Raw genomic sequence first — 41384 nt, 5'->3', positions numbered from 1 at the left:
GGGCGATGCCGTCCCGCCGGGCATGGTGCTGCTCGTCTGCGGTGGTGCGCTCGTCGCGGCGGGGATCGGGCTCGTCGTGCTCGTGCTCCGGACGGTGCTCGCGCAGGCGATCTCGCGCGACGTCGAAGCGCACGATCTGCGAGCCGAGCTCGACGAGGTCATCTGATGCCGATCGTCGTCGACGTCGACGTCATGCTGGCGAGGCGCAAGATGTCCGTGGGTGAGCTCGCCCAGCGCGTCGGGATCACTCCCGCCAACCTCGCCGTGCTCAAGAACGGTCGGGCCAAGGCCGTACGGTTCAGCACCCTCGACGCGCTGTGCGCGGTCCTCGACTGCCAGCCCGGCGACCTCCTGCGCTGGGAGTCGGGCGACCAAGCGCCCCGAGTCGCGCCCGAGGTGCGCACCAACGCACCGGCTTGACCGCACGCCCCTCGGGCAAGCTCCGTCAGGCGGGAGCTCGCGTGGGCCGGTATCGCCGGGCGACCGCCCCCGACCGGAACTCGTGGCGATCCACGAGCTCGAGCTGGATGCGCTCACGCAGACCGGCGAGCAACGTCGGCCCGTGTCCGGCAAGGACCGGATGCACAAGGAACTCGTACTCGTCGATCAGTCCCAGATCCGCCAACGCCAGGGGGAGCGTCACGCCACCCACCCACAGGCCCTCGCCTGGCTCCTGCTTGAGCCGCCGAACCGCTTGCCCCAAGTCGCCCCGCACCAGCTCGGCATTCCAATCGACCGCGCTCAGCGCGCTCGACACGACGTACTTCTTCGCCCGGTCGATCGTCTCGGCGAACGGGATCTCCCATTCACCCATCCAGTCAGGCCACGAGCCGGTGGCCGGCCGCCGCCACGCCGACTCCATCATCTCGTAGGTCACCCGGCCGAAGAGCAGGGCATCGGCTCGTTCCATCTCAGCGGTCCAGTAGCGCATCGACTCCTCGTCGGGGGGGAGCCCTGCCTCGTGATGGCAGCAGCCGTCGAGCGTGACGTTGATCGAGTATCGAAGTGGTCTCATCTCGTTGCTCTCCCTTGATGCGCTCCGCGCGTTCACCGCACCGTGCTCAGACGACTGCCGGCGCCATTCTCATCGGCGCCCCGATCGCACCTACTCAACACCCTCGTGGTGCGAACCAGACCGCAGACCGAGCGCTCGACCGATTCGGCGATCTGGGTCGGCGCGGGCGTGACGGACCAATGTCCCACAACGCTCCGCTGATCGGCCCGCCGAGGCCATCACCCAACGCCGGGTCCGCGACGGTCGAGTCGACCTCGACATGTCGTGGCACACCGACTGGCCAGTGCCGACTACAGCTCGATGTCGGGGTAGAGCGGGTGACGGGTGAGGAGGTCGTCGACCCGGGTGCGGGCCTCGTCGGTGATGCCCGCGTCGTGCTGGTAGTGCACGCGCGACGGCTGGCCCTGGCGGTTGCCGGACGCGATGACACCTGGTCGGGTGCTGCGGAGGACCCTTGCGATGATGTCGCTGATCTCGGTCATCTCGGCGGGACCCATGCCCAGGGTCGTCAGTGCGGGCGTGCCGAGGCGGAGGCCGCTGGTGTACCAGGCGCCGTTGGTCTCGTCGGGGACGACGTTGCGGTTCATGGTGACGCCCGCGGACCGCAGCGCTGCTTCGGCCTGACGACCGGTGAGCCCGTAGGGGCGGACGTCGAGGAGCACGATGTGGTTGTCGGTGCCACCGGTGACCACCGGGACGCCGCGGACCATCAACCCGTCGGCCAGGGTACGAGCGTTGTCGACCACGGCCGCGGCGTAGCCAGCGAAGGACGGCTCGGATGCTTCGGACAGGGCGACGGCCTTGGCCGCCATGACGTGGGGCAGGGGGCCGCCGAGCACCAGCGGGCAGCCCCGGTCGACCGTCTCGGCGAGGTCCGCGTCGCAGAGCACGAGGCCTCCTCGGGGGCCTCGTAGGGTCTTGTGGGTCGTAGTCGTCACGATCTGGGCGTGGGACACCGGGTCGTGATCGCCGGTCAGCACCCGGCCGGCGACGAGCCCCGCGAAGTGGGCCATGTCGACCATGAGCGTGGCGCCGACTTCATCGGCGATCTCGCGCATGACGGCGAAGTCGACCAGCCGGGGGTAGGAGCTGTAGCCGCCGATCAGGATCAACGGCCGCTCCTCGTGGGCCCGGCGGCGGACCTCGTCGTAGTCGATGAGGAAGCTCTGCGGGTCGACACCGTAGGAGCGGTGCCGGAACAGCTTGCCCGACACGTTGGGACGGAAGCCGTGGGTGAGGTGGCCACCGGCTTCGAGCGACATGCCCAGCAAGGTCTGGTCACCCAGTTCGCGGCGCAACGCCTCCCAATCCGCGTCGGACAGGTCGTTCACGTGCCCCGCGCCGAGACGCTCCAACGCCGGTGACTCCACCCGCTGGGATAGCACCGCCCAGAAGGCCACCAGGTTGGCGTCGATGCCGCTGTGGGGCTGCACGTACGCGTGATCCGCCCCGAACAGCTCCCGAGCCAGCTCACCGGCGCGGGCCTCGATGACATCGACGTTCTCGCAACCGGCGTAGAACCGCCGACCCGGGCTGCCCTCCGCGTACTTGTCGCTCAGCCAGCTCCCCATGGCCAACAGCACCGCCGGGCTGGCGAAGTTCTCGCTGGCGATCAACTTGAGGTGGCGTCGTTCATCGGCCAGCTCGCGCACCATCGCATCAGCCACCGCTGGCTCGACCGCCGCCACCGCGTCCAGGGCCACGGCGAAGGCGACCGTCTCGGGCGAGATCGCCTCGGTCGGGATGTCGAACCTCGCCAGGTAGGTGCTCAACAAGGTGCCAGCGGCCATGGGGTGCTCCCTTTGGTGGAACGGCCCAGGCGTTCGGCACGGCTGCGAGGTCGCTCCCCGGTGGTTGCATCCACCTCACGACGCCAGTCACGACCTCTCCCTCCGACGCTACACGGGCCATCGGTCACCGACCGACACGGTCGAGGGTTCGCCCGCCGGGCCGAGACGCGCCGACTGAACCTGCGCACCGAAGCCGGGGACGTCGGGGGGATCTCGTGCCGAACCCTCATCGGAACGGATGTTCGGCCGATGGAGGATCGTTACCGGACCGGCGACGCCGTCCGGTGTCGCCTCGGCTCCGGCCGCAGGAAGGCCCCGATGTTCATCGTGGGAACCCTCGTCATCGCCGTCGTCATCCTCGCCGGCCTCACCGTGCGACGCTGGCGCGTGAGGGCCACGGTGCTGGCGTTCGTCGCCGCCGCCATCGCTCTCCTCACCCCGGCTGGGACGGCCAGCGCCGCCGTCGTCCCGACCGTCCCCCTCGGTGTCGCCTCCAGCTTCGCCGTGCTCGGAGCCGAGACCGTGACCAACGTCGGTCCGACCACGCTGGATGGCGACCTCGGCGTCTCCCCCGGGACCGCCATCGTCGGGTTCCCGCCCGGCCAGGTCCTCGCTCCCTGGACGACCTACGCCAACGACGCCGTCGCCGCCTCGGCCCAGGCCGCCCTGACCACGGCCTACGTCAACGCTGCCACCCGATCGGTCGACAACGACATCACGGCACAGCTCAGCGGGGTCACCCTCATCCCCGGCGTCAGCGCCGGCCCCGGCGGCGGCGCCCTGCTCAACAGCGGCAACCTCACCTTCGACGGCCAAGGCCTGACCGACCCGGTGTTCATCATCCAGGCCGCCGAGCTCACCACCGCCACCGGCAGCACCATGACGCTCATCAACGGCGCCGACGCCTGCAACGTCTACTGGCAGATCGGGAGCTCGGCGACCCTCGGCACCAGCTCGGTGTTCCAGGGCACGATCATGGCCCTCGCCTCGGTCTCGGTGCTCTCCGGGGCCACCGTCCACGGGCGAGCGCTGGCCCGCACCGCCGCCGTCACCCTCATCGACGACACCTTCACCTCCTCGGCCTGCGTCGACGACGAGACCACCACCACGACGACCACGACCACCGAGGCCCCCACGACCGAGGGCACCACGACCGAGGGCACCACGACCGAGGGCCCCACCACCGAGGCCCCCACGACCGACGGCGGGACCACCACCACGACGACCACGACCACGACGGGCGGCAGCTCGGGCGTGCCCTTCACCGGCACCACGGCCCCCGGTTCCACCACCCCCGACGGCAGCATCACGACCCGCCCCGGAGACAGCACGTACCGGGGCAGCACCACGTCGGGACCCAGTGCCCGCCGGGGCCCGGACGTCCCGGCCGGACCGGGTGTCCCCGGCGTCTCCGGCCCGCCCCGGACCGGTGGCGCACCGGCTGCCCTCGACGGGCCCGGTGGACGTGAGGGCGACACCACGGTCGCCTTCGGCGCCGCCGGGTGCGTCGGGCTGGCCCTGATCGCCAGGGATCGCACCAAGCGCCCCACTGCCCGTCCGCGCTGAGGTGGTCACCTCCCTCCGGCACTTCGTCGGGCGGAGGGCGTGGGGGGCGGCGTCGACCACGACGATCGTCGTCGCCGTGATGCTCCTCTCCGCTCCTCACATCGCCCTCGACCCGGGCGGCCCGCCGGCCGTGGCCGTCGTCGAACCACCGACGGTGGGGGACGAGCGTCCGATCGACATCCCGCCCACTGCGGTCTCGTCGATGCCGCCCGCCGCCGCCGTGCCCGCCGACCTCGTCGACCCCGCCCTCGACCTGCGGGCCGGGCCGGTGGCGGTACCGATCGCCCTCGAGCTGCCCTCGATCGGCGTCCACGCCGACGTCCTCGGCGTCGGCCTCGGCGCCAACGACATCATGGACGCCCCCACGGGCGGGGCGGACGACCCGGTCTGGGGCCAGGCCTTCTGGTACCGCGGCAGCGCCGTGCCGGGGGCGGCCAGCACCGCCCTCATCGCCGGCCACATCGGCAGCCGCTACGGACCGGGCATCTTCGCCCGCCTCGACGAGATGGTCCCCGGGGACCCGATCGTGGTGCAGGACCTGCGCACCGGCCTCGGGACCCGGTTCGTGGTCACCGAGACGACCGAGTACTCCCTCGAGGAGGCCGCCCGGCCCGAGGTGCTCGACCGCATCTACGGCGCCGGCCCCGTCGCCGGCATGCACCCCCAGCCCTCGACCGACGGGCTCTCCCACCTGACCCTCATCACCTGCGCCGGCACCTTCCGCGGTGACACCCACGACCACCGCCGCGTCGTCTCCGCCGTCGCCCAGCCCTGAGTGACCGGCCGGTCCTCCAGGCCCTCCCGGATGCGGCCCGGTCAGGCCTGGCCGAGCCTCGCCGCGCACTCCTGGCACAGGTCCTCGACCGTCCGGCCGGTCGGATCGATGATCCAGTCGGGGTCGATGTCGCTCAACTCCAGGATCATCACCTGGAGCTCGGCATCCTGGCGGCGTCGTTCGAGATCGACGTCACCCGGTCGCCCTCGCTGCTGCATGCGCCGGAGGACCTCGTCGACCGTGGGCTTCAACGCCACCGTCTCGTACGCGATCCCGTGGCCCGACAGCACGTCCTGGTAGGCGGTCAACGGGTTGGGCGGGAAGCTGTACAGGATGAACTCGAGAGCGACGCCACGGCCGGCGTCGTGGGCGGCCACCAGGTCCCTGGCCACCTGCTCCTGGACGATGCGTTCGTGCTCGGGGCTCCTCAGGCCCGAGCCCCAGCCGTTCTCGACCCAGTACTCGTCCTCGCTCACGTAGGCCCAGCCCAACCGTTCGGCGACGCTCCGGGCCAGGGTGCTCTTGCCACTGCCACCCGGGCCGGTGACCAGCAGCGCCTTCGACCCCCCTGCCATCGGGCCAACGTACACGGGGCCCGCGAGCGGTCGAAGGGGTTGCCGAGAGCGCGGTCCCGCCCCCGGGAGGCCCGGTGGGGGGCCGCCAGCCGGGGGCCGGGCTGTTTGGGACCGGCCCCCGGGGGCGAGCGGGAGGGCATGACCGATCCCGACCATCCCGAGACGCCACCCGACGAGGGGGGCGAGGGCGACGGCACCACCTACGACGAGGACGGCACCACCTACGACGAGGACGGGGTGGCCGGCACCGACTGGAGCCTCATCCCCCCCGGTGAGCCCGAGCACCAGCACGACGACCCCGAGGGCCCGCCCAGCCTCAGGCCCTGAGCCTCGGCTCTCCACTCACACCCCGGCCCGGCCCTCCTCCCCGGCACGGGTGACCGCCCCACCTGATCGCCCACGTCCCGCCCCGCGGCCCCGGGCCGGTGACGACCGGGCCACACTGGAGGGCGCAGCCACCGCCACGGCCCAGGGTCAGCGCTCCTCCCGCCAGACCTCACACATCGGGGCGCCGGAGCGTTGACCGGGGGTGAGGATGGAGCCGTTCGAGGAGGTCGTGGGCCGGCACGGGCCGGTGGTGTGGCGGGTGTGCCGCGCCCTGCTGGCCCCGGCCGACGCCGACGACGCCTGGTCCGAGACGTTCCTGTCGGCCCTGCGGGCCTACCCGGACCTCCGGCCCGGCAGCGACGTGCGGGCCTGGCTCGTCACCATCGCCCACCGCAAGGCCATCGACCAGATCCGGCGGGCCGGGCGGGCGCCCTCCCCCGTCGGTGACCCGCCCGAGCGAGCGTCGGCCGAGGGCATACCCGAGCCGCCCGACGAGGCCCTGCGGGCCGCCCTGGCCGCGCTGGCCCCCAAGCAGCGCGCCGCGGTCGTCCTCCACCACGTGGCCGGCCTCCCCTACGCCGAGGTCGGCCCCCTGATCGAGAGCAGTGAAGCCGCGGCCCGGCGCAACGCCGCCGACGGCATCGCCCACCTCCGTGCCACCTACCCGAAGGGAACCAGACCATGATCCCCGACACCCAGCTCCCGCCGGCCCTGTCCCGCGCCCTCACCGGCACCGGCCCCGACCCCGGCACCGCCGCCGCCCTGCACGACCGGCTCACCACCGGCGCCGCGGACGAGGGCCTCCTCGACGTGGCCTACCGCACCACCGACAGCCCCTACGGCTCCCTCCTGGTGGCCGCCACCCCCGAGGGGGTCGTCAGGGTGGCCTTCGAGGTCGAGGGCCACGACACCGTCCTCGCCACGCTGGCCCAGCTGGTCAGCCCCCGCATCCTCCGCTCGGGCCGAGGCACCGACGAGGCGGCCCGGCAGCTGGAGGAGTACTTCGCCGGGCGGCGCCGCCGCTTCGACGTGCCCGTCGACCTCCGCCTGGTCGGCGGCTTCCGGCGGGCCGTCATCGAGCGGTTGGCCGACATCGCCTACGGCACCACCACCAGCTACGCCGCCCTGGCCGCGGCGGCCGGCAACGCCCGGGCGGTCCGGGCCGTGGGCAGCGCCTGCTCGCACAACCCCGTGCCCGTGGTGGTCCCCTGCCACCGGGTGGTCCGCAGCGACGGCACCATCGGCCAGTACCTGGGGGGCACCGACACCAAGGTCGCCCTCCTGGCCATGGAGGCGGCGGCGTGACCACCCCGACGGCGCCGGCCCGGGCCGAGGCGGTCGACGCGCTGCGCTGGGGCGAGGTGCGGGCCGACCTCGACGACGTCGGCGTGGCTGTGGCCGGGCCCGTGCTCGACGACGTGGCGTGCGCCGCGATGGTCGCCCTCTACGACGAGGACGGCCGGTTCCGCTCCACCATCGACATGGCCCGCCACCGCTTCGGCCAGGGCCAGTACCGCTACTTCGCCTACCCGCTGCCCGACACCGTGGCCCGGCTGCGGGCCGCCTTCTGGCCCTGCCTCCTGCCCATCGCCCGGGAGTGGGCGGCCCGGCGGGGCCAGCCCGCGCCCTGGCCCGACGACCTGGAGGAGTGGCTGGAGCGGTGCCACGCCGAGGGCCAGGCCCGGCCCACCCCCCTGCTCCTGCGCTACGGCCCCGGCGACTGGAACGCCCTGCACCGCGACCTCTACGGCGACCTCGTCTTCCCCCTCCAGGTGGTCATCGGCCTCGACACGCCCGGGGTCGACCACCAGGGCGGCGAGCTGGTGGTGGTCGAGCAGCGACCCCGGGCCCAGTCCCGGGCCACCACCATCGCCATCCCCAAGGGCCACGCCGTGGTGGTCACCACCCGGGACCGCCCGGTGCGGACGGCCCGGGGCTGGTCGGCCGGTCCCATGCGCCACGGGGTCAGCACCGTGCGCGCCGGGCGGCGCCACACCCTCGGCCTCCTGTTCCACGACGCCTCGTGACCGCCCGGACCTGGAGGCTGGTCGGGCCCGACGGCCAGCCCGTCGACAGCCCCCGACCCGGGACGCTGGGCGGCCACCGCCGCAGCCGCATCTACGGGCGGCTCGACTGCCCGTCGGCCCTGCGGGCCCTGGCCCGGGGCGGCTACGTGGCCGACCGGGTGTTCTTCGCCGACGAGGACACGGCCGTGGCCGCCGGCTACCGGCCCTGCGCCGTGTGCCTGCGGCCCGCCTACGACCGGTGGAAGGCGGAGCCGGGCCACATGTTTGTCCGGTGACCTCGCGGTGAGCGTCGGTGGGTCCCGCCCGCCGGCGGTACCGGACCGAGAGGAACACCCCATGACCACGGCACGCGAGATCATGACCGAGGGCGTCCAGCACCTGAACACCGAGGACCGGGTCATCGACGCCGCTCGACAGCTGGCCGACGGCGATGTCGGCGCCCTGCCGGTGTGCAACGCCGAGGGCCGGCTGGAGGGCATGGTCACCGACCGGGACCTGGTGGTGAAGGTCCTGGCCCAGGGCCTCGACCCCACCTCCACCACCGTGGGCGAGCTGGCCGACCAGGACGAGGTGGTGACCATCGGGGCCGACGACTCCCTGGAGGAGGCCATGCGCACCATGGCCGACCACGCCGTGCGCCGGCTGCCGGTGATCGACGGCACCGAGCTGGTGGGCATGGTCAGCCAGGCCGACCTGGCCCGGGCCTGCCCCGAGGACCAGGTGGGCGAGTTGGTGGAGGCCATCTCCACCGCCCCATAGCTGTGGTGACCCAGCGGCCAGCGCCCCACCACCCCGGCGCTAGGGTCGCCAGCGGTCGCGGCGGAGCAGGAGGTGCGCGCCGGTCGTGGGCAAGGCGAAGGACGACGAGACCACGATCGAGGTGGCCGGCCGGGAGCTGGCCGTCTCCAACCTCGACAAGGTGTTCTTCTCCGAGCGGGGAGAGACCAAGGGCGACCTCATCGACTTCTACTCGGCGGTGGAGGGCCCGCTCCTGGCCGCCATGGGGGGCCGGCCGGTGCTGCTCCAGCGGTTCCCCGACGGGGCCGAGGGGTCGTCGTTCTTCCAGAAGCGGGTCGATCGGGGCTCCACCTCCTGGCTGCAGACCACCGAGGTCAGCACCCCCAACGGCACCACGTCCAACGCCCTGGTGGCCGCCGACCTGGCCCACGTGGCCTGGGCCGTCAACAAGGGGTGCCTGGGCTTCCACGTGTGGCCGGCCCGGGCCGACGACCCGGAGCACGCGGACGAGCTCCGCATCGACCTCGACCCCACCCCCGGTGTCGACTTCGCCATGGTGCGCGAGGCGGCCCACGCGGTGCGGGCCCTGCTGGAGGAGCTGGGCCTGGCCGGCTGGCCCAAGACCACCGGCAACCGCGGCATCCACATCTACCTTCGGCTGGAGCCCCGCTGGGACGGCTACCAGGTCCGGGCCGCGGCCGTGGCCCTGGCCCGGGAGCTGGAGCGCCGCCACCCCGACCTGGTCACCGCGGCGTGGTGGAAGGAGGAGCGGGGCCGCCGGGTGTTCGTGGACTTCAACCAGAACGCCCCCCACAAGACCGTGTTCGGGGCGTGGTGCGTGCGGGCCCGGCCCGGGGCCCAGGTGTCGACCCCGTTCCACTGGGACGAGCTCGACCCCGGCTTCCACCCCGACCGGTTCACCATGCCGGTGGTGGCCCGCCGGGTGGCCGCCGACGGCGATCCGTGGACCGGGATGCACACCCGGCCCCAAACGCTGGAGCCCCTCCTGGCCCTCCACGAGCGGGACATGGCCGCCGGCCTCATGGACGCGCCGTGGCCGCCCGTCTACCCCAAGCAGCCCAACGAGCCGCCCCGGGTCGCCCCCTCCCGGGCCCGCAAGCCGCCGCCCGAGGCCTGAGCCTCAGGAGCGGGGCTCGCAGATGACCACCGGGATGTCGCGCTCGGTGCGCTTCTGGTAGCCGGCGTAGCCCTTGTAGGCCGCCACCACCTGGGGCCACAGCTCGGCCTTCTCGTCCTTGGTGGCCGTGCGGGCCCGCCAGGGCGTGGTCTTCCCGGCGATGGTCAGCTCCACGTCGGGCTCGGCCACCAGGTTGCGGTACCAGAGGGGATGGCGGTCGTCGCCGCCCTTGGAGGCGATGAGCACGATGCGGTCGTCGCCGTGGATGGGGGCGGTGAGCAGGGTCGAGCGCCGCTGGCCGGTCTTGCGGCCGGTGGTGTGGAGCTCGACGGTGGGCATCCCGAACGGCGCCGTCAGCAGGCGGCCCCCCGACACCTTGAGGACGGCCCGGTGGGCACCGTTCATCCCCTTGAGGCCGAGGTCGGCCAGCGTGTGCTTCAGGGCCATGGGGCCCTCCTCCCGATCGTGGTGGCGCGACTCTACGACGGCGGGGTCAGGGGGCGCGAAGGGTGGCCAGGGGCGGGCGGTCGCGGACCTCGATGGCCGTGTCGGGCAACCCGGCCCGGCGCAGCACGGCGCCGGCGCCGTCGCCGGCGCCGAGCCCGGCCCGCCGCAGGGCGACGTGCAGCACCTCGGCGGCCTGCACCGACAGGGCGGCCAGGGGGTGGTGGCGGTGGCGGCGCTCGCCCAGGTCGACCTGGGCCACGGCGTCGGCACCGTGGCCCCGGACCACGTCGATCAGCAGGCCCAGGTCCACGCCGTAGCCCCCAGCGAAGGCCACGGCCTCCAGCACCGAGCGACGGCCGGCCACCTCGCCCCCCAGGGGTTGGCGCACGCCCACCAGCTCGGGGTGGAGGGCCGAGATGAGGGGACGGGCCACCAGCTCGGTCACCCGGCCCCCGCCGTGAGGATCGGTCCCGGTGGGGCGCCGGTACCAGCCCTTGACCAGGGCCGTCGCCGGATCGACCAGCAGAGGGGCCACCAGCCGGCTCACCCAGCTCCCGTCCACCCCCACCAGGTCGGCGTCCAGCCACACCACCACGTCCCCGGTGGAGGCGGCCAGGGACTTCCACAGGGCCTCGCCCTTGCCCCGCCGGTCGTCGAGCTCGGGCAGGACCTCGGCCGCGGCCACCACCTTGGCCCCGGCGTCCACGGCCACCGCCCCGGTGGCGTCGGTCGAGTGGTCGTCGACCACGATCAGCTCGTCCACCAACGGCACGGCCTCGACCACCTCGCGTCGGATGGCCTCCACGATGGGCCCGATGGTGGCCGCCTCGTCCCGGGCCGGCAGGCACACCGACACGGTGGTGGTGCCCTTGCGATCGACGAGCTCGAGCGCGGTCAGCGCCGCGGCCGGGTGCGGGACCGGAGGGGGGCCAGCGGTCACCGGGACCCTCCGGCTTCGACGGCCCGGTCCGCAGCGGCGACCGGCGACCGCGGCACCACCACCCCGGCCTCACCGGCCATCCCATCGGTCGGGGGCCGGCCCCGCTGCCAGCGCAGCTCGTCGGCCAGCACCAGGCCCGGGGCCACCTCGACCTGGCCGGCCAGGGCCCGGGCCACGGTCAGGTACTCGACGGTGGCCCGCACGTCGTGGACCCGGAAGATGGCCCCCGGCTGCGGGCCCACGTGGCCGATGGCGGCCAGCGTCCCGGCCCCCCGGTCGCGGGGCCGGGTGGCGGTGAGGGCGCCCACGAAGTCCTTGCGGGACAGGGCGTAGAGGACGGGCCGCCCCAGGGCCCGCACCGGGGCCAGGTCCCGCAGCAGGGCGACGGTCTGGGCCGGGGTCTTGGCGTAGTCCACGCCGGGGTCGACGACGGTGGCCGCCGGGTCGACGCCCAGGCCGGCGGCCACGGCCAGGCGGTCGGCCAGCACCGCAGCCACCTCGGCGCTCACGTCGCCGTAGGCGTCGGGCTCCTGGAAGCGCTGCTTGGGCGGCACCTTGGTGTGCATCACCACCAGGCCGGCGCCGGCCGCGGCGCAGGCCCGGGCCACCTCGGGGTGGCGCAGGCAGCTCACGTCGTTGACCAGGGCGGCGCCGGCGTCGAGCACGGCCTCGGTGACGGCCGGGCGGTAGGTGTCGACCGAGACCAGGGCCCCGGGCCGGGCGGCCAGGATGCCGGCCACCACGGGCAGGACCCGGGCGATCTCGACCTCCTCGGCGATCTCGGGCACGCCGGTGATGCCCGACTGGCCGCCCACGTCCACCAGGTCGGCCCCCTCGTCCAGGGCGGCCAGGGCGTGGGCCACCCGCGCCTCGTCGGAGGCGGCCGGCGACGTGTCGGAGAAGGAATCGGGGGTGGCGTTGACGATGGCCATGACCAGCGGCCGGTCGGTGGCCACCACCCGGCCCCGCAGGACCAGGCCGGGCCCACTCTCGGATGCGTCGCCCATCGAGGTCAGACGTGGCGGCGGTAGCGCCCGCCGACCTCGAAGAGCGTGTGGGTGATCTCCCCCAGCGAGCAGCACCGCACCGCGTCCATGAGCACGGCGAACAGGTTGTCACCGGCCAGGGCCGCGTCGCGCAGGCGGGCCAGGGCGGCGTCGCGCTCGGAGGCATGGCGCTCCTGGAAGGCGGCCAGGCGGGCCAGCTGGCTCTCCTTCTCGTCGTCGGTGGAGCGCTGGAGCTCGACCGCGGCCGTGTCGTCGTCGGCCCGGTCGTCGGGCGGCAGGAAGGTGTTGACCCCGATGATGGGCAGGGTGCCGTCGTGCTTGCGGGTCTCGTACAGCAGCGACTCGTCCTGGATGCGGCCCCGTTGGTAGCCGGTCTCCATGGCCCCCAGCACGCCGCCCCGCTCGGCGATGCGGTCGAACTCGGCCAGCACCGCCGCCTCCACCAGCTCGGTCAGCTCCTCGACGACGAACGAGCCCTGGTTGGGGTTCTCGTTGAGGGCCAGGCCCCACTCCTCGTTGATGACCAGCTGGATGGCCAGGGCCCGGCGCACCGACTCGGCCGTGGGGGTGGTGACGGCCTCGTCGAAGGCGTTGGTGTGGAGGCTGTTGCAGTTGTCGTAGATGGCGATGAGGGCCTGGAGGGTGGTGCGGATGTCGTTGAAGGCCATCTCCTGGGCGTGGAGCGAGCGGCCCGAGGTCTGCACGTGGTACTTGAGCTTCTGGCTGCGCTCGTTGGCCCCGTAGCGGTCGCGCATGGCCACCGCCCAGACGCGGCGGGCGACGCGGCCCAGCACCGTGTACTCGGGGTCCATGCCGTTGGAGAAGAAGAACGACAGGTTGGGGGCGAAGTCGTCGACGTCCATGCCCCGGGCCAGGTAGGCCTCGACGTAGGTGAGCCCGTTGGCCAGGGTGAAGGCCAGCTGGCTGATGGGGTTCGCCCCCGCTTCGGCGATGTGGTAGCCGGAGATGGAGACGCTGTAGAAGTTGCGGACCTTCTGCTCGACGAACCACTCCTGGACATCGGCCATCATCCCCAGGGCGAACTCGGTGGAGAAGATGCAGGTGTTCTGGCCCTGGTCCTCCTTGAGGATGTCGGCCTGCACCGTGCCCCGCACGGTGGACAGCACGAAGGCCCGCACCTCGGCCGCCTCCTCGGCGGTGGGCGCCCGGCCGTGCTCGGCGGCGAAGGCGTCCAGGCGCTGGTCGACGGCGGTGGTCAGGAACATGGCCAGGATGGTGGGGGCCGGGCCGTTGATGGTCATGGACACCGAGGTGGACGGGTCGCACAGGTCGAACCCGTCGAAGAGCACCTTCATGTCGTCGAGGGTGGCCACCGACACCCCGGAGTTGCCGACCTTGCCGTAGATGTCGGGGCGCCGGTCGGGATCGAAGCCGTACAGGGTGACCGAGTCGAAGGCGGTGGACAGCCGGGTGGCGGGCTGGCCCTCGGACAGCAGGTGGAAGCGCCGGTTGGTGCGGAAGGCGTCGCCCTCGCCGGCGAACATGCGGGCCGGCCGCTCGCCGTCCCGCTTGAACGGGAACACCCCGGCGGTGAACGGGTAGCGGCCCGGCAGGTTCTCCTCCATCAGGAAGCGCAGCAGCTCCCCGTGGTCGGTGACCCGGGGCAGGGCCACCCGCCGGATGGGTGAGCCCGACAGCGACTCACGGGTCAGGGCGGTGGTGATGTCGCGGTCGCGCACCCGGACGGTGTGCTCGTCGCCGGAGTACGCCTCGACCGTGGCCGGCCAACCCTCCAGCAGGGCCCGGGCCTCGGCGTCCAGCTCGGCGTCGGCCGCCGCGGCCAGGGCGGGCAGGGCCGCGGCCTCCTCGTCGCCGCCGGCCTCGGCCACCAGGGCCCGCACCGCGTCGAGCTGTTGGCGGCGGCGGGCCACCTCGGCCTGCTGCTCCACCCGCTGGTGGTGGGCCCGCACCGCCTCGGCCACCTCGGCCAGGTAGCGGGCCCGGGCCGGGGGCACGATGGCGGTGTCCGCCGTGCTGACCTTGGCCTCGACCCGGGGCAGGGTGCCGCCCTCGGCCGGCACGGCCAGGCCCTTCTCGGCCAGGCGGCGGGCCAGGTCCTGGTAGAGGGCGGTGACCCCGTCGTCGTTGAACCGGCTGGCCACGGTGCCGAACACGGGCATGTCCTCGGGGCTCGACCCGAAGGACTCGGTGGCCCGCACCACCTGGCGGCGCACGTCGCGCAGGGCGTCCTCGCCGCCCCGGCGGTCGAACTTGTTGATGGCCACCACGTCGGCGAAGTCGAGCATGTCGATCTTCTCCAGCTGGCTGGCCGCCCCGAACTCGGGGGTCATGACGTAGAGCGAGACGTCCACGTGGTCGACGATGGCGGCGTCACCCTGGCCGATGCCGGGCGTCTCCACCACGACCACGTCGGCGCCCCACGCCTTGGCCGCGGCCACCACGTCGTCGAGGGCGGCGGGCACCACCGCCCCGGGGGTGCGGGTGGCCAGCGAGCGGAAGAACACCGTGGCCGGGTCGATGGAGTTCATGCGGATGCGGTCGCCCAGAAGGGCGCCGCCCCCCTTGCGCCGGGTGGGGTCGACGGCCAGCACCGCGATGCGGAGCTTGTCCTCGTGGTCGAGGCGGAAGCGGCGCACCAGCTCATCGGTCAGCGAGGACTTGCCCGAGCCACCGGTGCCGGTGATGCCCACCACCGGCACGGTGCGGGCCCCGGCCGTGGCCCGGAGCTCCTCGACCAGGGCGGCCGGCAGGGTGCCGCCCTCCAGGGCGGTGATGGTGCGGGCCAGGGCGGCGCCGTCGCCGGCCAGCAGGCCGTCCAGGTCGGCCGGCGGGCTGGCGGCCAGGTCCACGTCGCACGCCCGGACCAGGCTGTTGATCATGGCCGGCAGGCCCAGGCTCTGGCCGTCGTGGGGGGAGAAGATGCGGCTCACGCCGTAGGCCTGGAGGTGGTCGATCTCGGGCTTGACGATGACGCCGCCCCCGCCCCCGAACACCTTGACGTGGCCGGCGCCCCGCTCCCGCAGCAGGTCCACCAGGTACTGGAAGTACTCGACGTGGCCGCCCTGGTAGGAGCTGACGGCCACGCCCTGCACGTCCTCCTGCACCGCCGCGGTGACCACCTCGTCGACCGAGCGGTTGTGGCCCAGGTGGATGACCTCGGCCCCCTGGGCCTGCAGGATCCGCCGCATGATGTTGATCGACGCGTCGTGGCCGTCGAACAGGCTGGCGGCGGTGACGAACCGCACCGGGTGGGCCGGTCGGTGCAGGTCGGGGGTGGTCATGGAGCGCTCCCGGGGTGAGGGGGCCCAGGATACCGACGGGGCCCCCGGCCCCTTCCCTCCGCACCGGCCCCGGGCGCCGGCCGGCCGGCGCCGGCCCGGTACCCCCATGCGGGGTGAGGGGGTAGGATGCGGCAAGCGTCACGCGGGGGGCGACTGATGGAGACATGGCGGGCCGACGGCGGCCGGAACGGGCGGGACCCGGGCACCCAGGGGCCCGGTGGGAACGGCGCGGGCGTGCCGTACTACTGGCGGTCGGTGGACTGGGACCAGCTCATCGCCGACTACCCACCGCCACCCATGTACGGCAACGGGTTCGGCCGGGCCTCCGACGACGAGGTCCGGGCCCGGCAGGAGGAGCGGGCCCTGGTCCGGGTGGCCGACGCCTGGTCGGTCCCGTTCTACCGGGGCCGGTGGGCAGCGGCGGGCATCGAGCCCGGCGACGTCACCGACCTGGACGACATCGACTCCCTGCCCACCTTCGACAGCGACGACCTGCAGGAGGCCCTGGCCGAGGCCCCACCCTTCGGCTCCCACCACCCCTTCGGCCGCGACGACATGGCCGACCACCTCCCGCTCAAGCTCCAGACCAGCGGCGGCACCACCGGCCTGCCCCGGGCCACCATGTTCGACGCCGTGGCCTGGGAGGTGCAGGGCATCCAGACGGCCCGGGCCCTGTGGGCCCAGGGCGGGCGGCCCGGTGACGTCATCCAGATCCCGTTCACCAACGCCCTGGGCAACGCCGCCTGGTCGGCGTACGTGGGCATCCACCACTGGCTGGGCGCGGTGCCCGTCACCACCGGGTCCGGGGCGGTCACGCCCAGCACCCGACAGCTCGAGCTGGCCGCCAGCTACGGCACCGACGGCTGGTACGCCATGGGCGACTACCTGGCCCGGCTCACCGACGTGGCCGAGGACATCGGCTTCGACCTGCGCAGCCTGCCCACCCGCTACCTCATGAGCTTCCTGGGGGCCGACGCCGACGGCCACCTCCGGGCCCGGCTGGAGCAGGCCTGGGGGGCACCGGTGTTCGACAACTACGGCGCCCACGAGGTCGGCCTGGTGGCCTTCGAGTGCGCCCACCAGGCCGGCCGGCACGTCAACGAGGACACCGTCCGCCTCCAGGTCGTCGACGTCGACGACCCCGACCACCCCGTGCCCCTCGGGGCCCCCGGGAACCTGGTGGCCACCAGCCTCCACCGCCGGGTGCCGCCCATCATCCGCTACAACCTGCGCGACACCATGGCCCTCTCGGACCGGTCCCGGTGCGCCTGCGGCCTCACCACCGCCACCCTGTCCACGTTCATGGGCCGCAGCGACGAGATGATCAAGGTCCGGGGCCAGAACGTCCACCCCATGGCCTGCCAGGACGCGGTGGCCGGCGACCGGCGGACGACCGGCCAGTTCCTGTGCGTGGTGCACCGGCTCGACAACGGTCGCTCCCGCCGGGACGAGCTGCGGGTCCGGGTGGAGCGCCGCTCCCGGGACGTCGACGAGGGCGCGCTGCGCTCCCACCTCCAGGCCGAGCTGGCCGAGGACCTGGGCGTGCGGCTCGACGTGGACATCGTGGAGGCGGGGGAGCTGGCCCGCCACACCGGGCTCGGAGGCGAGGGCAAGGTGCGCCGCCTGCTCGACCTGCGTGACCGCCACCGGCCGACCGACGGCACCGCCTCGGAGAGCCCGAGCGGCCCCTACGGTACGTAGCGGTAGGGTCGCGCGGTGCCGGCCGCCCCCCCGATGCCCTTCGATCCGATCGAGGAGGGCCGGCGCCAGTGGGCCGAGGCGGGCTGGCCCGACGCCGCCCCCGGCATGGGCGTGGTCGGGTCCGTGCTGCGGGTCCAGCAGCTGTTCCTGGTGGCGGTGGAGGACGTGCTGGCCCCCTTCGAGCTCCGGTTCGCCCGCTACCAGGCCCTGCTGCTGCTCCTGTTCTCGCGGCGGGGGCGGGTGCCCATGGGCACCCTGGCCCAGCGCCTCCAGGTCCACTCGGCCACGGTGACCAACGTGGTCAACCGGCTGGAGGACCAGGGCCTGGTCCGGCGGGAGGCCCACCCGGCCGACGCCCGCAGCGCCCTCGCCGCCCTCACCCCCCGGGGGCGCCGGGTGGCCCTGGCCGCCACCGAGGCCCTTCGGAGCCAGGTGCTCGACCCGGTGCCCCTGACCGAGCGGGAGGCGGCCCGGCTCTCGGTCCTGCTCCGCCGCCAGCGCCTCCACGCCGGGGACTTCGTCGTGCCCGGCCGCCGCCTGGCCCCGCCGGGTGCCGGGCCGGGCTGGGGGCGGGAGCCGCTGCCCTTCGACCCCATCGCCGAGGCCCGGGAGCAGTGGGCCCGGGCCGGCTGGTCCGACGCCGGCCTGGGGGTCGAGGTGGTGGCCTCGGTGTTCCGGGTCGGCCAGATCTACCTGAACGACCTGGAGCGCACCCTCCGCCCCCTCGACCTCAGCTTCGCCCGCTACGAGGCGCTGATGCTCCTGCTCTTCGCCCGGACCCAGCGCCTCCCCATGGGCAAGCTCTCGGCCCGCCTCCAGGTCCACCCGGCCAGCGTCACCAACGCCATCAAGCGCCTGCAGGACGAGGGCCTCATCCGGCGGGACACCAATCCCGACGACCGGCGCAGCTCGTTCGCCACCCTGACCCCGGCCGGCCACCGGGCCGTGCTGCGGGCCACCGAGGCGGTGCGGGCCGAGGTGCTCACCGACGTGGGCCTGACCGAGCGCCAGTGCGAGGAGGAGTTCCGCCTGCTGCGGAAGGTCCGGGTCGCCTTCGGCGACTTCACCCCGTCCACCGACCCCCGGCCCCCCCGGCCCGACCTCAGAGGTGCGCCGCCTCGCCTCCGTCGATGACGAACACCGAGCCGGTCACGAAGTCCGACGCGCTGGACGCCAGGTAGCACACCAGGTCGGCCAGCTCCTCGGGCCGGCCCATGCGGCCGGCCGGGATGCGGGCCAGCCGGGCCGCCAGGCGGTCCGGCGACGACGTCACCCCCTCCTGCATGGCGGTGGCGAAGGCGCCGGGGGCGATGGCGTTGACCTGCACGCCGTCGGGGGCCAGCTCGGCGGCCAGGGCCGCCGTGAACTGCACCAGCGCCCCCTTGGTGGCGGTGTAGGCGACCAGCCCGGCCGCGCCCCGCAGGGCGGCGGTGGAGGCGATGTTCACGATCTTGCCCGACCCCTGGGCCACCAGGTGCCGGCCCGCCGCCGCGCACAGGTGGAACGGCGCCAGGACGTTGACGTCGAAGGCCTCGCGCCAGGCTTCCGGGGACTGGGCCAGGAACCGCCCCCGGGCACTCACCGCGGCGTCGTTGACCACGATGTCGAGCCGGCCGAAGGCGTCGAGGGCCCGGTCCACCAGATGCTCGGCCGCGGCCGGGTCGCGCAGGTCGCAGGGAGCGGCCCGCACCCGCTCGGGGGCCGTGGCCGCCAGCGCCTCCAGCTCCGGCCCGCTCCGGGCCGAGGCCAGCACCCGGACCCCGGCCTCGGACAGAGCGGTGGCCGTCGCCCGGCCGAGCCCCCGACTCGCGCCCGTGACGACGGCCACCTTCCCGGCCAGTCCCCGCTCGACCAGGCCGGGCCCCCCGGTCACGACCTCCCGGCCCGGAAGCGGCCCAGCGCCTCCTGCGCGGCCTGGGTCAGGGGCGTGACGCACCGCCCCCGGTCCCCGAGGCGACGGTCGCGGGTCTGGCCCTCGGCGAAGCGCTGCCGGAGCTGGAGGTTGACCACCGCCGCCCGCCACAGGCCGAAGGCCTCGTACCAGGCCAGGTCCCGCAGGCGCAGCGGGGAGCGCTCGGCGTACCACCCGACCATCTCCTGGCGTCGGGCCAGGGGCGCCTGCTCGAGGCCGGGGAACATCACCCGGTGGCGCGAGATGGGGTCGTCGGGGTCGGGCCAGTAGGCCAGCAGGATGCCCAGGTCCAGGAGCGGGTCGCCCAGGCAGGCCATGTCCCAGTCCAGGACGGTGGTCACCACGTCGGGGCGGCCCGGCGCGAACTGGCAGTTGTCGAGGGTGAAGTCGTTGTGGACGATCGAGGTCCGCTGGGGCCGGGGCAGCGAGGCCAACAGGCCCTCGCCCACCTCCTCCAGAGGCAGGGCCGAGCGGTCGACGCCGAGGGCCCGCAAGCGCCGGAGCCAGCCGGTGAGGTGCCGCTCGGCGTAGCTCCGGGGCCGACCCATCTCGCCCAGGCCCGAGCGCAGGGGCTCGACCTGGTGGAGGTCGACCAGGGCGTCGATCAGCGCCTCGCTGGCCCGCCGGCCGGCGTCCTCCCCGGGGAGGGTCGGCGGCAGCGACGACCGGATGGTCACCCCCACCCGATGCTCCATGATCACGAACGGCGCCCCGATCACCCCGGCATCGGCGCAGTACAGCAGGGCCCGGGGGGCCCGGGGGTAGGCGTCGCCCAGGGCGGCCAGCACGCAGTGCTCGCGGTACATGTCGAGGGCCAGGGGTGCCACCGGGCCCAGCGGGGGGCGGCGCAGCACCAGGTCGCGCCCACCGAGGCGCAGGAGGTAGGTGAGGTTGGCGTGGCCGTGCTCGAACTGCGACACCTCGAGCGGCCCGTGGAGGCCGTCGATGGTGGCGCACAGGTAGGCCTCCAGGGCGGCCACGTCGACGGCCTGGTCGGGCCGCGGCGCGCCGTGGGCCCGCCCGTGGGCGTCGTCGAGGCCGCTCCCGTGCCGGCCCCCCGCCCGGTGGGCCGTGCCCGCCATGGGCCCCTCGCTCATGTCAACCTCTTCCTGGCCACGACGTACTGGTCCTTCTGTGCGACGACGAATGGGCGAAGGTCGGTACGACCCCGCCAGCGACGGGACTTCACGTGGCGCCGGGCCCACCCGGGCGCCAGGTCACGCGGGACCGGAGGTCAACCCCCCGGTCCCGACTGTCGGGACGGCGCCGCCACGCTGCCCGGGGCGACCTGGCGCCCGGTGATCTCGGTCAGGCTCACGGTCGGTCTCCCTCCTGGTCCAGGGGGCATCGCGCCCCCTCCCCACCAACCAGGGCGCCCGACCCGCCGGGCATGGTACTTTGAGGTCCATACAGTTGTCAATTGTTCGGTCATGACACCCTCCCGGCCGGCGCGGACCGGGGTGCAGGAGCCGCCTCCGCCCACCGGCCCTCCCAGGCGTCGCCCCCAGCGGTGAAGAGACGGGCCTCGCGGGCGGCCACCTCGATCGCCACCTCGGTGCCTGCCCGCCAGGACCCGACATCGGGCTGGCGGACCCCGGCCCGCAGCCGCGACCCGGCCCTGTCCAGCACCACGTCCACGTGGCCGCCCGCCGGCTCGGCGTGCCCGAGGACGGCCCCGCCCACCCGGATCACCCCCGGCCGGGGGTCGACGGCCCCCAGGGGCCGGGCCAGGCGGACGGCCTCGGGCCGGGCGTAGAGGTCGAGCACCGACGGGGCACCGGCGGCGACCGGGCCCGCCCCCTCGACCACTCCCCCGGGTACTGACCACCCGTCCCCGGCCCGCACCAGGCGGGCCACGGGGCGGAAGCCCAGCAGGCGGGCCACGGTCACGGTGCGGGGCCGTTCGAACACCTCCGCCGTCGCCCCGGCCTGGGCGATCCGGCCCCGGTCCACCACCGCCACCCGGTCGCCGAGGGCCAGGGCCTCCTGCAGGTCGTGGGTGACGTAGACGGCGGTGAAGCCGATGCGGCGGTGCAGCAGGCGCAGCTCGGTGCGGAGCTGCTCGCGTCGCGGGGCGTCCAGGTTGGACAGGGGCTCGTCGAAGAGCACCACCCGGGGCCGGGCCACCAGGGCCCGGGCCAGGGCCACCCGCTGCTGCTGGCCGCCGCTGAGCTGGCCGGGCCGCCGGCCCAGCAGCGAGACGTCCAGGTCGACGAGGGCGGTGATGTCGTCCACGGCCGAGGCCCGCTCGGCCCGGGGGCGGCGCCGGGCCCGCAGGGGGAAGGCGATGTTGTCCCGCACCGTGAGGTGGGGCCACAGGGCGAAGCTCTGGAACACGAGGCCCACGTCCCGTCGGTGGGGGGCCACGCTCACCCGGCCGGCCACGTCCACCACCACCCGGTCGCCGAGGAGGACCCGGCCGGCGTCGGGCTCCTCCAACCCGGCCAGGCAGCGCAGGGCCGTCGTCTTGCCGCCCCCACTCGGCCCCAGCAGCACCAGGAGCTCGCCCTCGGCCACCCGGAACGACACGTCGTCCAGGGCGGTCACCACCTCCCGCCCTCGCCGGAAGCGCTTGGCCAGGCCCTCGGCCACGATCTCGGTCACCGCCGCCGCCTCGCTCGGGCCGGCACCGGCACCGGCACCGGCACCGGCACCGGCACCGGGGCGAACCGGGGCTGGACGGGCAGCAGGCCCCGGCCGCCGAGGGCCAGGGCCGCGGCCACCCCCAGGCCGGTGACGGCCACCATCAGCAGGGCCATCACCGCCGTCTCGGGGTAGGAGCCGAAGCTCCACAGGTCGTGGAGCACGGTGCCCATCACCTGGGTGTCGCGGGAGCGGACCAGCAGGGAGGCCGAGAACTCGTGCGTGGCCAGGACCACCACCAGCGCCGCCGCCCCGGCCAGGGCCGGGCGGAGGAGGGGCAGCTCGATGGTCAGGGCCCGGCGCAGGGGGCCGGCCCCGCAGGCCGCCGCCGCCTCGGTGGGCTCCGGGCCCAGGGCGGCCAGGGCGGCCAGCTGCAGGCGCACCGCGAACGGCACCATGATGGTGACGTACACCAGGACCAGGGCCACCGGGGTGCCGTAGAGCGGCAAGGGGGAGGCCACCGAGGCCAGGAGGAAGCCGGTGCCCAGCAGCACGGCCGGGATGCCCAGCGGCAGGTGGGCGACGAGGTCGACGGCGGCCGCCAGCCGGCTGCGGCGCCGGTGGACCAGCACCGCCAGCAGGTAGGCCAGGGGCAGCACCACCAGCGTGGTGGCCAGGGCGTAGGCCAGGCTGTGGCCCACGGCATCGACCACGTCACCCCGGTCGAACAGCACCGTCCGGACGTGGGCCAGCGTCCACGTCCCCGGGTCGACGTCGCCGGTCCACACCGGTGACACGGCCACCACCAGGAGGGCGGCCAGGGGCAGGGCGGCGGCCACCACGCCGTACAGCGCCAGGCCCCAGCGGGCCAGGGGGCCGCCGGTGGCCGCCGGCCGGGCGCCCCGGGCCGACGCGGTGACGAACCGGTCCCCGTCCCGGAGCACGAGGCGTTGGAAGGCCAGGAAGGCCAGGCCGGTCACCAGGACGGGCAGGCCCTGGGCCGCGGCCAGCGGCAGGTCGGGGGGCGAGGTGCTGGTGCGGTGGTACATCTCGGTGGTCAGGACCGAGATGCCGGCCTGGCGCCCGTAGATGAGGGGCGCGGCGAACTGCCCCAGGCCCAGGAGGGCGGCGGTGGTGCCCCCGTAGAGGAGGGCCGGGCGAAGCAGGGGCAGCACCACCCGGACGAAGGCCCGGGTGGGCCCGGCCCCGCTGGCGGCGGCGGCGTCGATCAGCTCGGGGTCGAGCCGGGCCAACGAGCTGGCCACGAACAGGTACACGAACGACGTCAGGTACAAGCCGCCGACCAGCACGATGCCGGGCACGCTGTAGGCGTCGAAGGGGCCCTCCCGGAGGTGGCCGAGGCCGGGCAGGGCCCGCAGGGCCTGGTTCACGTACCCGACGGTGGGGCTGAACAGGAAGGCGTAGCCGATCACCAGCGGCAGCTGGGGCAGGAGGAGCGGGGCCAGGGGCAGCAGGCCCAGGGCCCGCTGGCGCCGGGGCAGGCGGTGGGCCGACCAGGCCAGCACCGTGCCCAGCACCAGGGCCATCGCCACCGACCCGGCGGCCAGGCCCACGGTGGTGGCCACCGTCTCCCCCACCTCCGGGTCGCCCAGCATGCGGCGCAGCCCGTCGGCGTCGCGGTGGAGGGCGAAGCGGAACGTGTACCAGACCGGGAGCCCGCACAGCCCGCCCGTCACCACCAGGGCGGCGGCTGCCCCCCCGTGGGCCCGCAGGCGCCGGAGGTCGGCGCGGTCAGCGAGCGAAGGTCGCATCGAGGGAGCGGCGGAGCGCGGCCAGCTCGCTGTCGCGGTAGGAGGTCACGTCGGTGACCCGGACGTCGTCCAGGGAGAAGGGGGCGTCCACGCCGGCGTCGGGCCCGAGGACCGAGGCCGCGTCCTGGGCCGCCACCTCCTGGGCCTCGGGGGTCAGGAGCCAGTTGGCCAGCACCTGCGCCGCGGCCGGGTCGTCGGCCGAGCACAGCACGTTGGCCACGTACGCGTTGGCCAGCGGCTCCACCGGGTAGGCGATCTCCACCGGCGCCCCCTCGGGCACCAGGGCCGGGGTGATGTAGGCCGAGATGCCGACCTCGCCGGCCGCCACCGCCTGGGCCAGCGCCGAGCCGCTGGCGTAGAAGCGGGGGTCCTGGTCGGCCAGGGCGGCCAGGAAGTCGTCGCCGTACTGCTCGGACCAGATGGCGAAGCTGGCGGCGACCGGGGGGGCCTCGTAGTCGTAGAGGCCGACGAGGCCCTCGTAGGCGGGGTCGGCCAGGTCCTCGAACGAGGAGGGCGGATCGTCGATCACCGAGGTGTTCCAGCCGTAGCCGATGACGGCCAGGGCCACCAGGGTCGAGGTCCGGTCGGCCGACAGGACGTCGTGGTCGGGGTCGGTCACGTCCGGCCCCACCAGGGGGGCGAAGAAGGTGGTGCCGTGGGCCTGCTGCCAGGCCTGGTCGGTGTGCACGGCCAGGTCCGCGCTGCGGGCGCCGCCCTGGGCCTCGGCGTCGATGCGGCGGGTCAGGTCCGGCGACGTGGCCCGGGTGACCTCGACCCCGATGTCCGGGTAGGCCCGGGCGAAGGCGGCCACCAAGCGGTCGTTGAGGGCGGGGGCCAGCGTGCTGTACCAGCGCACCACCCCCTCCCGGGACGCTCGGGCCTCGATCTCGCTCCACTCGCCGTCCGGGTAGGCGCAGTCACCGCCGGAGCCGCCGGCGCGCCCGTCGGCGGCGCTCGACGCACCGTCGAGGTCGTCGCCGCACCCGGTGGTCCCCGCCGCGGCCAGGAGGAGGAAGGTCGCGGCCCACCGGGTGCGGCGCGCCAGCCGGCGCCGGAACGCGAGGGAGGTCATGGTCGCTGCAGTGCCCGCTCTCCCGCCCAATGACCTCGCCTCTCTCGTGAACGGCGCGGCCCACCCAAGGCCGCGCCCGGACCCCGTAGCCCGCCGGCTATTTAGAGGTCCAACAAACAAACCCTAAGTGTGGCAGTAGCGGCCTGTCAAGGGTTCTGCAAAGGTTCGGCAAGGTTCGTGCCCCACCGTAGGGTCACAACCACAAAGTGTGAGCAGGCGGGCCGGATCATGTCACCCACCCGCCTCCTCGGCGGCCGGACGGCCACCGGCCCGGGCCCGTCGCAGGGTCTCCTCGCTCGCCTGCCGGTGGGCCCGGTCCACCATCCGGCCCCCGACCCGGACCGCGGCGCGGCCCGCGGCCTCCGCCTCGTCCAGGGCGGCCACCACCGCCCGGGCCTCGGCCACCTCCTCGGGGCGCGGGGTGAACACCTCGTGGGCCACGGCCACGTGCGAGGGGTGGATGCACAGCGCCCCGTCGGCCCCCAGGGTCCGGCCCCGTTCCAGCACGGCCCGCAGGTGGTCCAGGTCCTCCACGTCCGAGCTCGGGCCGCACAGGATGCCGTCCAGCCCCGCGGCCCGGCCGGCCAGCACGGCCATGGCCCCGGTGTGGAGGGCGGCCAGGCCCGAGGGGTCCCAGCGCGAGCCCAGGGCCCGATCGAAGTCACCGCCGGGGACGGAGTGCGACACCCCGCTGATGCGGCGGACCCGGGGCGAGGCCGCGCACACGGCCGCCACGTCGCGCAGGCCCGAGGCCGTCTCCGCCACCGGGAAGACCTCCAACCCGCCGGGTGGCAGCCCCCGGGCCGCCTCCAGGTCGTCGAGGACCCGGGCCAGGGCGACGACGTCGGCGGCCCCGGCCACCTTGGGCAGGCAGACCCCGTCCAGGTGGGGGCCGACCACGGCGTCCAGGTCGGCCAGCAGGTGGCCGGTGCCCCACCCGTTCACCCGCACCAGGGCCAGCACACCCGCCGCCGCACCGCGGCCCAGGGTGTCGGCCACCGCCCGCCGGGCCGGCCCCTTCCCGTCCTCGGGCACCGCGTCCTCCAGGTCGAGGATCAGGCCGTCGGCGCCGCTGGCCACCGCCGGGCCCACCCACCGCACCGTGGTGCCGGGCACGAACAGCAGGGACCGGACCGGCGCCCCGGTCACGGCGCCACCCCCGCCACCGCCGGCGGCGCGGCCCGGGGCGACCGGCGACGGACCACCCCGGCGGCCACCAGGGCGTCGCGCTCGGCCTCGCCGTAGCCCAGGCCGGCCAGCACCGCGTCGGAGTGCTCGCCGCACCCGCACGGCACCCCCAGGCGGGGCTCGGAGCCGGCCACCCGCACCCGGGGGCGCAGGCCCCAGTAGGGGCCCACGTCCTCGTGCTCGACCGGGCGGGCCAGGCCGTGGCGCACCAGGATCTCCTCGAACGGCGGCCCGTCGGCCTCGGCCGCGGGCACGCCCCCGGCCAGGAGCACGGCCTCCCACTCGTGGCTGGAGCGGGGGGCCAGCCGGTGGGCCAGCTCCTCGGCCAGCTCGGGGTCGTGGGCGCCGCGGTCCGCGGCGGTGGTGAAGCGGCGGTCGGCGGCCAGGTCCACCGCCCCCAGGGCGGCCACCAGCGCCTCCCACCCCCCGGGTCGATCGGCAGCCAGGAACAACCACCCGGTGCGGCACCGGTAGAGGCGGCGGAGGGCGCACGGCCCGTGCTGGCCGGCGTCGGCCACCGCCGGCGGCGGACGCCCCCGGTAGCCCACCTGGTCGTTGGCGTGCACGTAGGCCGCGGTGGCCAGCATGGTGGTCTCGACCTGCTGCCCGCACCCCCAGCGCTCCCGGGCCAGGAGCCCCATGGCCACCGCGGCGGCCACCGCCAGCCCGGCGCACGGATCGGCGTAGGAGTCGTCCACCGGCGGGTTGCCCCGGCCGGCCTGGAGCACGCCCCCGCCGCTCAGGGCGTGGGGGGTGGAGTGGAAGGCGGCCCGGCCCGCCTCCGGGCCCCGGGAGCCGTAGGCCGAGGCCTGCACGTAGACCAGGGAGGGGTTGATCCGACGCAGCGCGGCGTACCCCAGGCCCAGCCGCTCGGCCGCGCCCGGGCGCAGGTTGTGCACCACCACGTCGGCCTGGCGGACCAGCCGGGCCAGCACGTCCCGGCCCTCGGGGTGGGCCAGGTCCAGGGCCAGGCTCTCCTTCCCGGTGGCCAGGTGGGCGAACTCCAGGCCCACCCGGCGGAAGGGGTCGCCGGCCCGGGGCTCGACCTTGACCACCCGGGCTCCCAACTCGGCCAGCAGGGTGGGCCCCAGCGGCCCGGCCAGGAACGAGGCCACCTCGACCACGGTGACGCCCTCCAACGGCAGGGGCCGCGGCCCGGGCTCGGCCGGTCGGGGCGACCCACCCACGGGGAGCAGGGCCGGGCCCCGGTGGCGCTCGTCGTCCTGGTGCTGGCCCAGGGTCGGGGCCGGCGCCCCGATGTGGGCCGGCGTCTCGGCCATGGCCACCAGCGGGCCGACCTGGGTCACGGGCCCGAGCCGGGGGTCGTCGACCACCACCACCCGGTCGTTCAGGACCATCTGGGGGTGGGCCAGGGCCTCGGCCGGGTCGAGGAACGGGTCGGCCCCCACGTCGGCCCGGACGAAGGTGGCCAGCCACTCGGCCCGGGTGCGGGTGGTCATGCGGTCCACGATCCGGGCCCGCAGCTCGTCGATGTCGCGCCCGGACCGGAAGCCCAGCGGGGCGCCGCGGTAGCGCTCCTCGCCGAGGACGTCGGCCAGCCCGATGGCCGCCATCCAGTTGCGGAAGTGGTGGTCCTGCCGCGCGCACATCTGCAGGTGCAGGCCATCGGCGCAGCGCACGGTCAGGAAGGTGAGGACGATGCCCCGGTAGGCCAGGTCGTCGCCGTCCCGGGGGCGGAGCCCGTCGCCGTCCCGGGCGAAACGCAGCCGCATGGTGGCGGCGCCGGCCCCCTCCAGCAGGCTCGTCGCCACCCGGCGGCCCCGTCCGGTGCGGGCCCGGTCGAACAGGGCGGCGGAGATCGCCTCCAGGGCCAGCATGGCGGCCCCGAAGGAGGCCACGGGGGCGGCCAGGTGGATCGGTCGCTCGGCCGCGTCGGCCACCACGGCCCCGCTCAGGGCATCGGTTCCCAGCATGCGACCGCTCTTGGCGGCCACGATGCCCTCGTCGGCCGGGAAGCCCCGCAGGGCGGTGGCGGGGCCGAAGCCGCTGATCGAGCAGTGCACCAGGTGAGGGCACTCGTGCTCGAGGGTGGCGCCGTCGAGGCCCAGCTCCCGGGCCCGCCCGGGTCGGAGGCTCTCGACCACCACGTCGGCCGAGTGAGCCAGCTCCCTCGCCTCGGCCCGGCCCGCCGTCGCGCGCAGGTCGAGCACCACGCTCCGCTTGCCCCGGTTCCAGACGTGGAAGCCGGGCAGGACCCGGGCCCAGTCACCCCCCGGGGGCTCGACCTTGACCACCTCGGCGCCATGGTCGGCCATGACCCCGGTGGCCAGGGGCCCGGCCATGCCCTGGGCCAGCTCGACGACGCGCAGGCCACCGAAAACCGACGCCATGGCACCTCCGCTCCCGCCGACCGATCCCACTCGTCACAGTAGTTGGGACGTCAAGCACCTGGGCCGGGGTGCGGGGTCAGGACGTGGGGGTCAGAACACGAGGGTCTTGCGGCCGTGGACGAGGACGCGGTGCTCCAGGTGGGCGGTGAGGGCCCGGGCCAGCACCACCGTCTCCAGGTCCCGGCCCTTGCGGACCAGGTCGGCGACGCCGTCGCGGTGGCTGACCCGGACCACGTCCTGGTCGATGATGGGGCCCTGGTCGAGCTGGGCGGTGGCGTAGTGGGCGGTGGCCCCGATGAGCTTGACCCCCCGCTCGTGGGCCTGGTGGTACGGCCGGCCCCCCAGGAAGGCGGGCAGGAACGAGTGGTGGATGTTGATGATGCGCCCGGCGTGGGCGTCGATCACCCGCGAGGTGAGGATCTGCATGTACCGGGCCAGCACCACCAGGTCGACCCGTTCCCGGGCCAGCAGGTCGAGCAGAGCCCCCTCCTGCTCGACCCGGGTGGCGGCGGTGACCGGCAGGTGGTGGAAGGGCACGTCGAAGCGGGCCGCCACGTCCTCCAGGTCGGGGTGGTTGGCCACCACGCAGGCGATCTCGGCCTGCAACTCCCCCATGGCCTGGCGGGCCAGCAGGTCGTACAGGCAGTGCGCCTCGCGGGTGACCAGCACCGCGGTGCGGGCCACCTCGTCGGAGAAGCGGACCTCGCAGCGCATGCCCAGCGGCTCGGTCACCGGGGTCAGGTCCGGGAGGATCTCGTCCCGGCCCAGGCCGAAGCCGTCGAGGTGGAACTCCACCCGCTGGAAGAACACCCCGGCCTCGGCGTCCACGTGCTGGTCGGCGTGGGTGATGTTGCCGCCGTGCCGGTAGACGAAGTCGGCCAGCACCGCCACCAGCCCCTTGCGGTCCGGGCCCACGGCCCGGAGCACCGCCGTCGCCGGGTCGCCCGCGCCGCCCCCGAGGGGGGCCTGTTCGCCACCGATGCGTGCCATCCCCGAAGCCTGGCACGCCATCCGCCCGCAGCGCGGCCATGGCACCACACTCCGCGCCTCTCCTGTCGGGAGGTGCCGGGTGCACGGGAGGTCACGCGGCCCTCACCACCCGGAAACGGCCCCGTCACACCGGCGGGCCAGGGTGCCGGTGTGCTCTTGCCCCTGGCCGGGTTCACCGTCGGGGTCACAGCCGACCGCCGAGCCGACGAGCAGGCCGAGCTCCTGCGCCGCCGGGGGGCCGAGGTCGTCCACGGCCCGGTGATCCGGACCCTCCCCCTGGCCGACGGGCCCGCCCTCGACGCCGCCACCGAGGCCCTCATCGCGGAGCCCCCCGACACCCTGGTGGCCCTCACCGGCCTGGGTGTCCGGTCGTGGTTCGAGGCCGCCGACGGGCGGGGCCGGGGCGACGCCCTGCGGGACCGGCTGGCCGCCGCCACCGTGGTGGCCCGCGGCCCCAAGGCGGCCGGGGCCCTGGCCACGGTGGGACTGGAGGCCGGGTGGCGGGCGCCGGGCGAGAGCAGCGCCGAGGTGGTGGCCCACCTGGGGGACGACCTGGCCGGGCGGCGCATCGCCGTGCAGCGCGACGGCGACGACGTGGCCCATGTGGCCCGGGCCCTGGCCGCCCGGGGCGCGGCGGTGATCGACGTGCCGGTCTACCGCTGGGACCTCCCGCTCGATCCCGGGCCGGCCCGGGCCCTGGTGCAGGCCGTGGTGGCCACCCAGCTCGACGCCGTCACCTTCACCAGCGCGGCGGCCATCACCAACCTCTTCGCCCTGGCCGGGGAGCGGGCCCCGATGCTGGCCGCCGCCCTCCGGGACCGGGTGGTGCCGGTCTGCGTGGGGCCGATCAGCGCGGCCCGCCTGGCCGCCCACGGCGTGCCCGCCCCCGCCCACCCGGCCCGCTGGCGGCTCGGGCCCATGGTCCGGTGCCTGGCCGAGACGATGGCCGGCCACCACCGCACCCTGGCCCTGGGCGACGACCGGGCCCACCTCCAGGGCACCGCGGTGCTGGTGGGCGACAGGACGGTGACCCTGAGCCGCCGGGAGGCCCAGCTCCTCGCCGCCCTGGTCGACGCGGAGGGGGCGGTGGTGGCCAAGGAGCGCCTGGCCCGGACGGTGTGGGAGCCGGGCGCCGACCCCCACGTGGTGGAGGTGACGGTGGCCCGCCTCCGGCGCCGACTGGGCCCGGCCGGCGACGCCCTGGAGACCGTCCCCCGCCGCGGCTACCGCGTCGCCTGCTGATCCGCCCCGCCGTCGTCACCGGCTCGCCCGGCCCCGGAGCGCGGGGCGGCCCGGCCGGTCCTGGGGACCGGCCGGGCCAGGCGCTGGAGGCGCGGGAGAAGGGTCAGGCCGTGGCCCCGGTGCGGGCGTAGGCCGGAGCGGGGACGGGCGACGCGCTGGCCGGCACGGGGTCGGGGGTCGGTGCCGGCCGAGACGGGGCCGGGTCGGGGGTGGCGGGCTCGGACACCGACGGCGTGCGGGTGCCGGGGCGACCGATCCAGGCGTAGGCCAGGCCCACCAGGAGGCCGCCGCCCACGATGTTGCCGGGCACCGTCCAGGCCAGGTTGCGGGCCAGCTGGCCGGCGGTGGCCGAGCCCTCCAGGATGCCCAGGCCGAAGATGGTCATGTTGGCGATGGAGTGCTCGAACCCGGAGCCGATGAAGGCCAGCAGGGCCCACCACAGCACGATGGCCTTGGCCACGTCGGACTGGACCCGGCCGGCCATCCACAGCCCCAGGCAGACCAGCAGGTTGCACAGGACCGAGCGCCAGAACAGCTGGGGGCCGGCCACCGCGTCCTTGGCCCCGACGATCTTGGCCACCAGGGCCTCGCCGTCGCCGGTGAGGGTGCCGCCCCCGTGGACCACCGACGCCAGGGCCAGCGAGCCGAGCAGGTTGCCGACCAGCGACGCCGCCCACACCGCGGCCAGCTGGGCCCCTGTGACGGCCCGAGCCCGCAGGCCCTGGAGCATGACCATGGCGTTGCCGGTGAACAGCTCGGCCCCGGCGAACACCACCAGGGTCAGGGCCACGCCGAACACCGCGGCCTGGACCAGCTTGGCCGCCGGTGAGCCGGCCGCGGCCAGGGGGGCCGACACGCTGACCAGCAGCACCACCGCGATGCCGACGAAGGCCCCGGCCAGGGCGGCGGAGGCCAGGTAGCGGGGCAGGGACCGCACGGCGACGGCCTTGGCCGCGGCGGCGGCACCGGCGTCGTCGAGGGCGGCGGGGATGGGGATGGGCACGGGAACCTCCGGGAGGTGGGGGGCAGGGAAGGGCAGGGGACAGGGACGAGCGAGGGCGGGAGCCGGGGCCGTTCTGAGGCGCCGCCGCTCGCTCGGGCGTGCGCTGGCGCCCCAGAACGGGCGGTGGGTCGGGCTACGCGGCCGGGACGACAGGAGCGGGGCGGCGGGGGGCGGCGACGGCCGTGTCGTCGGGCTCGGGGCCGGTGGCCCAGCGGTCGTCGAGGACGGCTTCGAGGGTGGCGGTGAAGGCGCCCAGGCCCAGGCGGGCCACCGTGGCCGACAGGGTCTCGCCGCCGTGGCGGGTGGCCTCCCATGTGCCGATGACGGCGTCGACCACGGCCGGGGCGTCCTCGGCCGCCATGCGGCCCACCACCTCGCCCACCCGGCCGTCGAGCAGGTCGGCCCCCAGGTACAGGTGGTAGCCCAGGTGGACGGCGCCGCCCAGGCGGACCTTGGTGCCGGCCAGGCCGATGTCGCCGGCCTGGTGCTGGGCGCAGCTGTTGGGGCAGCCCGAGACGTGGACCCGCAGGGAGCTGTTGCGGCGCAGCCCGGGGGTGGCCAGCAGGGTGCGGCCCGAGTCGGGGGCGGGCGAGATGCCCAGGGCGCACACGGCCGAGCCGGTGCAGGCCCGCACCTGGGCGTCCCGGGCCTCGCCCAGCAGGGCCAGGCCCCGGGGGACGAGGGCGGCCCGGATGGCGGCCACGTGCTCGACGGGGACGTTGCGCAGCACCACGTCCTGGTCGCGCCCCAGGATCAGGTGGCCGTCGCCGTGACGGTCGGCCAGGTCGGCCAGCAGCTCCAGCTCGGCCCGGTTGGTGTCGCCCAGGGGGAGGGCCACGGTGACCGAGGCCAGGCCCGGCTCCCGCTGGGGCCGCACCCCGGCCGACCAGCCCCCCTCGGGGCGGCGGCGGATGGCCGCGGCCCGATCACCGGGGGCCAGCAGGGCCACCTCGGCCGGGACCGGCCACGAGCGCTCGCGGGCCGCGGCGAAGGCCTGGTCCCAGGCGGCCCGGAAGGCGTCGGCCCCCATGGCCTCGATGCAGAACTTGAGGCGCCCCTTGGCCGGCCGCTCGAAGTCGCCGTGGGCCACGAACACCTCGGCCAGGGCCACCGCGGCCGGCACCGCCGCGGTGCGGGGCAGGAAAGCAGCCAGCTCGATGGCCAGGGCCGGGGCCTTGCCCAAGCTGCCCCCGGCGTGGAGGCGGTAGCCGGCCACCCCGTCGACCACCGTGGAGACGAAGGCGACGTCGTTGATCAGGGCGTCCTCCCGGCACCGGGGCGACCCGCCGAAGGCGATGTTGATGCGGCTGGGCAGCACGCAGTTGAGCTCGGCCGAGCGGGCCACCAGGGCGTCGCTGACGGCCACCGCGTCGGGCAGGCAGTCGAACGGCTCGTCCAGGGCCACGCCGGCGTCCTCGGAGCACATGACGTTGCGCAGGGTGTGGCCGCAGGCCGACCGGGTGGACAGGCCGGAGCGCTCCAGGTCGGCCAGCAGGTCGCGCACGACCCGGTCGGCCACCCAGTGCAGCTCCAGGTTCTGGCGGGTGGTGAGGTGGACCCAGTCCGAGCCGTGGCGGGCGGCCAGGCGGGCCACGGCCCGGGCCTGGGCGGTGGGGAGCACCCCCCCGGGCACCCGGACCCGGACCATGAACACGTGGTCCTGGAGCTGGGTGCACACCCCCCAGGTCTTGAGGGCGTAGCGGTCCTCGGGGCTCAGCCAGCCGTCGCCCTCGGCGGCCAGGCGGTCGAGGTCCACGGGCAGGCCGGCACGCTTGGCGGCGGGGATGTCGGGAGCAGCCATGGCCGGGACGGTACGGACGGCCCGTGTCGGCCGAGCGACCGGGCCGTTGCCATCCGGTCACGGCCCCCTCACCGGGCCCGGCCCCCCGTGTGAGCGAGGGCGGCCGGCCCCCGGCGTCGCCGCCTGCGCCGTGTCCGCTTCCCTCCGGCGGCGCCAGGCACCAGCATCGGGCCGGTGAGCATGCCACCGGCCGACGGGCCCGCCCCGCCCCGCACCCTGCGGGTGGCCACCTTCAACATCCGCAACGGGTTGGCCTGGGACGGGTGCAACTCGTGGCCGTTCCGGCGCCGGGCCACCCTGCGGGCCATCCAGGACCTCGACGCCGACGTCCTCGGGCTGCAGGAGGTGTACCGCTTCCAGCTCCGATGGCTGGCCCGCCACCTGCCGGGCTACGTCGTGCTGGCCGGCGAGGGGCGGTCGAGCCGACGCGGCGGGGAGATGGGTCCCCTCCTGGTCAGGGCCGGGTCGGCCACCGCCACCGGGGCCACCACCCGCTGGTACGGGCCCACCCCGGACGTGGCCGGCACCCGGCTGCCGGAGGCGTCGTTCCCCCGCACCGCCACCGTGGCCGAGCTCCACCTCATCGCCTGGGACCGCACGGTGCAGGTGGCCACCACCCACCTGGACGAGGCCCGGAAGGAGAACCGGGTCCGCAGCGCCGAGCAGCTCCTGGGCTGGCTGCGGCCCGACCTCCCGCGCCTGGTGGTGGGCGACCTCAACGCCACCCCCCCGTCGGGGACGATCGCCGCCCTGCGGGCCGGGGGGCTGGAGCCGGTGCTGTTGCCCGAGGGGACGGGCACCGCCCACCAGTTCACCGGCCGGCGCGACGGTGTCCAGATCGACCACATCCTCTCCAGCGGGGAGTGGTCGGTGCGCTCGGCCACCGTCCACGCCACCCCGCCGGGCCCGCGCCTGCCCTCCGACCACTGGCCCCTGAGCGCCGACCTCACCCTGTCCTGACCCCTGGGGGCGGCCTCGGCGGCGGGCCGGGGTGCGTCGGGGGGCCTCTCCGGGGGAGAATGGGTCCCATGCCGTCGACTGCCTGGTCAGGGGCCATCAGCTTCGGGCTGGTGTCGATCCCGGTGAAGCTCTACTCCGCCGTGTCGCGCAAGACCGTGCGCTTCCACCAGGTCGACACCCGCACCGGGGCCCGGGTGAAGCAGAAGCGCGTCTCGGCCGCCGATGGGTCCGAGGTGAGCTGGGACGACATCGCCAAGGGCTACGAGCAGAGCGACGGCGAGTACGTGGTGCTCACCGACTCGGACCTGGCCTCCCTCGACCCCAAGGCCACCAAGACCATCGAGATCGAGCAGTTCGTCGACCTGTCCGAGATCGACCCGATCATGTACGACACGGCCTACAACGTGGTGCCCGACCCGTCCACGCCCAAGCCCTACGCCCTGCTGCTCCAGGCCATGGAGGAGTCGGGCAAGGTGGCCGTGGCCCGCTTCGTCATGCGCACCAAGGAGCACCTGGCCACCCTGCGCCCCCTGGACGGCCGCCTGGTCCTCTCGACCATGGTCTACGCGGACGAGGTCAACGACCCGGCCGAGCACGAGGCCCTGGACGCGGTGTCCGACGTCGAGGTCTCGGCCAAGGAGCGCAAGATCGCCGAGGCCCTGATCGAGTCGCTGACCGAGCCCTTCGACGTCGAGGAGTACCGGGACGAGTACCGGGAGAAGGTCCTGGAGCTCATCGAGGCCCGGGCCAACGGGGCCACCGAGATCATCGAGGGCGAGCCCGAGGAGCCCGACGACGGCAAGGTGGTCGACATCATGGCCGCCCTGGAGGCCAGCATCGCCGAGGCCAAGAAGGCCCGCCGCCGCCACCCGGCCGCCACCGACGGCGAGAAGGAGGCGGACGAGGAGAAGGCCCCGGCCAAGGCCAAGAAGGCCACCAAGTCCACCAAGAAGGCGGCCAAGCGCAAGGCCTCCTGACCGGTCGGTCCCCGGCGCCGGCCCGGCCCGCACCGGCCCCGGTCTGCGAGGCTGGGGCGATGGCCGGCGACGACGTGTTCCCCGACCGGAACATGAGCCACCGGGACAAGGTGGAGTTCATGCTGGAGCGCGAGGGGTGGGCCCTCGACGCCGTGCCGGCCCGGGTCGACGTCGACCCGCCGCTGCCCCGCTACGCCTACACCATCGGCTTCGAGGACCGCTTCGCCTTCCCCGAGCTGTGCCTGTTCGGCCTGACCCCGGTGGCCTGCCGGGGCCTGTTCGGCCTGGTGGCCGACGCGCTGGCCGGCGGGACGGCGCTGCCCGTGGGCGCCCCGTTCATCGGGCTGCTCGACGGGGGCCAGCCCTGCGCCCTGCTGCCCGTCGACCCCGGGGCCGCCGTCGGCCTGTTCCCGGCCCTGGCCGAGCACCACGTGCTGGCCGGCGAGGCTCCCGACGCCTTCCGCATGGTCCAGCTGGCGTGGCCCGACCCGGCCGGCGCCCTGCCCTGGGAACCCCACTTCTCCGGTGAGCTGGCCCCCGTGCAGCTCCTGCTGGGCGAGCCCCCCACCGGCTGAGACCCCTCCGGTCGAGACCCCCCTGGCTGAGCCGACCGAGCGGCGGGCGGCGGGCGGCGGGCGGCGGGCGGCGGGCGGCGGGCGGCGGGCGGCGGGCGGGATCAGCCCCGGTGCACCTCGGCCAGCCAGCCACCGGTGACGGGGATGGGGCACAGGGCCTCGATGGCCCGCAGGGACCAGCCCAGCACGGCCATGGTGTCGGGCGGGTCGTCCAGGCGCACCACCAGGCCCCGGCGCAGGTGGTCCTGCACCACCGCCCACCCCTCGGGGAGGGGCAGGCCCTGCTCGGCCAGGCGGGGCACCACCGTCGCCCCCACGCCGTGGGTCAGGCCGACCTGGGCCGGGGTGCGCCCCCGCCGTCCGTCGGTGGGGGCGATGAACGTCGCCTGCGGGATGGGGGGGCCCGGCACCCGGAACCAGGAGGCCACCGCCGAGGGGGTGACCGCCCGGGCGTCGTCCTCCTCCACCTCGGGGTACAGGTTGGCCCACCCCGCCGACGCGGCCACCAGCTCGTCCAGGGCGGCCAGGGCCCGGCCGGTGTCGGCGCCGGTGAACTCGATCTGCTCGGGCAGGGCGCGACGGGCCACCTCAGCCCCCGCCCCGGGCCCGGGCCACGCCCAGGGCCCCCAGGCCGCCGACGGAGTAGGCCACGGCCGGGACGATGAGCGAGAACTTGGTGAGGGCGCAGGTCCGGGCCAGGCGGGGCAGTGGGCCCCGGGCGCCCGACAGCTCGGCCAGCAGCGAGGCGTTCTCCACCGCGTCGCAGCCGGCGGCCACGAACGACGCCCACCCCAGCACGTCACCGGCGGCGGCCACCGCCCCGTGGCCGTTGCGGCGGGCGGCGGCGGCCACGGTGGCGCACCCGGCGGCGGTGGCCACCGCGTAGAGGGCCAGGTAGCCCATGTCCAGCGAGGTCTGGAGCCGGGCGGCCCGAACCCCCGCCGGGCCCCAGTCATCGATGATGCGATCCACGGTGGCGGCGTCGCCGGCCACCTCGAAGGGGACGATGTCGTGGCCGCCGTCGCGCATGGGCTTGGCCACGGCCACCATCACCCCGCTCGCGCCGACCACGGCGGCGACGGCGCGGCCGGTCAGCCGGTGGCGGCGGGACGGGTCCATGGCCGCGTACGGCCCTCGTGGCACCTTCACGTGCTCTCCCCTCGGTGGTTGGCGGCCGCCCTCACGGGGCGGCGGCCGGGATCTCGGTGACAGCATGCTCGCTGCTGCGGACGGCACCGTCCACGTCGCCGGCGGCGCCGGTCACGAGCCGCGGCCCCGCAGGCGGCGCAGCAGGGCCCGGATCGGCCCCGGCACCTGCAGGCGGTCGCGGAGCCGGGTGGGCGGCGCCGCCGTCTCGCCGAAGCGGTACTGGAGGTAGACGGCCTTGACCGTGCCGCACAGCGGGGTGGCGGCCAGGGCCCCGGGCACCCCGGCGGCGGCCCCGCCGACCAGGGCGGCCAGCATGGTCACCGGCGGCGACAGGTCGACGGCCTCGCCGACGATGGCCGGCGTGATGAGGTAGTTCTCGGTGTTCATGTAGGCGACGACCAGCACCAGCACGATGAGGGCGGGCACCACCCCCTGGGTCAGGGCCAGCACGGTCACGAACGACGTGCCCAGGAAGCCGCCGACCTGCGGGATGAGGCTGACCACGGCGTACCAGGCCGCGGCCACCGGGGCCAGGGGCACCCCGACGGCCAGGCCCACGATGAGCACGTAGGTGCCCCCGATGCTGGCCACCAGCAGCGACCCGGCGAAGTAGGTGCCGACCACCCGGTAGAAGACGCGGCCCACCGTGTCGGCCCGTTCCCGGTGCCGGGCCGGGATGGCCATGCGCAGGCGGTCCACCAGCCGGGAGCCGTCGATAAGCACCACCAGGGCCACCAGCAGCGCCCCCAGGGCGTTGAGGGCGCCGTTGAGCACCCCCCGGGCCGCGTCGCCCACGCCGGAGGAGTCCAACTGGCCCGGCAGGGTGTTGATCCGCTGCTCGGCCTTGGCCGCGAAGTCGGCCTCCTGCAGCCGGGGCCCCACCACGGGGAGCTGCTCGATCTCCTGGAGGGTCACGGGCAGCTCGTCGCCGAAGTCCTGGGCCTGGCGCGCCGCCGGCGGGCCCACAAGGATGGCCAGCAGCCCGAAGGCGATCAGCAGGCCGGCGCCCACGGCGGCCACCGCCGCCCCCCGGCGGCAGCCGATGCGCCGCTGCACGGCCAGGACCAGCGGCTCGACGGCGAAGGCCAGGAGGACCCCGACGCCGATCACGGTGAGCGACCGCACGGTGGTCCGGAAGAAGGCGGCTCCCACGAACAGGGCCAGGATGCCCACCACCACCCAGACCACCGACCGGGCCTCGAGGTGGACCGACAGCCGCTCCTGGGCCGGCCCCGACGCCGGACCGGCCGCGGGGCCATCGTCGCGGGGTCGGGTCACGGTCGGTACGGTACGCGGCCGTGGACCGCGAGGTGCGCCTCACCATCGGGCCCGCGGCCTGGGCCGTCGTGTTCGGCGGCATCGTGGTCGCGCTGGTGGCCCAGAACATCCTCGTGGCCGGCCGCCGTCCCCTGGGCTGGGCGATGGCCGCCCTGGTCGCCGCGGCGGCCCTGGAACCCCTGGTCTCGCTGGCCAGCCGGCAGATGCGGCGGGGGGTGGCCCTCATCGTGGTCCTGCTGCCCGTGCTGGGGTTGGTGGGGCTGATCACGTGGGGCGCGGTCGGCGACCTCGACGCCCAGGTCCAGCGCCTCCAGCAGGACATCCCGGAGGTGGCTGCCGACATCGAGCGCTCGGAGCGCTTCGGCGAGGCGGCCCGGGAGTTCGGGCTGGTCGAGAAGGCCGAGGACTTCGCCTCGGACCTGCGCCAGCCCTCCAGCCGGGTCGGGGAGGAGGCCCGGGGCGGGGCGTCGACCTGGCTCCTGACCCTGATCCTCACCATCTTCGCCCTCGGGTGGGGCCCCCGGTTCAGCGCCGCGGCCCTGAAGCAGGTCGGCGACACCAGCCGGCGCGAGCGGCTGGCCCGGGTGGTGGGGCGGGCCTTCGGGCAGAGCCAGGTCTACGTGGACGCCGCCGTCCTCCTGGCCCTGGCCACCGGGATCATCGCCTGGGCCGCCTTCCGCCTCGCCGACCTGCCCGCTCCCACCCCGCTGGCCCTGGTGGTGGGCGTGGCCAGCCTGGTTCCCTCCCTGGGCATCGTGCTGGCCACCCTGCCGGCGGCCCTCCTGGCCGGCGGGCTGGTCTCCCCCGAGGCGGGCATCGCCCTGGCCGTCGGGGGCCTGGCCCTCCAGGTGCTGCACCGGCTCGTCCTGGGGCGCGCCACGCGCGGCGCGGCCCACCCCGGGGCCGCGGTCATCGTGATCTCGTTCCTGGTGGGCTACGAGGTCTACGGCGTGGGGGGCTCGATCGTGGGGATGTCGGTGGCCGTGTTCGTGGCCGCCCTGCTCGACTCCCTGGCCGAGGAGGAGCGCGCCGCGGCCGAGGGCCGGGTCACCGCCGCGGGGCTCGACGTCCCCGGCACCGGCCCGCCGGACCCGGGCCCCACCGACCCCGCCGCCGCGCCGGCCTGACCGGCCGCGCCGTGGCGCTTCACCCCCGGGCCGGCGGGTAGGGCGCGGGCCGTGGGCATCGAGGTCACCGACCACCCCGAGCGCGGCCGCTACGAGGTCACCGTGGACGGGGCGGCGGCCGGGTTCTGCGACCACCACGAGCGCGACGGCGTGGTGGTGCTGCCCCACACCGTCGTCGACCCCCGCTTCCGGGGCCGGGGCCTGGCCGCCCACCTGGTCCGGAGGGCCCTGGGCGACGCCCGGGCCCGCGGCCTGCACGTGGCCCCGCAGTGCTGGTACGTGGCCCAGTACATCGGGGACAACCCCGAGCACCTCGACCTGGTCCCCGAGGGCGACCGGGGCCGCTACGGCCTCTGAGGCCGGCCGGTCAGGCCGAGGGCTCGGTGCCGACGATGCCCACGAAGCTGACCATCTCGCCCGGGTAGCCGCCCAGGTTGTGGGTCAGCGCCAGGGTGCGACCCTGGGCCACGGTGGCCACCTGGCGGTCGGGAGGCGCCTCCCGGCGGAGCTGGAGCCAGGCCTCGTACAGCATGCGCAGGCCGCTGGCCCCCACCGGGTGGCCGAAGCTCTTGAGCCCACCGTCGGGGTTCACCGGCAGCTCGCCGTCCCGGTCGAAGGTGCCCTTCTCGCAGTCGAGCCAGGCCCGGCCCCGCTCCGAGAAGCCCAGGTCCTCCATGAGCACCAGCTCGGTCGGGGTGAAGCAGTCGTGCACCTCGGCCAGGGCCAGCTCCCGCCGGGGGTCGGCCACGCCGGCCTGGGCGTAGGCGTCGGCCCCGGCCGCCGCCACCTCGGGGAACGTCGTGTAGTCGTAGGCCGGGTCGATGAGGCCCGAGCCGTTGCCGGCCACCAGGGACAGGGCCTTCACGTACAGCGGCGCGTCGGTGTAGCGGTGGGCGTCCTCGGCCCGGCACACCACCGCGGCGGCCGCCCCGTCGGCCACCCCGGCGCAGTCGAACACGCCGAGCTGGCCGGCCACCGCCGGCATGGCGCAGATCGCCTCGACCGACATCTCGCGCCGGAACTGGGCCTTCGGGTTCCGGGCCCCGTTGGCGTGGTTCTTGCTGGCGATGCCGGCCGCCACCCGCCGCAGCCGATCGGCGTCGACGCCGTAGCGCTCGGCGTAGGCCGGCAGCACCATCGAGAACATGGCCGCCGCGGTGAGGGTCCGCCCGGTGCCGTCGGACGGGACGGGGAAGGCGTTGAGACCCTGGTAGCCGGAGTCCTTGACCTTCTCCACCCCGACGGCGACGGCCAGGTCGTAGGCTCCGGAGGCCACGGCGTAGGCGGCCTGGCGCAGGGCCTCGGAGCCGGTGGCGCACATGTTCTCGACCCGGGTCACGGGCGCCCCCTGGAGCTGCAGGGCCCGGGCCAGGACGATGCCGCTCATGCCCGACTGGGCCGTCCCCAGCCACCAGGCGTCGGCGTCGGCCCGCCCCACCCCGGCGCCGGCCAGGGCCTCGGTGGTGGCCTCGACCAGGAGGTCGTCCACGCCCTTGTCGTAGTGCTCGGCGAAGGCCGTGCACCCCATGCCGACGATGGCCACCCGGTCGCGGATGCCGTGCGATCCCATGCGCTCCTCGTCCCGTGTCAGCCGGCCGCGGCCGGGGCGGCGGCGGTGACGGCCGAGCCGTCGGCGGCGCGCTGGGGCCGGGCCTTCCAGAAGTAGTTGGCGATGCCGTCGGCGGTGAACAGGCGGCGGAACGTCATCTCCACCCGGACGCCGATGCCGACCTCGCCGGCGTCGCAGTCGGTGAGCTCGACCGGCAGGCGGCCGCCGCCGTCGAAGTCGACCACCGCGAACACGATCGGAGGGCTGGGCGAGTAGGCGAGGCGATCGATGGTGGAGGTGACGACGGTGCCGACCGCGTCGGCCATGGGTCGCTCCTCCATGTCGTCGATGGCGCCGCCGCCCATGGCCGCCCGGGCCGGGGGCATCTGCACGGCGCCGCTGGTGCGGTCCTGGGAGGCGACGAAGCCGAACTTCCAGTCCCCGGACCGGGCCGCGGCCGACGCCGAGGGCCGGGCCGGCTCGGGCCGACGGGGCGGCTCGGTGGCCAACAGGCCCCGCCACCGCAGGTAGGTGGGGTACGGCACG

40 protein-coding genes and 1 riboswitch are annotated in these 41384 nt (G+C 75.3%); of the genes, 18 read left to right on the top strand and 22 right to left on the bottom strand.

All coding sequences use genetic code 11. The annotated features are described in order from the left end of the window. Positions 1–165: 165 nt before the first annotated feature. Positions 166–420, top strand: a complete 255-nt coding sequence (locus tag VEW93_02335) for a helix-turn-helix transcriptional regulator (GenBank protein HYI60624.1) — start codon at positions 166–168, stop codon at positions 418–420. 25 nt (positions 421–445) lie between these two features. On the opposite strand, the gene VEW93_02330 is transcribed toward VEW93_02335, so the two are convergent. Further along, positions 446–1015: a dihydrofolate reductase family protein gene (locus tag VEW93_02330; GenBank protein ID HYI60623.1), complete on the bottom strand. Its 570-nt coding sequence runs from the start codon at positions 1013–1015 to the stop codon at positions 446–448. Between the two features lie 290 nt (positions 1016–1305). Further along, complete coding sequence (locus VEW93_02325; GenBank protein ID HYI60622.1) at positions 1306–2805, bottom strand: glycine hydroxymethyltransferase; 1500 nt, start codon at positions 2803–2805, stop codon at positions 1306–1308. A 16-nt stretch (positions 2806–2821) separates the two neighbouring features. Then, positions 2822–2906: riboswitch (ZMP/ZTP riboswitch) on the bottom strand. Positions 2907–3123: 217 nt separating this feature from the next. On the opposite strand from VEW93_02325, the gene VEW93_02320 reads away from it, so the two are divergent. Both VEW93_02320 and VEW93_02315 read left to right on the top strand, forming a co-directional pair. Further along, positions 3124–4371, top strand: a complete 1248-nt coding sequence (locus tag VEW93_02320) for an ice-binding family protein (protein HYI60621.1) — start codon at positions 3124–3126, stop codon at positions 4369–4371. A 79-nt stretch (positions 4372–4450) separates the two neighbouring features. Continuing rightward, positions 4451–5146 carry a class F sortase gene (locus tag VEW93_02315; GenBank protein HYI60620.1) on the top strand — a complete coding sequence of 232 codons (696 nt, stop codon included), beginning with the start codon at positions 4451–4453 and terminating at the stop codon, positions 5144–5146. A gap of 41 nt (positions 5147–5187) precedes the next feature. Here VEW93_02315 and VEW93_02310 read toward each other — a convergent pair whose 3' ends face one another. Further along, on the bottom strand, positions 5188–5721 hold the full coding sequence (locus VEW93_02310; GenBank protein HYI60619.1) for an AAA family ATPase: 534 nt from the start codon (positions 5719–5721) through the stop codon (positions 5188–5190). Between the two features lie 138 nt (positions 5722–5859). Between VEW93_02310 and VEW93_02305 the strand changes: the two genes are divergently transcribed. The 7 genes from VEW93_02305 to ligD all read left to right on the top strand — a co-directional run bounded on the left by VEW93_02305 (position 5860) and on the right by ligD (position 9951). Beyond that, entirely contained in the window at positions 5860–6048 is a 189-nt protein-coding gene (locus VEW93_02305) for a hypothetical protein (protein HYI60618.1), read from the top strand. Between the two features lie 208 nt (positions 6049–6256). Continuing rightward, entirely contained in the window at positions 6257–6733 is a 477-nt protein-coding gene (locus VEW93_02300) for an RNA polymerase sigma factor (protein ID HYI60617.1), read from the top strand. Next, positions 6730–7353, top strand: a complete 624-nt coding sequence (locus tag VEW93_02295; protein HYI60616.1) for a methylated-DNA--[protein]-cysteine S-methyltransferase — start codon at positions 6730–6732, stop codon at positions 7351–7353. The genes VEW93_02300 and VEW93_02295 overlap by 4 nt, the downstream gene beginning before the upstream one ends. Continuing rightward, positions 7350–8075, top strand: coding sequence for a 2OG-Fe(II) oxygenase (locus VEW93_02290; GenBank protein HYI60615.1), 726 nt, complete (start codon positions 7350–7352; stop codon positions 8073–8075). Before VEW93_02295 ends, VEW93_02290 begins: the two co-directional genes overlap by 4 nt. Next, entirely contained in the window at positions 8072–8350 is a 279-nt protein-coding gene (locus VEW93_02285) for an Ada metal-binding domain-containing protein (protein ID HYI60614.1), read from the top strand. The genes VEW93_02290 and VEW93_02285 overlap by 4 nt, the downstream gene beginning before the upstream one ends. A 61-nt stretch (positions 8351–8411) precedes the next feature. Beyond that, on the top strand, positions 8412–8834 hold the full coding sequence (locus VEW93_02280) for a CBS domain-containing protein (protein HYI60613.1): 423 nt from the start codon (positions 8412–8414) through the stop codon (positions 8832–8834). 85 nt (positions 8835–8919) lie between these two features. Then, on the top strand, positions 8920–9951 hold the full coding sequence (ligD, locus tag VEW93_02275) for a non-homologous end-joining DNA ligase (GenBank protein ID HYI60612.1): 1032 nt from the start codon (positions 8920–8922) through the stop codon (positions 9949–9951). A 3-nt stretch (positions 9952–9954) separates the two neighbouring features. Here the strand turns inward: ligD and VEW93_02270 are convergent, their stop codons facing one another. From VEW93_02270 to icmF, 4 genes are read right to left on the bottom strand one after another with little or no spacing between them, the layout of a single operon-like run. Further along, complete coding sequence (locus VEW93_02270; protein ID HYI60611.1) at positions 9955–10398, bottom strand: nitroreductase family deazaflavin-dependent oxidoreductase; 444 nt, start codon at positions 10396–10398, stop codon at positions 9955–9957. Positions 10399–10444: 46 nt separating this feature from the next. Further along, positions 10445–11338, bottom strand: coding sequence for a glucosyl-3-phosphoglycerate synthase (locus VEW93_02265; GenBank protein ID HYI60610.1), 894 nt, complete (start codon positions 11336–11338; stop codon positions 10445–10447). Then, on the bottom strand, positions 11335–12345 hold the full coding sequence (gene folP / locus VEW93_02260) for a dihydropteroate synthase (protein HYI60609.1): 1011 nt from the start codon (positions 12343–12345) through the stop codon (positions 11335–11337). Before folP ends, VEW93_02265 begins: the two co-directional genes overlap by 4 nt. 5 nt (positions 12346–12350) lie before the next feature. Further along, positions 12351–15608, bottom strand: coding sequence for a fused isobutyryl-CoA mutase/GTPase IcmF (gene icmF, locus VEW93_02255; GenBank protein HYI60608.1), 3258 nt, complete (start codon positions 15606–15608; stop codon positions 12351–12353). Between the two features lie 156 nt (positions 15609–15764). Between icmF and VEW93_02250 the strand changes: the two genes are divergently transcribed. Together VEW93_02250 and VEW93_02245 are read left to right on the top strand one after the other, a co-directional pair. Then, positions 15765–17309, top strand: a complete 1545-nt coding sequence (locus VEW93_02250) for a hypothetical protein (protein HYI60607.1) — start codon at positions 15765–15767, stop codon at positions 17307–17309. Between the two features lie 15 nt (positions 17310–17324). Continuing rightward, the gene (locus VEW93_02245) at positions 17325–18443 is read left to right on the top strand and encodes a MarR family transcriptional regulator (protein ID HYI60606.1); all 1119 of its coding nucleotides are present in this window, start codon (positions 17325–17327) and stop codon (positions 18441–18443) included. Here the strand turns inward: VEW93_02245 and VEW93_02240 are convergent. The 8 genes from VEW93_02240 to purU form a co-directional block, all read right to left on the bottom strand. Beyond that, complete coding sequence (locus tag VEW93_02240; GenBank protein ID HYI60605.1) at positions 18412–19182, bottom strand: SDR family NAD(P)-dependent oxidoreductase; 771 nt, start codon at positions 19180–19182, stop codon at positions 18412–18414. The genes VEW93_02245 and VEW93_02240 overlap by 32 nt on opposite strands. Beyond that, positions 19179–20318, bottom strand: coding sequence for a phosphotransferase family protein (locus VEW93_02235; GenBank protein ID HYI60604.1), 1140 nt, complete (start codon positions 20316–20318; stop codon positions 19179–19181). Before VEW93_02235 ends, VEW93_02240 begins: the two co-directional genes overlap by 4 nt. 331 nt (positions 20319–20649) lie before the next feature. Next, positions 20650–21825, bottom strand: coding sequence for an ABC transporter ATP-binding protein (locus VEW93_02230; GenBank protein ID HYI60603.1), 1176 nt, complete (start codon positions 21823–21825; stop codon positions 20650–20652). Continuing rightward, positions 21822–23576 (bottom strand): ABC transporter permease subunit, encoded by a 1755-nt coding sequence (locus tag VEW93_02225; protein ID HYI60602.1) that lies wholly within the window; start codon positions 23574–23576, stop codon positions 21822–21824. The genes VEW93_02230 and VEW93_02225 overlap by 4 nt, the downstream gene beginning before the upstream one ends. Next, entirely contained in the window at positions 23557–24648 is a 1092-nt protein-coding gene (locus VEW93_02220; protein ID HYI60601.1) for an extracellular solute-binding protein, read from the bottom strand. Before VEW93_02220 ends, VEW93_02225 begins: the two co-directional genes overlap by 20 nt. A 231-nt stretch (positions 24649–24879) precedes the next feature. Beyond that, positions 24880–25797, bottom strand: coding sequence for a CoA ester lyase (locus VEW93_02215; protein HYI60600.1), 918 nt, complete (start codon positions 25795–25797; stop codon positions 24880–24882). Further along, positions 25794–28187 carry a CoA transferase gene (locus VEW93_02210; GenBank protein HYI60599.1) on the bottom strand — a complete coding sequence of 798 codons (2394 nt, stop codon included), beginning with the start codon at positions 28185–28187 and terminating at the stop codon, positions 25794–25796. Before VEW93_02210 ends, VEW93_02215 begins: the two co-directional genes overlap by 4 nt. 90 nt (positions 28188–28277) lie before the next feature. Further along, positions 28278–29177 carry a formyltetrahydrofolate deformylase gene (gene purU, locus VEW93_02205; GenBank protein HYI60598.1) on the bottom strand — a complete coding sequence of 300 codons (900 nt, stop codon included), beginning with the start codon at positions 29175–29177 and terminating at the stop codon, positions 28278–28280. Positions 29178–29327: 150 nt separating this feature from the next. Between purU and VEW93_02200 the strand changes: the two genes are divergently transcribed. Then, positions 29328–30419 (top strand): uroporphyrinogen-III synthase, encoded by a 1092-nt coding sequence (locus tag VEW93_02200; protein HYI60597.1) that lies wholly within the window; start codon positions 29328–29330, stop codon positions 30417–30419. Positions 30420–30522: 103 nt separating this feature from the next. On the opposite strand, the gene VEW93_02195 is transcribed toward VEW93_02200, so the two are convergent. Continuing rightward, positions 30523–31422, bottom strand: coding sequence for a formate/nitrite transporter family protein (locus VEW93_02195; GenBank protein HYI60596.1), 900 nt, complete (start codon positions 31420–31422; stop codon positions 30523–30525). Between the two features lie 133 nt (positions 31423–31555). Beyond that, positions 31556–33223, bottom strand: a complete 1668-nt coding sequence (locus VEW93_02190; GenBank protein ID HYI60595.1) for a nitrite/sulfite reductase — start codon at positions 33221–33223, stop codon at positions 31556–31558. 180 nt (positions 33224–33403) lie between these two features. Between VEW93_02190 and VEW93_02185 the strand changes: the two genes are divergently transcribed. The 3 genes from VEW93_02185 to VEW93_02175 all read left to right on the top strand — a co-directional run bounded on the left by VEW93_02185 (position 33404) and on the right by VEW93_02175 (position 35735). Further along, complete coding sequence (locus tag VEW93_02185) at positions 33404–34183, top strand: endonuclease/exonuclease/phosphatase family protein (protein HYI60594.1); 780 nt, start codon at positions 33404–33406, stop codon at positions 34181–34183. 68 nt (positions 34184–34251) lie between these two features. After that, a complete protein-coding gene (locus tag VEW93_02180) occupies positions 34252–35160 on the top strand; it encodes a Ku protein (protein ID HYI60593.1) in 909 nt (302 codons plus the stop codon). 59 nt (positions 35161–35219) lie between these two features. Then, the gene (locus VEW93_02175) at positions 35220–35735 is read left to right on the top strand and encodes a DUF4262 domain-containing protein (protein HYI60592.1); all 516 of its coding nucleotides are present in this window, start codon (positions 35220–35222) and stop codon (positions 35733–35735) included. 101 nt (positions 35736–35836) lie between these two features. Here the strand turns inward: VEW93_02175 and VEW93_02170 are convergent, their stop codons facing one another. The 3 genes from VEW93_02170 to VEW93_02160 form a co-directional block, all read right to left on the bottom strand. Further along, the gene (locus VEW93_02170; GenBank protein ID HYI60591.1) at positions 35837–36322 is read right to left on the bottom strand and encodes a hypothetical protein; all 486 of its coding nucleotides are present in this window, start codon (positions 36320–36322) and stop codon (positions 35837–35839) included. A gap of 1 nt (position 36323) precedes the next feature. Beyond that, the gene (locus VEW93_02165; GenBank protein ID HYI60590.1) at positions 36324–36884 is read right to left on the bottom strand and encodes a hypothetical protein; all 561 of its coding nucleotides are present in this window, start codon (positions 36882–36884) and stop codon (positions 36324–36326) included. Positions 36885–36995: 111 nt separating this feature from the next. Beyond that, entirely contained in the window at positions 36996–38162 is a 1167-nt protein-coding gene (locus VEW93_02160) for an AI-2E family transporter (GenBank protein ID HYI60589.1), read from the bottom strand. A 20-nt stretch (positions 38163–38182) separates the two neighbouring features. Between VEW93_02160 and VEW93_02155 the strand changes: the two genes are divergently transcribed. Both VEW93_02155 and VEW93_02150 read left to right on the top strand, forming a co-directional pair. Further along, complete coding sequence (locus VEW93_02155; GenBank protein HYI60588.1) at positions 38183–39289, top strand: AI-2E family transporter; 1107 nt, start codon at positions 38183–38185, stop codon at positions 39287–39289. Between the two features lie 51 nt (positions 39290–39340). After that, on the top strand, positions 39341–39646 hold the full coding sequence (locus VEW93_02150) for a GNAT family N-acetyltransferase (protein ID HYI60587.1): 306 nt from the start codon (positions 39341–39343) through the stop codon (positions 39644–39646). 10 nt (positions 39647–39656) lie between these two features. On the opposite strand, the gene VEW93_02145 is transcribed toward VEW93_02150, so the two are convergent. Beyond that, a complete protein-coding gene (locus VEW93_02145) occupies positions 39657–40859 on the bottom strand; it encodes an acetyl-CoA acetyltransferase (GenBank protein ID HYI60586.1) in 1203 nt (400 codons plus the stop codon). A 17-nt stretch (positions 40860–40876) separates the two neighbouring features. Next, a partial coding sequence (locus VEW93_02140) for an OB-fold domain-containing protein (GenBank protein HYI60585.1) occupies positions 40877–41384 on the bottom strand: 508 nt, incomplete at its 5' end.

The sequence above is a fragment of the Acidimicrobiales bacterium genome (assembly GCA_035630295.1).
Taxonomy (GTDB): Bacteria; Actinomycetota; Acidimicrobiia; order Acidimicrobiales; family Iamiaceae; genus Iamia.
The sequence above is the reverse complement of the archived record's forward strand: the minus strand, read 5'-3'. Positions and strand labels throughout refer to the sequence as shown.

Excerpts from the sequence above, each read along its gene's own strand:
- VEW93_02320 (HYI60621.1), top strand. The coding sequence starts at position 3,124 with ATGTTCATCGTGGGAACCCTCGTCATCGCCGTCGTCATCCTCGCCGGC.
- VEW93_02300 (HYI60617.1), top strand. The coding sequence starts at position 6,257 with ATGGAGCCGTTCGAGGAGGTCGTGGGCCGGCACGGGCCGGTGGTGTGG.
- VEW93_02185 (HYI60594.1), top strand. The coding sequence starts at position 33,404 with ATGCCACCGGCCGACGGGCCCGCCCCGCCCCGCACCCTGCGGGTGGCC.
- VEW93_02315 (HYI60620.1), top strand. The coding sequence starts at position 4,451 with ATGCTCCTCTCCGCTCCTCACATCGCCCTCGACCCGGGCGGCCCGCCG.
- VEW93_02335 (HYI60624.1), top strand. The coding sequence starts at position 166 with ATGCCGATCGTCGTCGACGTCGACGTCATGCTGGCGAGGCGCAAGATG.
- VEW93_02225 (HYI60602.1), bottom strand. The coding sequence starts at position 23,576 with ATGCGACCTTCGCTCGCTGACCGCGCCGACCTCCGGCGCCTGCGGGCC.
- VEW93_02305 (HYI60618.1), top strand. The coding sequence starts at position 5,860 with ATGACCGATCCCGACCATCCCGAGACGCCACCCGACGAGGGGGGCGAG.
- VEW93_02180 (HYI60593.1), top strand. The coding sequence starts at position 34,252 with ATGCCGTCGACTGCCTGGTCAGGGGCCATCAGCTTCGGGCTGGTGTCG.
- VEW93_02295 (HYI60616.1), top strand. The coding sequence starts at position 6,730 with ATGATCCCCGACACCCAGCTCCCGCCGGCCCTGTCCCGCGCCCTCACC.
- VEW93_02330 (HYI60623.1), bottom strand. The coding sequence starts at position 1,015 with ATGAGACCACTTCGATACTCGATCAACGTCACGCTCGACGGCTGCTGC.
- VEW93_02220 (HYI60601.1), bottom strand. The coding sequence starts at position 24,648 with ATGACCTCCCTCGCGTTCCGGCGCCGGCTGGCGCGCCGCACCCGGTGG.
- folP (HYI60609.1), bottom strand. The coding sequence starts at position 12,345 with ATGGGCGACGCATCCGAGAGTGGGCCCGGCCTGGTCCTGCGGGGCCGG.
- VEW93_02235 (HYI60604.1), bottom strand. The coding sequence starts at position 20,318 with ATGAGCGAGGGGCCCATGGCGGGCACGGCCCACCGGGCGGGGGGCCGG.
- VEW93_02280 (HYI60613.1), top strand. The coding sequence starts at position 8,412 with ATGACCACGGCACGCGAGATCATGACCGAGGGCGTCCAGCACCTGAAC.
- VEW93_02210 (HYI60599.1), bottom strand. The coding sequence starts at position 28,187 with ATGGCGTCGGTTTTCGGTGGCCTGCGCGTCGTCGAGCTGGCCCAGGGC.
- VEW93_02250 (HYI60607.1), top strand. The coding sequence starts at position 15,765 with ATGGAGACATGGCGGGCCGACGGCGGCCGGAACGGGCGGGACCCGGGC.
- VEW93_02190 (HYI60595.1), bottom strand. The coding sequence starts at position 33,223 with ATGGCTGCTCCCGACATCCCCGCCGCCAAGCGTGCCGGCCTGCCCGTG.
- icmF (HYI60608.1), bottom strand. The coding sequence starts at position 15,608 with ATGACCACCCCCGACCTGCACCGACCGGCCCACCCGGTGCGGTTCGTC.
- VEW93_02145 (HYI60586.1), bottom strand. The coding sequence starts at position 40,859 with ATGGGATCGCACGGCATCCGCGACCGGGTGGCCATCGTCGGCATGGGG.
- VEW93_02270 (HYI60611.1), bottom strand. The coding sequence starts at position 10,398 with ATGGCCCTGAAGCACACGCTGGCCGACCTCGGCCTCAAGGGGATGAAC.
- VEW93_02310 (HYI60619.1), bottom strand. The coding sequence starts at position 5,721 with ATGGCAGGGGGGTCGAAGGCGCTGCTGGTCACCGGCCCGGGTGGCAGT.
- VEW93_02175 (HYI60592.1), top strand. The coding sequence starts at position 35,220 with ATGGCCGGCGACGACGTGTTCCCCGACCGGAACATGAGCCACCGGGAC.
- purU (HYI60598.1), bottom strand. The coding sequence starts at position 29,177 with ATGGCACGCATCGGTGGCGAACAGGCCCCCCTCGGGGGCGGCGCGGGC.
- VEW93_02325 (HYI60622.1), bottom strand. The coding sequence starts at position 2,805 with ATGGCCGCTGGCACCTTGTTGAGCACCTACCTGGCGAGGTTCGACATC.